The sequence below is a fragment of the Microbacterium oryzae genome, assembly GCF_030406385.1.
Taxonomy (GTDB): Bacteria; Actinomycetota; Actinomycetes; order Actinomycetales; family Microbacteriaceae; genus Microbacterium; species Microbacterium oryzae_A.
On sequence record NZ_JAUEPM010000008.1, the window covers coordinates 1 to 54781 of the forward strand.

A 54781-nucleotide genomic window follows, 5' to 3' on the forward strand; every position below is an offset into this window, starting at 1 on the left:
CGAGGCCGTGACGCTGCTGGCGGCACGGCCCGAGATCGAGCAGGTCGTCACCCACGTCGTGCCGCTCCACGACGTCGCCGACGCCTTCGCCCTCGCCCGCGACTCGCAGACATCGAGCAAGGTCGTCGTGGCGGTGAGCGGCCAGCCCGAGTGACAGCGTGGCGCCTCAGCCGACGTGGGCCGGCACCGGCTTCGCCCTCGCCCATCGCCCCTCGCGTGGCACCCGAGGGGCGTTGGGCAGTCGGCGGCGTGTACCGCACGCCGAGCACCGTTGACAAGCCCCCTGCCAGGCGGAACCCGTCGGCAGAGTCTGGCTGCATGAGCGATTCAGACGACATCAAGCGCCCCCTCGACCACCTGCCGCCGGCGGAGGAGCGCGGGCCTGACGACGAGGTCGAGCAGCCGCAGTACCCCGACACCGGGCAGCCCGACGGGGGATCCCCGGTCTCACCGGACACCGCGGCCGATCCTCGGATCGGCGACGCGGATCGCCACGACTTCGACACGCGGCCGCCGAGCTGACCTCGCGCCACGCGCGGATCGGCGCGGATGAGGCTTCGCCCAGCGACTTGACCTCTAGGATGGAACGGTGACCGAAGAGCAGACCGAGAAGAGCACCGCGACGGCGCCCCGTCGTGTGGTGGTCGCCGAAGACGAGTCCCTGATCCGCCTCGACATCGTGGAGATCCTCCGCGACAACGGGTACGACGTCGTGGGCGAGGCCGGCGACGGCGAGACTGCAGTGCAGCTGGCTACGGAACTGCGCCCCGACCTCGTCATCATGGACGTGAAGATGCCGCAGCTCGATGGCATCAGCGCCGCCGAGAAGCTCAGCAAGAACCACATCGCGCCCGTCGTGCTGCTGACCGCGTTCAGCCAGAAGGAGCTCGTCGAGCGCGCGAGCGAGGCCGGCGCCCTGGCGTACGTGGTGAAGCCGTTCACGCCGAACGACCTGCTCCCCGCGATCGAGATCGCGCTCGCGCGTCACGACCAGATCATCACGCTCGAGGCCGAGGTCGGCGACATGGTCGAGCGCTTCGAGACGCGCAAGCTCGTCGACCGCGCGAAGGGCCTCCTCAACGAGAAGATGGGCCTTTCCGAGCCCGAGGCGTTCCGCTGGATCCAGAAGGCGTCCATGGACCGCCGCCTGACCATGCAGGATGTCGCGAAGGCGATCATCGAGCAGCTCGCCCCCAAGAAGGGCTGAGCACTTCCCGCTCGTTGAGCGAGCGGAGCGAGTCGAAACGTCGCGAGCCGATCCCGAGATCGGCTCGCGGCGTTTCGTCTCCCTCGCCGGCGCTCGGTCGCTCAACGTCCGGTGGGGTAGGCGTCCTTGATCATGTTCGTGATCCGGATGGTCGAGCAGCGCCGACCATCCTCATTCGTCACCACGATCTCGTGAACCGTCAGCGACCGACCCAGATGGATCGGGGTGCAGACGCCGGTGACGCGGCCACGCACTGCCGACGACGTGTGCGTCGCGTTGATGTCGATGCCGACCGCGAGGCGGTCCGGCCCCGCGAAGAGATTCGCCGACATGGAGCCGAGCGACTCGCCGAGCACGACGTACGCGCCGCCGTGCAGCAGGCCGACCGGCTGCGTGTTGCCCTCGACGGGCATGGTCGCGACCGACCGTTCGACGGAGAACTCCGTGAGCTCGATGCCCATCCGCTCCGCGAGGGCTCCGAGGCCCCGCTCGCGCGCCCAGGCGAGTCCGTCGGTCCGGTCCGTCATCGTGCTCCCGTCGCTCGGATGTCCGCACCGCTCGTTACGCTGGACAGGTGACGGACTCCACGAAGCCTACTCTGCTCGTCGTCGACGGCCATTCCCTCGCCTTCCGGGCGTTCTTCGCCCTCCCGGTCGAGAACTTCTCCACCTCGGACGGCCAGCACACCAACGCGGTGCACGGCTTCCTGTCGATGTTCATCAACCTCCTGCGCGACGAGAAGCCCTCGCACGTCGCGGTGGCCTTCGACGTGTCGCGCGAGTCGTTCCGCACGCGTGAGTACGCCGAGTACAAGGGCACGCGGTCGGAGACTCCGAAGGAGTTCTCGGGCCAGATCCCGCTCCTGCAGGAGTGCCTGCGGGCGATGAACGTCACCGTGCTGGAGAAGCCCGACTTCGAAGCGGACGACATCCTCGCCACCCTCGCGGCGCGCGGTGCGCAGGCCGGCTGGAACGTCCTCGTCTGCTCGGGCGACCGCGACACCCTGCAGCTCGTGAACGAGGACGTGACCGTGCTGTACCCCTCGGTGCAGGGGGTGTCGAAGCTCAAGCGCTACGACCCGCCGGCGGTCGTCGAGAAGTACGGCCTGCCCCCCGAGATGTACCCGGACATCGCCGCGCTCGTGGGCGAGACGAGCGACAACCTCCCCGGCATCCCCAAAGTGGGGGAGAAGACCGCGGTCAAGTGGCTCACGCAGTTCGGCTCGCTCGACGCGCTGCTCGACGGCGCCGACACCATCAAGGGCGTCGTCGGCAACAACCTGCGCGAGCACATCGAGGACGTGCGCCGCAACCGCCGGCTGAACCGGCTCCTGCGCGACGTCGAGCTCCCCGTGGAGCTCGACGAGCTGAAGCGCGAGGGCATCGACGCGCAGGCGCTCCGAGACGTCTTCGCACGCCTGGAGTTCCGCGCGCTTCTCAGCCGCGTGCTGCAGGTGACCGAGACGACGGACGACGAAGGCGCTGCGGAGGTGGAGCCGGCCGCCGAGGCGCCCGCGCCGACCGAACTGAGCGCGGTCGACCTCGCCGCGTGGACAGCGGCCGCCGAGGGGGAGATCGGCCTCACGGTCGTCATCGACGGCGGGCTCCCCACGCGGATCGGCCTCGCCAGCGGCCAGGCGGTCGTGGAGGCCGACTGGAGCGACGAGGTGCGCGGCGCACTGAGCGGATGGCTCTCGTCGGACGCTCCGAAGGTGCTCGCCGACGCGAAGCCGCAGGTGAAGGCGCTGCGGCGCGCGGGGGCGGATGTCGCGGGCCTCGCCTTCGACGTCATCCTCGGCGGATGGCTGCTGCGGCCGAGCTTCCCCGACAAGACGCTCGCGAAACTCGTCGACACGTACCTGCAGGAGAAGCTGCCGGAGGCCGACCCCTCGCAGCTGGTTCCTGAGAACGAGGGCGCCACGCCGGGCCAGCGCGCCTGGTTCACCGTGCGGGTTGCGGCTGCCCTCCGGGAGGCCATGCCCGAGCCCGTGCAGTCGGTGCTCGTCGACATCGAGCTGCCGACGCTCCTCGCTCTGGCGGAGATGGAGCTCTCCGGCGTCGCCGTCTCGCACGACAAGCTCTCGAGCTTCTCGGCCGAGCTCGGCACTCGCGCGCAGCAGCTCGCACTCGACGCGTACGCCACCATCGGCCACGAGGTGAACCTCGGCTCGCCGAAGCAGCTGCAGGAGGTGCTCTTCGTCGAGCTGGATCTGCCGAAGACGCGCAAGACGAAGACCGGGTACACGACCGACGCCGGCGCCCTCGCCGAGCTGCAGGAGAAGGCCGATCATCCGTTCCTCGGTCTGCTCCTCGCGCACCGCGAGGCGACGAAGCTCAAGCAGATCATCGACGGGCTCGACCTCGCGATCGCCGCCGACGGACGCGTGCGCACGACGTACGTGCAGACGGGATCGCAGACCGGGCGGCTGTCGAGCACCGACCCGAACCTGCAGAACATCCCCGTCCGCACGGAGGAGTCGCGCCGCATCCGGTCGGCGTTCGAGGTCGGCGAGGGGTACCAGACGCTGCTCACGGCGGACTACTCGCAGATCGAGATGCGCATCATGGCGCACCTGTCGGGCGACCCCGGGCTCATCGAGGCGTTCAACGCCGGGGAGGACCTGCACCGCTTCGTCGGCGCGCGCGTCTTCGGCGTCACGCCCGAGGAGGTGTCGAGCGAGATGCGCAGCAAGGTGAAGGCCATGTCGTACGGCCTCGTCTACGGCCTGTCGGCGTTCGGCCTCTCCAAGCAGCTGCGCATCGAGCAGTCGGAGGCGAAGACGCTCATGCTCGAGTACTTCGCCCGCTTCGGCGCCGTGCGCGACTACCTGCGGGCGTCGGTCGAGAAGGCGCGGGTCGACGGCTACACCGAGACGATCTTCGGCCGCCGCCGCCCGTTCCCCGACCTGACGAGCCCGAACCGCGTGCTGCGGGAGAACGCCGAGCGCGCCGCGCTCAACGCGCCCATCCAGGGGTCGGCGGCGGACATCATGAAGATCGCCCTGTTCGGCGTGCACCAGGATCTCCTCGGCATGCGCTCGCGCCTGCTGCTGCAGATCCACGATGAGATCGTCGTCGAGGTCGCTCCGGGAGAGGCGGACGACGTCGAGCGCATCGTCCGCGATCGGATGGCCGGGGCCGCGCAGCTCACCGTGCCGCTCGACGTGCAGATCGGCCACGGCGCCGACTGGACTGAGGCGGCGCACTGATGTCGGACGAGAGGATGGCCGCGATGCGACCGCAGACGGAGGTCGACCGCATCGCCGAGGGGTGGGTCGACACGCTCGTCGAGCTCTCGCCCATCCTCGCCACCTACATCGGCCGCGCCGAGGTCGCCGACCGGTACGACGACTTCAGCCCGGAGGGCGCGGAGCGGCACGCCGAGGCCGCTCGAGGCGCACTCGCCGCGCTGGAGGCCGCCCGTCCCGTCGACGCGGTGGACGAGGTGACGCAGACCGACCTCGCCGCCGAGCTCCGCCTGGGGCTCGAGCTGCACGACGCGCAGTGGCACCTGCGGGACCTCAACGTCATCGCCAGCGCACCCCAGGACATCCGCCAGGTCTACGACCTCATGCCGACCGGTTCGGCGGACGACTGGTCCACGATCGCCCGCCGCCTCTCGGCGGTGCCGGAGGCGATCGACGGGTACGTGGCGACGCTGCGGGAGGGGATGACGCGGGGCGTCATGCCCGCGGTGCGCCAGGTGCACGAGGTGGCCGCGCAGATCCCGCGGTATACGGCGGACGACGGCTTCTTCGCGAGCCTCGCCGCCGGCGCTCGACCCGAGGACGGCACGCGCGCGCTGGCGAAGGACCTCGGTCGGGGCGCCGGGGCCGCGCGCGAGGCGTACGACCGGCTCGCGGCGTTCCTCAGCGACGAGCTCGCTCCCGCCGCTCCCGCGGAGGACGCCGTAGGGCGCGAGCTCTACGCCCTCAATTCGCGCCGGTTCCTCGGCGCCGTCATCGACCTCGACGAGACGTACGAGTGGGGGATCGAGGAGCTTGGGCGCATGGTCTCCGAGCAGGAGGCGATCGCGCAGCAGATCCTGCCCGGTGCGAGCGTCGAGGCGGCCGTCGCGTTCCTCGAGGCGGACCCCGCGCGCAAGCTCGTCGGCACCGACGCCCTGCAGGCGTGGATGCAGGAGACGAGCGACCGGGCGGTCGCCGAGCTCGGGCGCACGCACTTCGACATCCCGGAGCCGGTGCGGCGCCTGGAATGCATGATCGCGCCCACTCAGGAGGGCGGGATCTACTACACCGGTCCCACCGACGACTTCTCCCGACCCGGCCGCATGTGGTGGTCGGTGCCGGAGGGTGTGACCGAGTTCGACACGTGGCGCGAGCTCACGACGGTCTACCACGAGGGAGTCCCCGGCCATCACCTGCAGATCGGGCAGGCCGTGCACAACCGCGCGGAGCTCAACAGCTGGCGTCGGCTTCTCGCCGGAACGTCGGGTCACGCCGAGGGCTGGGCGCTGTACGCCGAACGGCTCATGGAGCAGCTCGGGTACCTCGACGATCCCGCCGACCGTCTGGGCATGCTGGACGGCCAGCGCATGCGCGCCGCCCGCGTCGTGCTCGACATCGGCGTGCACCTGGGAAAGCCCCGACTCGACGGCGCCGGCACGTGGGATGCCGACTACGCGCTCGAGTTCATGCGCGCGAACGTCAACATGTCCGACGAGTTCGTGCGCTTCGAGGTGAACCGCTACCTCGGATGGCCGGGACAGGCTCCGTCGTACAAGGTCGGCCAGCGCATCTGGGAGCAGGTCCGCGACGGCTACGCCGCCGCGCGCGGAACGGAGTTCTCGATGAAGGAGTTCCATCGACGCGCGCTCGACATGGGCGGCGTCGGCCTCGACACGCTCCGGACAGCCCTCCTCGCATAGAGCCGCCATCCGATCAACTCGGCCGGATCGGCGGGCAGGCCGAATCGCCCGAAGGGGGCGCGGCGAGGTGTTCAGCACGACCCCGAGCTCGAGCAGCGCGTGCGGCGCGAGGCGGGCGCGGATGGCCTCGTGCGGCATCCGGCCACCGCGGGCGGTCAGCGGCGTGGCGGCGACTCTGGTGCTCGCCTCGCTCGACGCCCTAGTGTGTGGCGAGACGGTGAGAGGGCCAAGGGAGCGCGCGATGACATGGATGGACTGGCTGCTGCTGGCGGTTCTCGGCGGTGCCGCGCTCGGGCTGCTGCTCTGGGGGATCCTGCGCGACCGGCGCGCCGAGCAGCAGCCCGGGGATGAGCTCCCGCCTCATGAGAATCAGCGCGCGCAGTACGACGCGGACATCGCCCGCATGCGCGCCGCGCATCGGTACACCGACGGGGGCGGCGCCGGGGGCGCCATCTGACGCGCGGGCGTCACCTCCGCGCACTCCGGGCTCACGCCGGCTTTCGGCCGCCCAGCGCCGCCGTCAGGCTCTCGGCGGCCAGGACCACGAGGTCGACCATCTGCTCGCACGTGTCGTAGGGCATGCGCAGGGTCGGTCCCATCACGGTGAGAGCGCCGACGAGGGCGCCGTGCGGGTCGAACACCGGCGCCGCAAGACCGGAGGCGGCTTCGAGGCGCTCTCCGACCGTGATCGCGAACCCCTGCGTCCGGGTCTCTCGGACGGCGTCGCGCAGCACGTCCGGATCGGTGATGGTGGCCCCGGTGAGCGCGGGCAGGGGCCGGGAGAGGACGTGCCCGAGGAGGTCGTCACGCCAGGCGAGGATGACGCGGCCGGAGCTGCCCACATGAAGCGGCTGGATGCGCCCCACGTACATCTCCTGCTTCAGACCGTGGCGCGTCTCTGCGACCCCGATGCAGACGCGGCTTCCCTGCTCTGCACGGAAGAAGCATGCCGTCTCCCCGGTGGCGTCACGGAGCGCGTCGAGCTGCGGCAGGAGAAGCTCGGTGAAGTCCCTGCTGCGGGCGGCGGGACCGGCCCAGTAGGCCATGCGGGCGCCGATCCGATACACGTCCCCGGATCGATCGAGAAAGCCGTGGTCCACGAGATTCGCCACGAGCCGGTGCGTTGTGGACGTCGGAAGGCCCGTGATGTCGCGGATCTCGGCGACTGTCCGCGCGGGTGCCGCGAATGTGAAGGCGTCGAGGATCGACGCGATCTTGCCGAGTACGAGGAGGGGCTGCTCCGCCATCTCTTGAGCATACGACCGGACGGCCGTGGTTCCTGAAATATGGGATCTGTCTTACGATATGGGAAACACCCTCGATGAGGAGGCTCTCTCTTGCCGGACTGGTACACACTGGGCGTCGTCGCGCTCGTCATCGTCGCGGTCGTGGTGGCGATCGTCCGATTCCGCATCAACCCCGTGATCGCCCTCGGACTCGGTGCCGCGTCCATCGGACTCCTCACCGGTCTCGGTCCGCAGGAGACCGTGGCCACGATGACGACGGGGTTCGGCGAGGTCATGGCCGATGCCGGCCTGCTCATCGCGTGGGGCGTCCTGATCGGTGCGATGCTGAACGAGATGGGCGCCATCACCCGTCTCGTCGAATCGCTCATGCGGGCCTTCGGCAGACGCGGCGTCGCCTACGCACTCGGCCTGTCGCTCGGCACCTACCTGCAGACCATCTTCGTCGACGTGATGATCGTCATCGCAGCGCCCCTCGCGCGACGCATCGCCCCGCGACTGGGCAAGACCGGCGCCGGCGTCATGGGCACCACCTTCGCCGTGGCGCTCGAGGTCGGCATCGTCATGGTCGTCCCCGGCTTTGCCGCGGTGGCCCTGGCCGGCCTCCTCGACGTGCCGCTGGGATTCATGCTGCTCGGCGGCCTGGCCGTCGCGGTCCCCACCATCGCGCTCACGATCTTCCTCATGTCACTCGCCTTCCGCGGTGGGTTCTGGGACCCGGCGCGCGACGAGGAGGAGACGGTGCACGACGATCCCGTCGGCGACCTCGAGCAGCCTCCTGCGCTCAAGGGTGCGGAGGAGGGCGGCTACTCCCTGGACGCGACGCGCACGGGGACCGTGCGCACCGCTATCGGGGGAGTGCCGCGCGGCGGCGGCCTGGCACTCGCGACGGAGCCGCAGGAACGCCCGCTGCTGCTGCTCTTCGGCCCCATGCTCAGCGCGCTCGCCCTCATCGCGGCCCAGGCCGTGCTCGTCGTCCTCGGCGTCGAGGTCCCGGCCATGCACTTCCTCGGCGACCCGGTGATCGCCCTGCTGCTCGCGGTGGTCCTCACCGGCCTCATCGGGCGCTCGGCGGTCGGCACCAAGCGCATCGAGAAGTCGCTGGTTAAGGGGTTCCAGGATGGCGGCCAGATCTTCGTGCTCACCGGAATCGGGGGGTCGCTCGCTGCCGTCATCGCCCAAGGCGACCTCGGCGACATCCTGCAGGGGTACTTCGCCGCGACCACCTGGGCGCCGATCCTCATCGTGTGGGTGATGGCCGCCGTCCTCCACGTGGCGGTGGGATCGGTGACGCTCTCGGCGATCACGGCCGCGGGCATCATCGCGCCGGTCGCCGCCAGCCTCGGGCTGAATCCGCTGATCATCGCCCTCGCCGCCGGCGCCGGCGCGCTGTTCTGCGTCCACGTCACCTCGAACACCTTCTGGCTGCTGAAGACGTTCCTCGGGCAGTCCGTCCGCGGCGCGCTCAAGACGGTCACTCTCAGTGTCTCTCTCGCGTCGGTCATCGCCCTGGGGATGACCCTGATCCTGGCGGTGCTCGTCCGATGACCCGCTCACCCCTCGACGGCGTCCGCGTGCTCGAACTCGGCAACTACATCGCCGCTCCCACGGCGGGTCGGCTTCTGGCCGACTTCGGCGCGGACGTGATCAAGATCGAGCGACCGCGCACGGGCGACGAGCTGCGCCGATGGCGCCTGTACGCCGGCGACACCTCGATGCTCTACCGCACGATCAATCGCGGGAAGCGGTCGGTCGTCGTGGACCTCCGCGACGCGGAGGGACGGCAGATCGTGCTCGATCTCATTCGGACTGCCGATGTGCTGCTCGAGAACTTCCGCCCTGGCACCCTCGACAGATGGGGCCTCGACGAGGAGACACTGCAGCAGGCGAACCCCCGCCTCATCGTCGCGCGCATCTCCGCGTTCGGGCAGACCGGCCCGCTGTCGCATCGGCCCGGCTTCGCCGCCGTCGCCGAGGCATACGGCGGCTTCCGGGAGCTGGTGGGGGAGCCGGGCCGACCGCCCAGTCGAACCGGCGTGTCCATCGGCGACACCATCGCGGGGATCTACGCGGCGTTCGGTGTGACCATGGCGCTGTTCGAGCGCGAGCGGGCGAGCGGAGGCGACCGGCAGATGACTCCGCTGGATCAGCGCACCATCGACGTGGCGCTCAACGAGGCGATGCTCTCCGTGACCGAGTCGCTCGTGCCCGATTGGGAGGCGTACGGAGTGCGGCGGGAGCGCACCGGCGGGCGCATGCAGGGGATCGCGCCTTCCAACGCGTACCTCTGCGCGGACGGCAAGAGCATCGTCGTCGCAGGGAATGGCGATGCGATCTATCAGCGCTACATGACGCTCATCGGCCGCCCCGATCTCGCGACGGATCCCGCGCTCCAGTCGAATGAAGGGCGCTGGGAGGCACGCGACATCCTCGACGACGCGATCGGCGCGTGGGCGTCGACCCGGTCGAGCGCGGACGCACTCGCCGAACTGGATCGCGCCGGGGTGCCTTCCGGGCCGATCTACACCGCCGAGGACGTCGCCGCGGACGAGCAGTTCGCCGCACGTGACATGATCCAACGTTTCGACGTGCACGACGGCGAGGAGCTGCGCAAGGATGTCGGGTTCCCCGGCATCGTGCCCGTCCTCGGCGGCAGGTCCCGCCCGATCACCGCGCTCGGGCCGGATCTCGGCGAGCACACCCGTGACATCCTCGCCGAGCTGGGATGGGATGCCGCACGCATCGATCAGTACGAGGAGACGATGAGATGACGGTGCAGTTCCGCGACGTGACTCTCCGCGACGGGCTGCAGCTCGCCGGGAAGAACCTCTCGACCGAGCGCAAGGTGCAGCTCGTGCGGGAGATCTTCGCGCTCGGCGTCGAGCACGTCGAGGTCGGGTCGATGGCGAGGCCGGATCTCGTGCCGACCATGGCCGACACGCTGGATGTCGTCGCCGCGCTGACGCCGGAGGAGCGCGATCGCGTGTGGGTGTGGGTGGCGACACCGCGGCACGTCGAGCGCGCCGCGGCGGCGGGCGCGCGCCGGTTCCAGTACTGCCTCTCCGCGTCCGACAGCCACAACAAGGCGAACATCGGACGGGACACGGAAGCCTCCCTCGCGGCCATGCCCGACGCGATCGCGGTGGCTGCGGCGGTGGGCGGGTCGGTGCAGCTCTGCATCGCGACGACGTTCACCTGCCCTTTCGAGGGCGTCGTGCCGGTCGAGCGGATCGCATCGATCCTCGAGGACCCCCGCACGGTCGGCGCCGTGGACGCCGTCATCTGCGACACGCTCGGCCAGGCGCATCCGGCTGAGGTGGCCCGGCGGGTGGAGCTGGCCGTCGAGCGTCGCCCGGAGCTCGGTGTCGTCTATCACGGCCACGACACGTGGGGTCTCGGCGTCGCGAACGCGCTGGCGGCGGCGGAAGCGGGTGCAGACGTCATCGACGGTGCGCTCGGAGGACTGGGCGGCTGCCCGTTCGCCCCGGGAGCGTCCGGAAACACCGCTACCGAGGACCTGGCGTTCGCGGTGCGCCCGGACTGGCTCACGCCAGAGACCTTCGCGACGATGGTGCACCTGGGCGAGGAGATCACGGGTCTCGTGGACGAGCCGAACCGGTCACGCGCGCGAGACGGAGCCCGCAGCAACGCGCGGGCTTTCCCCTGGGTGCTGCCGAGCTAGGCTCCGCGCGGCCGATCCAGGCCCATCCGGATGCGCGTGCGCTTGCGCTCGCGGATGATGAAGGCCGCCCCGACGAGCCAGATCGGGATCTGCGTGAGGAAGGCGATGCGGAACGCCCCGAGTGAGTAGTCCGACGGGTCGCTCGCACCCTGCACATCGAGCGCGACGCCGATGAAGAGGATGGCCAGGAGGCCCGCGAGGAAGCCGCCGACGTTGGTGATGCCGGTCGCGGTGCTGAGCTGGTGCGACGGGTTGTGCGTGCGGGCGTGGTCGAACGCGATCATCGACGCCGGGCCGCCGAGCCCGAGCGCGACGGCGAGCGCGAGCAGCATCGCGAACGGCGCCCGACCCGGCCATGCCAGCACGGCGATCCAGGCGAGGAGCTGGATGGCCACGATCGGCAGCACGAGCATGTGCGAACGGCGCAGGGGGTTGCGTGACGACAGGATGCCGATGACCGGGCCGAACACGATGCCCATGAGCACGAAGGTGCTCTGCACGAGCGAGGCCTGCCCGGATGAGAGGCCCTCGCCCGAGGTGAGGAACGGGAACCCCCAGAGCATCACGAAGGCGGTGCCGGCGAACGGCGTCGTGAAGTGCGACCAGAACGCGAGGCGCGTGCCGGGGTTCGCCCACGCGCCGCGGATCCCGCCCCGCGTGTCGATCGCGCTCGTCACGACGCGGATGGCCCCGGTCTCGGTGTTCACGGAGACGTCGCCTTCGCGCTCCGGCGGGTGGTTCCGCACGAGTGCGAGGACGAGGATGGTGAAGAGCAGCGCGACGCCGGCGAGGCTGCCGAAGGCGATGGACCACGACGTGGCGTGCAGGAGGGTCGCGAGCGGCAGGATCGCGACGAGCTGACCCATCTGCCCGATGATGCCGGTCAACTGCACCATGACCGGGTTCCGCTGCGTGGGGAACCACGTCGCGACGAGACGGAGCGCGCTCGGGAAGATCGCCGCATCGCCGGCGCCGAGCAGCATGCGCGCGAAGATCGCGACGCCGACGTTGGGGGAGAGTGCCATGATGAGCTGGCCAGCCGCCATCACGACCATCCCGATCGCCATGATCGGGCGTGCGCCGAAGCGGTCGAGCCACAGTCCGATGGGCAGCTGCATGAGCCCGTACACGCCGAGCTGAAGCACGGCGAACATCGACAGCGTCGAGGCGTCGGCCCCGAAGTGATGAGCGGCGTCCACCCCGACCGCCGAGAGCGACGTCCGGTTCGTGACCGAGAGCACGTAGGCGAGCACTGCGACGACCCAGATCGTCCACATCCACGCGGCGGAGGGGTGGGCGATGCGGGCTCTCACGGGACCTCCGGGGGTCGTCTCGATGTCGTCATACCAGGCTACTCCGCCCGATTCGCACTTACGGTCCGAGTGACACTAACCTGTTGCGCATGGCGAATCCCTCGGCGCGACTCGACGCGCTCCCTTTCAACAGACAGCACACCCGGCTTCTCACCGGATCGGGCATCGGGTGGGCCCTCGACGCGATGGACGTCGGCCTCATCTCGTTCATCATCGCCGCGCTCACCGTGCAGTGGGGGATCACCGGAGCCGAAGCCGGCCTCATCACCTCCGTCGGCTTCGTCGGGATGGCGGTCGGCGCGAGCCTCGGCGGGCTGCTCGCCGACAAGCTCGGGCGTCGGCAGGTGTTCGCGCTCACACTGCTCGTCTACGGCATCGCCACGGGCGCGAGCGCGCTCGTGGGCGGCGTCGGGGCGCTCCTCGTGCTGCGGTTCTTCGTCGGCCTCGGCCTCGGCTCGGAGCTGCCGGTGGCGTCGACGTACGTGAGCGAGTTCGCGCCCAGCCGCATCCGCGGCCGCCTCGTGGTGGTGCTCGAGGCGTTCTGGGCGGTCGGCTGGACGCTGGCCGCCCTCATCGGCACCTTCGTGGTCGGCGCTTCGGACGACGGATGGCGGTGGGCCTTCCTACTCGGGGCGGTGCCGGCAGTCTACGCGCTCATCGTGCGCTGGGGGCTGCCGGAGTCGCCGCGGTGGCTCGAGTCGAAGGGGCGATTCGCGGAGGCGGATGCGATCGTGCGCCGCTTCGAGGAGGCGTCGGCCGGGACCGCCGGCGCCACGCGTGCGCAGCAGTCCGCGGCAGACCCGGCGCCTGCGCGCATCGAGAGCGCCGCACCCGCGGGACCCTCCGGCGTCACCGCGCTCTGGTCTCCTGCCCTCCGCACGCGCACCGCCGCCATCTGGCTCGTGTGGTTCTGCGTGAACTTCGCGTACTACGGCGCGTTCATCTGGATCCCGTCGATTCTCGTCGCGCAGGGCTACGACCTCGTCCGCTCGTTCGGCTTCACGCTGCTGATCACGCTCGCGCAGCTGCCTGGGTACGCCGTCGCCGCATGGCTCATCGAGGTGTGGGGTCGGCGCGTCACCCTCGCGACGTTCCTCGTCGGCTCGGCCGTGTCGGCCATCCTGTTCGGAACCGCGGGGGAGCTGTGGCAGGTGCTGCTGTTCGGCTCGCTGCTGTCGTTCTTCAACCTCGGCGCGTGGGGCGCCCTCTACGCCGTCACGCCCGAGCTCTACCCGACGAGTGTGCGCGGGACCGGAGCCGGCTGGGCGGCCGGTGCCGGACGCATCGCCTCGATCATCGCGCCGCTGTTCACCCCGTGGGCGCTCGGCATCGGCGGGGCCGGGCTCGTGTTCACCGTGTTCTCGGTGTTCTTCGCGGTCGCCGCAGTCGGCACCATCCCGCTCGTTGACAAGCGAGGCGAGGTGCTGGAGGAGACGCTCGTCGACGCGATGGCTCGCTAGCCTGGAGGGATGACGATCCGCTACGTGGCCATCGGGGACTCCTTCACCGAGGGCGTCGGAGACGAGCTCCCGGATGGCCGCCCCCGCGGCTGGGCGGATCTCACCGCGCAGGGGTGGGCGGACAGCCTCGGCGAGCCGATCGAGTACGCGAACCTGGCCATCCGCGGCCGCCTCGCGGGCCCGATCGTCGCGGAGCAGCTGGAGCCGGCGCTCGCGCTGCGGCCCACGCACCTGTCGTTCAACGGCGGTGGCAACGACATGCTGCGTCCCGGTGTCGGCATGGAGAGCATCGCCGACGCCTTCTCGCACGTGCTCGCCCGCTGCGACGAGGAAGGGGTGCGGCTCATCCTGCTGTCGGGCGCGAACCCGTCAGGAGGACTCCCGCTGTCACGGCTCATCCAGCGGCGCGGCGACGAGCTCTCGGCGGCGGTTCTGAGGCGCATCGAGGACCGCCCCGACGTCATCCGGGCGCTGAACTGGCCTGACCGCGAGCTCACCGACCCGAGCTTCTGGTCGGCGGATCGGCTGCACATGGGCCCGCGCGGCCATCACCGGGTCGCCGCTCGCGTGCTGACGGCGCTGGGCGAGCGCGCGCCGGAGGACTGGTGGGATCTGCCGCACGAGGGGATCGCCCACCTCGAGCGCACGCGCTACTACCGCGAGCACGTCCTGCCGTGGGTGAGGCGACGGCTCACGCGCCGCTCCTCGGGGGATGGCCGCCAGCCCAAGTACGCGACGTGGACGACCATCGAGCCGCGGCCATCCGCCTGATTCTCATTCAGGGGAATGAGACCCGGCGCGGCGTGGTTGCATGGTGATGTGAAGCGCATCGGATTCCTCTCCTTCGGCCACTGGACGCCGCATCCCGACTCCGCCACCCGGAGCGCGGCGGACGTGCTGCTGCAGTCCATCGATCTCGCGCAGGCCGCCGAGGATCTCGGCGCGGACGGCGCCTACTTCCGCGTGCACCACTTCGCGCGGCAGCTCGCGTCGCCCTTCCCGCTGCTCGCCGCCGCGGGCGCGAAGACGAGCCGCATCGAACTGGGCACGGGCGTCATCGACATGCGGTACGAGAACCCCATGTACATGGCGGAGGACGCGGGTGCTGCAGACCTCATCTCGGGCGGGCGACTGCAGCTCGGCATCTCGCGCGGGTCACCCGAGCAGGTGGTCGACGGATGGCGGTACTTCGGCTACCAGGCGGCGGAGGACGACCCGTCGGGTGCGCAGGCGGCGCGACAGAAGACCGAGCTGCTGCTCACGCTCCTCGAGGGCGGCGGCTTCGCCGAGCCGAGCCCGCGGCCGATGTTCCCGAACCCGCCGGGGCTGCTGCGCCTCGAGCCGCACTCCGAGGGACTCCGCGAGCGCATCTGGTGGGGCGCCGGGTCGAACGCCACCGCGATCTGGGCCGCGCAGCACGGCATGAACCTGATGAGCTCCACACTCAAGGACGATGAGAGCGGCGAGCCCTTCCACGTGCAGCAGGCCAAGCAGATCCGCGCGTTCCGCGAGGAGTGGGCGCGGCACGATCATGGCTTCGAGCCGCGCGTCTCGGTCTCGCGCTCGATCTTCGCGATCGTCGACGACCGCGATCGGCGCTACTTCCTCGGCAGCGGCGACCGCGACGACCAGTTCGGATACATCGACAGCACCCGCTCGGTGTTCGGTCGCTCCTATGCGGGCGAGCCCGACGAGCTGATCGACGAGCTCGCGCACGACGAGGCGATCGCCGAGGCCGACACGCTCCTTCTCACCGTGCCGAATCAGCTGGGCGTGGAGTACAACGCCCACGTGCTCGAGGCCATCCTCACCCACGTCGCGCCGGGCCTCGGCTGGCGCTGAGACCGCGCGAGTCTCAGCGACCGCCGGTGACGCGGATGGTCGTGCCGGCCGCATAGGACGCGTCGGCCGATAGCGCGAAGGCCACCACGGCCGCCACCTCCTCCGGTCGCCCCGCGCGACCGAGGGGGTGGGCGGCCGCCACTCGAGCGGGGCGGCCGGGATCTCCCGCGTCGGCGTGGATGTCGGTCTCGATCGTGCCCGGCGCGACGCCGATCACCCGCACGCCCCGCGCTGCGGCCTCGATCGCGAGGCCCTTCGTCAGGGCGTCGACACCGGCCTTCGCCGCCGCGTAGTGCACGTACTCCCCGGGCGACCCTGTCGTCGCGGCACCCGACGAGATGTTGATGAGCACACCGCCAGCGCCCAGCTCCTGCACGGCGCGCCGGGCGACGAGGATGGCAGAGGTCAGGTTCAGCTCGACGACGCGGCGGATGACGTCGGGCGGGGTGTCGACGAGCGCACCGATGTGCAGCGTCGCGCCGGCGTTGTTCACGACGCCGGTGAGGCGGCCGGGTTCGATGGACGCGAACAGCTCGTCGATGCCGGCGTCGGTCGTGAGATCCGCACGCACGGTGCGGCAGCTCGCGCCGACCGCCTCGATCTCTGCCTGCGTGCGGGACGCCGCCCGGCCATCCTTCGCATACCCGAGCACGAGATCGTGGCCGTCGGCGGCGAGACGTCGCGCGGTCGCCGCGCCGATGCCGCGGGTCCCGCCGGTGATCAGAGTGAGAGGGCGTGGCATCCCTCCACGCTAGCTCGCCGGCGGCTGCTCCTCGCGTCCGCTCGGCACGAGCTTCAGGCCGATGACGGCGAGGACGATGCCGGACAGGAACACGATCTTCCCCGCCGAGACCGACTCCGCGCCGGTCGCCATCGCGTAGACGACGGTGAGGGCGGCGCCGATCCCGGTCCAGACCGCGTAGGCGGTGCCGATCGGGATGCGCTTCACCGCCCAGCCCAGCCCGAGCATGCTGAGCACGAGCGCTCCGGCGAAGACGACCGTCGCCCCGGGGTCCGTCAGACCGTCGGACTGCCCGAGGGCCGTCGCCCAAACCGCCTCGAAGAGGCCGCTGAGGATCAGGATCGCCCACGGCATCAGCTGACCGCCTTCAGCCCGGCGATCGACGCGACGAGGACAACGAGCAGCCCGATGCGCGCGAGGCTCGCCTTCTCCTGACGTGTCACGAGCGCCCAGGCGACGGTGAGCGTCGCCCCGACGCCGACCCACACCGCGTAGGCGGTGCCGGTGGGCAGATCGTTCATCGACCAGGCGAGGCCGAAGAGGCTGATGAGCATCGCCGCGAAGAACAGCACCGTGGGGCGCCAGCGGCGGAAGCCGTCGGACGCCGACAGGGCCGAGGCCCACACGGCCTCCAGCACACCGGAGAGGATGAGGACGACCCATGCCATGGCAGGCCCTTCTGAGTCCGTCTTGTCGTGGTGCGGGTACGGCTCCCTCGTCCGCGGGTCGATCGCGACCCCGCTGCCGAGGATAGGGCAGGACGACGAGCATCGCCTGTGCAGATCCGGCTCCATCCGGCGCCCCGGATACCCGCTCGGCGACAATGGGACGATGAGCTCCGTCGACTTCGATATGGCGCGGATTCCCGCAGGGCGCGTCACGCTGCACGACGCGCGGCGCAAGGAGCGGCGCACGGTCGACCTCGAGGCGTTCGAGATCGGCGTGTATGCGGTGACCGAGGAGCAGCTCGCGGAGATGCTGGCGGTGCCCGCATCGCACCCGCGCCGGCCGGCTGTCGAGGTGAGCTGGCAGCGGGCCATCCGCTTCTGCAACGCCGCGTCGGAGTGGGAGGGGCTCGACCCCGTCTACACGTTCGACGGCGAGAACGTGCACTGGGACGTGCAGGCGGATGGCTACCGCCTCCCGACCGAGGCGGAGTGGGAGTACGCGTGCCGCGCCGGGTCGGCCGGTCCGCACTACGGTCCGCTGCCGGACGTGGCGTGGACGGCGGCGGACGGCCTTCGCGCTCCGCAGGACGTCGGCGGGCGGATGCCGAACCTCAACGGCCTGTTCGACACCCTCGGCAATGTGTGGGAGTGGTGCTGGGATCTCCTCGACCCGGCTCGCTATGACGACTACCGGGTGTTCCGCGGCGGCGGGTTCGCGGACGACGCGTGGAGCGTGCGCGCCTCCGTCCGCCGCGGCGGACCCCCGCGCGCGCACCACGACGATGTCGGCCTCCGCCTTGCCCGGGGCGCTTTCGACGGGGTGGATGCCGCTCAGGGATGGTCGGCGGCCGTCGATCGCGAACGCGCGCTCTTCGACGGTCCGGCGGGGTGGACGCCGCGCCGGTAGCCGCGTCGACCGTCAGCCGGGAGACAGCGCGGAGTGCACGCGCACGACGCCCTCACCGTAGCGCTCGTCGAGCTCATGCTGGAGCGTGCCATCGTCGAACACGACCGAGATCTCGAGGACGAGGTCCGTGCCGGTGATGCCGGTACTGAGGATGCCGCCCGGCGCCTCCTCATGGAGCTCCTGCTGGATCGCCACGAGTTCGGCCTCCGTGCGCTCAACCTGCGAGACGCAGAGCATCCCGCCCCACACCTCGCGGAGGGCGGCTTCGGCGGCGGGGAGGTCGTGCGTCACGGCGACGTTGACGATCGTGAGGGCGGGATCATTGAGCAGCGACTCGACCTCCGGGTCCGTCAGCTCCCGCTCGGAGGCGGGGTTCGGGCTCTGATCCATCCACGCCGATCCGTAGCCGTCCAGTTCGGACGCGCGCTCGAACGCGGCCTGCATCGCCTCGGGCGATACGAGGGACTCGTCGACGACACGCCACCCGCCGTCCGGCTCCGGGCACGGGGTGGAGGAGTCCGATGCGGGCGGCTCCGTCTCGCGGGGCGCGTTGTCGTCCGCTGCCGGCGTCACCTCGCGCGCCCCGAACTCGTCCGCACCCGCGTCGTAGGTGCCGGTCACGACGAAGTCTCCCCACCGCACACCGTTCCACTCCTCGTACGCGCCGTCATGCTCGTCCCAGTTCCACCCGACGAGCGCCGGTCCGCCGCACTGCGGCGGCAGCGACTCCGCGACGCCGCCGAGGCACAGCTCCGCCCCGTCGCCGTCGTCGAGAACGGTGACGGGATGCCCCGTGGTGAGCAGGCTCGTCGCCGGCGGGGCGCCGGGCGTCGATGGCGCAGGAGTGGATGGCGTGGGAGTGGGGTCATCGAATCCGGTCGACCCGCCCGCCTGCGTCGCGCATCCGGTCATCGCAGCGACCGTGATGGCTGCGACCGCAGCGGCGGCGAGAGGACTCCGGCGTGCGCTCATACGGCGAGTGTCGCAGACGAGCCGCTCTCACACCGCGTCCTCCCGCAGGGGTCCGACGAACCGATGCCGGGCCGTGATGAATCCGGCGTTGCGCGCGACGTCGAGGAGCTCGAGGTCGAAGCGGCGGGGGAGGAGCGGGCGACCGGCACCCAGGGTGACGGGCGCGATCGAGGTGATGATCTCGTCCAGCAGCCCCTCGTCCGCGAACTGCCCGACGAGGTCGCCACCGCCCACGACCCAGAGATCCTTGCCCGCAGCGGCCTCGGCCATCCGCTCGTAGACCGGTCGCACCGGACCCGACGCGAATCGCACATCCGGGGACGGGTGGCCCTGGGGGAGCGGAAGGTCCCGCGACGTCATCACCCAGGTCGGCACGGCGTAGGCCCAGCCCTCCGGATCGTGCCGGAGCACCCACTCGTAAGTCGTCGAGCCCATCACCACCGCGCCGATGCCGGCGATGAACTGCTCGTAGTCGTTCGCCCCGCCCTCATCGAGCGGCTGTCGGAGCAGCCAGTCGAGCGAGTCGTGGAGATCCGCGAGGAACCCGTCGAGCGTGCACGCGGTGTAGTAGATCAGGCGAGTCATGGTGCTCCTTCACGTCGTCGTGGTGAGGTCATTGTCATCCGGACCGCGGACACCCGCTCGGGCCGCTTCCTCCGCTACGGTCGGGGCATGGAGGAGCGCGGCAGCGGGCAGCGTCGGACCGGGTCCGCGCTCGCGGGAGTCGCGCTCGGCGTGCTGGCGGCGGCCGTGGGCCTGCTGCCGTGGCTCGTCACCGGCGCACGGCTCCCGCTGCAGAACCTGTGGGCGACCGGGGTGCTCCCCGAGGACATGCCGATCGCGCTGCTGCCGCTGAGCCAGTACTATGCGACGCGGCTCCTGGTGCTGCTCATCGTGGGCGGCGCGCTCGCCGGATTCGCGACCCGCCTCGTCCCGCGGGAGACGACCCCTCTTCCGGTGGCGGCCGGTCTGCTCCTCGCGCAGGCGGCCGCAACCATCCAGACCGCCGTCGTGGTGACTCAGGGGCACGCGCTCGGCTCGCCGGCCGCAGACCCGCGAGCTGCGCTGTACGTGTACGGCATGCTCGCCGGGGCGATCGTCGCGGTGGCGCTCGCTCAGGCGGTCTTCTGGCTGTCGTCGCACACGGCGCGGGGGCCTGCGGCCCTGGGCCTCGGCCTGGCGGCGGTGCCCGTCGGGTCGTGGGTCGTCGACCTCGTCGCGACATCGACGGACGCGCTGGCCGCGCCGGACCTCGCCCTCGGCGTGGTCGCGCGGTGGCTGCCCGCCGTCACCGCCGGCGTCGCCATCGGGTGGTGCGGGATCCGTCCGCGCCGTCGGATCGTGGTGTGGGCAGTGGTGCTGGCTGGACTGTGGCTCGTCCCCGCGGCTCTCACCGCCGTGCAATACGGGCTGGGCATGCGCGTGCTGCAGGGCGACCTCGAGGAGATGGCGCGGGCCTCGCTCGACGTCTTTCCGCTCGTGGTCGCGCAGTCCTGGCCGCCGGTGCTCGTCGCCCTGGTGCTGGGCGCCCTGGTCACGCTCTGGCGCGCGCGGCGAGAGCGACGCCTCCTCGCCTAACGGGAGCGGCCCACCGGAGGCAACCCCGTGCGTCGGGCCGCGCTCGCCGCATACCGTGATCGGGTGACAGACACACAGATCGAGGTGCGAGACATCCGGGTGGACGACGCCGGCGAGGTGATGACGCTGCAGCGCGCGGCGTTCGTCTCCGAGGCGCAGATCTACGGCAGCGCCGACATGCCGCCGCTCACGCAGACGCTCGACGAGGTGCGGTGGGAGCTGCAGGACGGCAACGTCGGCTGCGTGGCCGTGGCGAGCGGCCGGATGGTCGGGGCGCTGCGGGCGCGGATCGACGGCGATCTCCTCCTCGTCGGACGGATCGCCATCGCTCCGGACATGCAGGGGCACGGCATCGGCTCGATGCTGCTCGACGCCGTGGAGGAGCGCGGCGCTCGGGCGGGGGCGCGGGAAGCGGAGCTCTTCACGGGGTCACTGAGCGAGGCGAACCTTCGCCTCTACGAGCGGCAGGGGTACCGCGAGACCGAGCGCGTCGAGGAGGAGGGCGGCACGCAGCAGGTCTTCATGCGGAAGCCGCTCGCGGGGGAGTGAAGCCCGCCGGCATCATTCGGTCATCCCGCTCGGTCAAGCCGTGACATCCGCTCACTGCAGGCGGCACACTCGGAGGCATGAGTCCGGTTCCCTGGGTGCTGCACGTCGACATGGACCAGTTCATCGCGGCGGTGGAGGTGCTGCGACACCCCGAGCTCGCGGGGAAGCCGGTCATCGTGGGCGGGAACGGCGACCCGACCGAGCGGGCGGTCGTCTCGACGGCGTCGTACGAGGCACGCGCCTTCGGGATCGGCTCCGGGATGCCGATGAAGATCGCCGCGCGCAAAGCCCCCGATGACGCGGTCTTCCTGCCGGTCGATCACGCGGCATACGATGCGGTTTCGGCCGAGGTGATGGGCGCGCTCCGGGCGCTGCCCGAGGTGGTGCTGGAAGTGCTCGGATGGGACGAGTGCTTCCTCGGGGTGACGACCGCTGACCCGGAATCGGTCGCGCGCGCTGCCCAGGCGGCGGTGCTCGAGGCGACCGGTCTGCACTGCTCGGTGGGCATCGGCGACAACAAGGTGCGCGCGAAGATCGCCACCGAGTTCGGCAAGCCGCGCGGCATGTTCCGGCTCACGGCGGAGAACTGGTTCGAGGTGATGGGGGAGCGTGGCACGCGCGAGCTGTGGGGAGTGGGCCCGAAGGTGCAGAAGCGCCTGGCCGAGCACGGGATCCGCACGGTGCGGGAACTCGCCGACGGCGACGAGGCCGAGCTGGTGGCGGAGTTCGGGCCGAAGATGGGGGTCTGGTACCACGAGCTGGGCTCCGGCCTCGGACCCCAGGTCGTGGACGACGCCCCGTGGATTGCTCGCAGCCACAGTCGTGAGACGACCTTCCAGCAGAACCTGACGACGCCCGAACAGGTGAGCGCGGCCATCCGCTCTCTCGCAGAGGAGGCATTCGGCGACTGCGAGGCGGAGGGGCGCGCCGTCGTGCGCGTGAATCTGAAGGTCCGCTACGCGCCGTTCGTGACGAGGACGCTGGGGCGGAAGCTCCCTGAGCCGACGCTCGACCGGGATGCCGTGGTCGCCGCGGCCGTCGCGCTCGGCGAGAGCCTCGACCAGGATCGCGAGGTGCGCCTGCTCGGGGTGCGCGCGGAGATGGAGATGCCGGCGGGTGGGGATCGCGTGGAGCGGACGCCGGTGCGAGGGAGGATCTGACGCGATCCCGGCCTCGGCGGCTCGCCGTGCCGTCAGCGCGTGCGGCGATAGCGCTCGTAGACCACGCCGGAGGCGAACCCCCGCGTCTCCACCAGTTCGAGGGGTACCGGCTCCGCGAGCGACGGCAACAGGGGAGGGCCGCCGCCGACGATGACCGGGTGTCGGAAGATCCGGAATTCCTCGATGAGATCGCGCTCGATCGCCTGGCCTGCCAGGTCCGCTCCGCCGATCTCCACGTCCTTCGACGTGGATTTCAGCACGGCGGCGATCTCCTCATCGAGGGGTCGCTCGGCGAGACGGGCGTTGCCCTCCACCCGGTCGAGCGTGTGGCTGAAGACGATCTTCGGAAGGGCCGTCCAGACGTCGGCGAACTCGTCCGTGTCGGGGGAGTCACGCAGCGAGGGGTCCGTCTCCCACACGCGCATCGTCTCGTAGAGGCGGCGACCGAGCAGGGTCGCGCCGAGTTCGCGAACTCGCTCGAGGTGGAATCGGAACAGCTCGTCGCTGGGGGCTGACCAGGCGAAGAGCCCGCGACGATCCGAGATGAAGCCGTCGACGGAGACGCCCATCGAATAGAGGAGCATGCTCGAAGCGTCTCACTCGGCCCGGGAGCGGGCAAGAGCGTTCACGGCAGTCCGATCGGCAGCAGATCCGCACCAACTGACATAATGCGCATTATCGGCTTCTGTGCGGAACGCGCAGAAGCCGCGTCTAGGAAGGCAGGGACCGCCCGACCAGCCCCGCGAGGCGCTGCAACTCGCGCACGTGCGCACGGAAGGCATCGCGGCCGGCGGGCGTCAGGGAGAGCCACGTGCGCTGGCGCGAAGCGCTCGTCTTCTTAATGACCGTCAGGAAGCCGGCATCCTCGAGCGCCTTCGCGTGCTTCGACAGCACCGAGTCCGAGACGCCGATGCGGTCGCGCAGGTACGAGAACTCGGCATCGTGGACCGGGGCCAGCAGTCCGCAGAGCTCCAGGCGGGCTGGCGCGTGGATCAGGGGCTCGAGTCCGCTCATACGACGTGATACCGGCCCGCACCGCGCTTGCTGACCGCGTAGTCGTCCTGCACGGACGCCAGACACCCCAGTTGCACTGCCGCGTCGGCCTGCCCGTCGCTTTCCATAGCGGAAAGTGTAGCACTCGCTTTCCAACATGGAAACCGTTGGAAGTGCCGGATGGCGCGCGCCGGTGAGACCGTCTCGACGCTCCGAAGCTGCGCGCTCGCGCACGCGCCGCGCCTCGACGCTCCGAGACTGCACGTGGTGCACGCGGTTTCGGAGCGGGCCCGCAGTCGGCGAGCGATGAGGCAGCCTCGGAGCGCCCGCGGTCACGTCGCGACGTACCGCGCCAGATGCTGCCCCGTGAGCGTCGAGGCGGCGGCGACCAGGTCCGCCGGGGTGCCCTCGAAGACGATGCGTCCGCCGTCGTGTCCGGCGCCCGGCCCGAGGTCGATGATCCAGTCCGCGTGCGCCATGACGGCCTGATGATGCTCGATGACGATGACCGTCTTCCCCGCGTCGACGAGCCGATCCAGCAGCCCCAGCAGGTTCTCGACATCCGCCAGATGGAGTCCGGTCGTGGGCTCGTCGAGCACGTAGACCTCCCCCCTCTCCCCCATCTCGTTCGCCAGCTTGATGCGCTGACGCTCTCCGCCGGAGAGCGTGGTCAGCGGCTGGCCGAGCGTGAGGTAGCCGAGCCCCACATCCTCGAGACGGGTCAGAATGGCCGCTGCCGCAGGGATCTTCGCCTCGCCATCCGAGAAGAACCGACGCGCTTCCGCGACGGGCAGGTCCAGCACCTCCGCGATATCTCGTCCGCCGAGCTTGTAGTCGAGGACCGCCGCCTGGAATCGGCGCCCGCCGCAGTCCTCGCACGGCGTCTCCACCGTCTCCATGAACCCGAGCTCGGTGACGATGACGCCGGCGCCCTTGCACGACGGGCAGGCGCCCTCCGAGTTCGCGCTGAAGAGCGCGGGCTTCACGCCGTTCGCCTTCGCGAACGCCTTGCGGATGGGCTCGAGAAGGCCGGTGTAGGTCGCAGGGTTGCTGCGGCGAGAACCGCGGATGGCCCCCTGATCGATCGAGACGACGCCGTCGCGTCGAGCCACCGAGCCGTGGACGAGCGAGCTCTTGCCCGAGCCCGCGACGCCGGTGACGACGGTGAGGACGCCGAGCGGGATGTCGACGTCCACGTGCTGGAGGTTGTTCTCGCTCGCGTCGCGCACCTCGATGTGCCCGGATGGCTGCCGCACGGAGGGCTTCAAGGAGGCGCGGTATCCGAGGTGGCGGCCGGTCACGGTGTCGCTGCTCGCCAGCCCGTCGACGGTCCCCTCGAAGCAGATCGTCCCGCCGCCGGTCCCCGCTCCCGGCCCGAGGTCGACGACGCGGTCGGCGATGGCGATCGTCTCGGGCTTGTGCTCGACGACGAGCACGGTATTGCCCTTGTCGCGCAGCTGCAGAAGGAGCGTGTTCATGCGCTCGATGTCGTGCGGGTGGAGCCCGATGGTCGGCTCGTCGAAGACGTACGTCACGTCGGTGAGCGAGGAACCGAGGTGACGCAGCATCTTGATCCGCTGCGCCTCTCCCCCGGACAGCGTTCCGGACGGGCGGTCGAGGCTGAGGTAGCCGAGTCCCAGCGTCACGAACGCGTCGAGGTTCGCGCCGAGCGCGCCGAGCAGCGGTCCCGCCCCGGGCCGGTCCAGGCCGCGCACCCAGGCGGCGAGGTCGGTGACCTGCATCCGGCACGCGTCGGCGATGCTCACGCCGTCGATCTTCGATGAGCGCGCTCCCTCGGTGAGGCGCGTCCCGTCGCACTCGGGACAACGCGTGAAGGTGGCCGCTCGCGTCACGAAGGCGCGGATGTGCGGCTGCAGCGCATCGACATCCTTCGAGAGCATCGCCTTCGTGATCTTCGGGATGAGCCCCTCGTAGGTCATGTTGATCCCGCTGATCTTGACCTTCGTGACCTCGCCATAGAGGAAGAGGTGCCGCTGCTTCTCCGTGAACTCGGCGATCGGCTTGTCGGCCGGGTAGAAGCCCGACTGGGAGAAGCCCTTCACCATCCAGCCGTCGGCCGTGTAGCCGGGTACGAGGATCGCGCCCTCATCGAGCGACTTCGACTCGTCGATGACCTGAGCGAGATCGACGTCGGACACCGTGCCCCGCCCCTCGCACCGCGGGCACATGCCGCCGAGGTAGATCGCGTCCTTCACGATCTTCTTCTCGCCGTGGGGTCCCGTCATCACGCCGCTGGCCTTCTGCGTGGGGATGTTGAACGAGAAGGCCGTCGCCCCGCCGATGTAGGGCTCGCCGAGCCGGCTGAAGAGGATCCGCAGCATCGCGTTCGCGTCGGTGACCGTCCCGACGGTGGACCGCGGGTTCGCGCCGAGTCGCTCCTGATCCACGAGGATGGCCGTGGTGAGGCCCTCGAGGACGTCGACGTCGGGCCGAGGCACCGACGGCATGAACCCCTGCACGAACGCGCTGTACGTCTCGTCGATCAGCCGACGCGATTCGGCGGCGATGGTGTCGAAGACGAGCGAGCTCTTGCCCGAGCCGGACACACCCGTGAACACCGTGAGGCGCCGCTTCGGGATCTCGAGGGTCACGTCCTTGAGGTTGTTCTCCCGCGCACCCTGCACGCGGATGACGTCGTGGGTGTCGGCGACGTGCGCGTCGTTCACGGCCATGGTCCCTTCCGGGGTCGAGGTGGCGTCAGGGGCGCTGCTGCAGACGGACGAGGTTGCCCGAGGGGTCGCGCAGCGCCGCGTCGCGCACGCCGTAGGGCTGGTCCATCGGCTCCTGAACGATATCGACTCCGAGCGCCTCCAGGCGGGCGAATTCCGCGTCGACATCGGCTGTGGCGAGCAGGAGACTCGCGAAGGTGCCCTTCGCCATCATCTCCAGTACCGTCTCGCGCTCCTCAGCGGTGATGCCGGTCTCGGCCCCCGGCGGGTAGAGCACGATGTTCGTGTCGGGCTGGTCGACGGGGCCGACGGTCAGCCAGCGCAGGCCCTGGTACCCCACGTCGCCGCGTACCTCGAACCCGAGCGCATCGCGATAGAAGGCGAGCGCGGCCTCCGGATCGGTCTGCGGCAGGAAGCTGGAGTGGATGGTGATGCTCATGGCCCTCACGGTAGCCCCGGGACGGAGGGCGGTGCTTCTCGATTCCTGACCGGTCGTGTGACGTGCTTGGTCACGAGAGTCGGCAGCCCCGCGAGGTCGCCTCGGGCCCGACGCCGGTACTCGCTCGGCGGCATGCCGACGAGCTCGGTGAAGCGGGTGCTGAAGGTGCCGAGCGAACCGAACCCGACCGCGAAGCACGCCTCGGTGACGGAGGTCTCTCCGCCGCGGAGGAGCGACATCGCCCGCTCGATGCGCCGGGTGGACAGATACGCGTAGGGAGACTCGCCGTATGCCGCCCGGAACCGACGGCTGAGATGGCCTGGGGACATGTTCACGCCGCGAGCGAGGGCCGCCACGTCCAACGGGCGGGCGAAGTCGCGGTCCATCCGGTCCCGGACGCGACGGAGCAGGACGAGCTCGCGCAGACGCGCCTCGCGGTCCAGCCCGCTCACGGTCGTGGCGCCCCGCCCTTCGGCGCGGGCGGCTGCCACTGCTCCAACGCCGCCAGGAGATCCTCGATGTCGTCGGACACGATGAGGGTTCGGCGAAATCCGTCCTGCACGAACCCCTCGGCCGTCAGGTGATCGATGGCCGCGATCAACGGCGTCCAGAAGCCGGCGACATCCAGGAGAGCGACCGGCTTGCGATGGATCCCGAGCTGCAGCCAGGTCCACGCCTCGAAGAGCTCCTCCAGAGTCCCGGCTCCTCCGGGCAGCGCGACGAACGCGTCGCCGAGCTCGGCCATCCGCAGCTTCCGTGCGTGCATGTCGGGCACGATCTCGAGCGACGTCACGTCGTCATCGGCCGCCTCGGCGGCGAGGAGATGCTGCGGGATCACCCCGACCACCTCTCCCCCGGCCGCCATCGCGGCGTCCGCGACGATCCCCATCAGGCCGACGCGTCCGCCTCCGTAGACGAGACCCGCTCCGCGCGCGGCGACGGCACCGCCGAAGGCCCGCGCGGCCTTGGCGTATTCGGGATGCCTCCCCGTCGACGAACCGAGGAACACCGTGACACGAGAGATCCGGCTCATATCGGGAGCCTAGCCATCCGATCGGGAGATGCCGACGCCAGCGGTAGCGTGGAGGGGTGACTAACCGTGCCGGCGCGAGCCGCAGTGCCTCGCCCCGCGCGGCGGCCTCGCGAGGCCTCGCATGATCGATGTGCTCACCGGCTTCTCCGTGGTGGCGGCCGCGATCCTCGCGGGGTACGTCATCGGACGGATCGACCTGCTGGGGCCCAACGCGCGCTACGTGCTCAGCCGGCTGAGCTTCTTCGTGCTCAATCCGTTCCTGCTCTTCAGCGTCCTCGCCGACGCCGACCTCGAGGTGCTGTTCTCCTCGCTCCTGCCGGTCTCCGCGATCGCTGCCGCGGTGATCTTCGCGGCGTACGCGCTCATCGCCCGCCTGGCGTGGCGACGCAGCTGGGGCGCGGCGACGGTCGGAGCGCTCGGTGCGGGCTATGTCAACGGCAACAACATCGGCATCCCGATCGCGACGTACGTCCTGGGCAACGGCGCACTGGCCGCGCCGATCCTGCTGATGCAGCTGCTGGTGTTCACTCCGCTGGCGCTGGCCGTGCTGGAGGCGTCGGCGTCGAGCGAGGTGCGTCCCTGGCGCATCATCCGTCGCACCCTCCGCAACCCGATGATCGTGGGCGCCGCGCTCGGCGTTCTCGTGGCGCTGTTCGACATCGACCTGCCGCCGATCGTGATGGAGCCGATCGCGCTCCTCGCCGGCGGCGCGGTGCCGGTGCTGCTCATCAGCTTCGGCCTGTCGCTCTACGGACAGCGCGTGCTCACGGAACGCGGCACGCGACGCGACGTGCTCACCGCCACGGCGATGAAGCTCGTGATCATGCCGCTCGTGGCGTGGGCGATCGGGCGGTTCGCCTTCGGGCTCCACGACGCGCCGCTGCTGGCGGTCGTCGTGCTGGCCGCCCTGCCCACCGCACAAAACGTCTTCAACTACGCCCAGCGCTACGACACCGGCGAGATCGTCGCGCGGGACACCGTGTTCCTCACGACGCTCGGGTGCCTGCCGGTGCTCTTCGCGAGCGCGTTCCTGCTCGGCTGAGATCGCGGCGGGAACGCCGACCGTGCCCCCGCCTTCCGGCGTGGGCACGGCGTGCGGCGTCAGTCGGTGCCGCGGAAGCCGGCGGTGTCTCCGACGATGCGCTCGTTGTCGGCGGGGATCGGGTCGACGATCGCCTGGGCGATCTCCGCGGCGAACTCCGACACGTTGTAGAGGCGCCCGGCCTCCTCGCGGCGCTGCGCGATGGCACCGGGGTTCACGCGCTCGAGGAGCGTGGCGGTGATCGTGCCCTCGATCATGTCGCCCGAGACGACGACGAATTCGACGCCGCGCGAGGTGAGCGCCGGGATGCGCTCGCGCAGGGCGTCCTCGCCCGCGCGCTTCGACAGGGCGACGGGCTCGTACGCGTCCATGGTCGGCGTCGTGCGGATGAAGTGCGCCTGGTGGCTGGTGACGAACACGACGCGCCCACCGCGGGGCATGATCGGCAGCGCCGTCTCCAGCACGCTCACCTGCGCGTCGCGGTTGAGGCGGAGTGCGTAGTCCTCGCCGAGGTCGGCCTCCATGCCCCCCGAGGCGTTCAGCACGAGGACGTCGAGCGAGCCGAACTCCTCCTTGACGGCCTCGATCATGCCGGCGACCGAGCCCGGGTCGGTGAGGTCGGCGCCGACGACGAGGGCCTGCACGCCGAGTTCGCGCACCTCGCGGGCGAGCTTCTCCGCGCGCGGCGCCTTGTTGCGGAAGTTGATGACCACGTTCGCGCCGGCCTGCGCGGCATAGCGCACGGTGTCGGCGCCGATGCCGCGTGACGAACCCGTCACGAGCACCGTCTTGCCGGCGAGGGACTGCGGGGCGAGGGGCTGCGACACGAGGACTCCGAAGCGTTGAGGATGGATCGCTCCGACCCTACCAAGAGCGCCCTGTCCGCCTCGGATGCGCGCCCCGGCGGCGTCGGACCTGCGTGATAGGTTCCGAGCAGGGAGCACCCCGAGGAGGCCGCATGGAAGCGATCGAGCAGTACGCGTGGGTCGTCTGGCTCGCGCTCATCGCCATCTTCCTCGTCGTCGAGATGGTCTCCGGCGAGCTGACGTTCCTCATGCTCGGCATCGGAGCGGTCTTCGGGATCGGCTCGGGTCTGCTCGGGGCGCCGCTGTGGCTGCAGGTGATCATCGCCGCGGCCGCCGCCGTCGCGCTGCTGGTGTTCCTGAGGCCGCCGCTGCTGCGCCGGCTGAACAGGAGCGCCGATCCGAAGACGTTCAACGTCGACGCCCTCGTCGGGTTGCCCGGGATCGTCACCGAGACGGTCACGTCGATGTCGGGTCGTGTGAAGCTCGCCAACGGGGACTCCTGGTCGGCGCGCGTGCATGGCGAGCGGTCCCTCGCGCCGCAGACCCCCATCGCCGTCGAGTCGATCCAGGGCGCGACCGCATTCGTCGTCATCCGCACGTTGGAGGAGAGCTGACATGAACGACAGCAGCAGCACGATCTCGACGGTTCTCACCTGGATCCTGGTGGCGGCCGTCGTCCTGGTCGTCGTCACCATCCTGATCCGGGCCATCCGGATCGTCCCGCAGAGCGACTCGATCATCGTCGAGCGCCTCGGCAAGTACCACCGGACGCTCTTCGGCGGGCCGCACCTCATCGTGCCGTTCATCGACCGGGCGCGCACCCGCGTCGACCTGCGGGAGCAGGTGGTGTCGTTCCCGCCGCAGCAGGTCATCACGGAGGACAACCTCTCGGTCGCCGTCGACACGGTCGTCTACTTCCGTGTGACCGACCCGCGCGCGGCCACGTACGAGATCGCGAACTACCTCGGCGCCGTCGAGCAGCTGACCATCACGACCCTGCGCAATGTCGTCGGCAGCCTGAATCTCGAGGAAGCGCTCGTCAGCCGCGACGTCATCAACGGCAAGCTGAGCGCCGTGCTCGACGAGGCCACCGGACAGTGGGGCATCAAGGTCAGCCGCGTCGAGCTGAAGGCGATCGACCCGCCCGTGACCTTGCAGGACGCGATGGAGAAGCAGATGCGCGCGGAGCGCGACCGCCGCGCGGCGATCCTGCAGGCCGAGGGACAGAAGCAGTCGCAGGTGCTCGTCGCCGAGGGTGCCCGGCAGGCCGCCATCCTGCAGGCGGAGGGCGAGAAGCAGGCGCAGGTGCTGCGCGCTCAGGGTGAGTCGCAGGCGATCGAGACGGTGTTCGGCGCGATCCACGCCGGCAACCCCGACGAGAAGCTGCTCGCCTACCAGTACCTGCAGACGCTGCCCAAGATCGCCGAGGGCGAGGCCAGCAAGCTCTGGATCATCCCGAGCGAGCTGACGGAGGCGCTCAAGGGGATCTCGGGCGGGTTCGCCGGGCGGATCCCCGGCTTCGGGGACGCCACCCCGCCGCGTCCGTGACCCATCCCTACCTCGCCGGGACGCGCCATCCGCGGGTGTTCGCGCACCGCGGCCTGGTGACGGCGGAGATGGCGACCGACGGCATCGTCGACAACACCATCGCCGCGATCGCGGCCGCACACGCGGCGGGCGTGGAGTACGTGGAGACCGACTGCCACCTGACGGCGGACGGGGTCGTCGTGCTCTTCCACGACGCGACCCTGGAGCGCGTGACCGGCGATCCCCGCGCGGTGGCCGACGTCACCGCGCGGGAGCTGGAGGCGCTGCTCTCCGGGCGCGGGGGCCTCGCCCAGCTGCGCGATGTCGTGCGCGATTTTCCGAAGACCCGGTTCAACGTCGACGTGAAGGCTGCCGCCGCCGCCGACCCGGCGGGACGGATCCTCGCCGATCATGCGGACCGCGTCCTGCTCACCAGCTTCTCGGCCGAGCGGCGTGCAGCCGCACTCGCGGCCGCGGCACCCGCGCGACCTGCCACGAGCGCCGATGCCACGATGATCCGCCAACTCGTCGTCGCCGCCCGGCTCGGCGCGCGCGGGCGGGCCCGCCGTCTGCTGTCGACGATCGACGCGCTGCAGATCCCCGAGCGCCGGAACGGGGTGCCCATCCTCACCCGCAGGCTCGTGCGCTGGGCGCACGAGGCGGGGGTCGAGGTGCACGTGTGGGGCATCGACGACATCCCTCGAATGCAGGGCCTCGTGGCCCGGGGAGTCGACGGCATCGTGACCGATCGCGCCGACGTCGCGCGCACCGCCCTGACGCCCTGAACGTCGCCTGGGAATACCGCATCCGGCGTCGTCCGTTCGGATGATCCGCACAGCCGGAAGCGTTACAAATGGTGACCGACGAGAGGACTTCACCATGGCAGATCGCAGCCTTCGTGGTATCCGACTCGGCGCCCAGTCTCTTCAGAGCGAAGAGGGCGTCGTGTTCATGGAGCGCAAGGAGCAGACCTACGTCTGCGGCGCCTGCGGGCGGGAGACGACACTCGTGTTCGCCGCCGACGCCGAGGCTCCCGAGACGTGGGAGTGCCGCACCTGCGGCGGGGAGGCGCTGCTCAAGCTCGACAAGGGCACCGTCGAGGTGGACCACTCGGGCGAGAAGGCAGCCCGCACCCACTGGGACATGCTGCTCGAGCGTCGCTCGATCGAAGAGCTCGAGGAGCTTCTCGCGGAGCGCCTGGCCTTCATCCGCGATCGCCGCGGCGCTGGGCAGGACCCCACCCGCGTGAAGAGCGCCTGACGCACACGTCTTGCAGACGCCGACCCTCCGGGGTCGGCGTCTTCTTCGTGTCGGGAGCGGTCCCACGCGGCGGATAGGCTTTGACCATGGCGAAGACTGTGGACCGTGCTGTCGGAATCGACATCGGAGGGACCGGCATGAAGGCCGGCATCGTCGACCTCTCCGAAGGCACAATGCTGAGTGATCGTGTGCGGATCGACACCCCCAAGGGAGCGCACCCGGCGGATGTCCTGCGCACCGCTCACGACCTTCTCGAGCTGCTCGGCCCCGACGTCGAGGGCCTGCCCCTGGGAGTCTGCTTCCCCGCGATCGTGAAGGGCGGCCGCACCCTGTCGGCCGCGAACATCTCGCACGACTGGATCGACTTCGAGGCCGAGAAGTTCTTCGAGGATGGCCTGGGCCGAGAGATCCACTTCGTCAACGACGCCGACGCGGCCGGCCTGGCGGAGGCGCGCTTCGGCGCGGCGAAGGGCCGCAAGGGCCTCACCATCCTCACCACCCTCGGCACCGGCATCGGCTCCGCGTTCATCTACGACGGCGTGCTCATCCCCAACACCGAGCTCGGCCACCTCATCTGGGAGGGCGATTCGATCGAGCGCTTCGCCGCCGCGACCGCCCGCGAGCGCAACGACCTGTCGTGGGAGGAGTGGGGCAACCGACTCCAGAAGTTCTACGCGCACGTCGAGTTCCTCTTCTCCCCCGATCTGTTCGTCGTCGGCGGCGGCGTGTCGAAGAACCCCGAGAAGTTCATGCCGTACATCACCACACGCGCGGAGATGGTCACGGCCGTGCACCGAAACAACGCCGGCATCATCGGCGCGGCGTCGCTCGCGCAGGTCTGAGAGCTCTTTTTGCCGTTCACACGATTCGCGATCCGGGTGAACGGCTGGCTAACGTGGGGTGGTCCGCCCGCTGCCCGCACATGAAGAGAGCCATGGTTTGATTGCTGTCCGATCCGCCGCCCCGACCACGGACGAGGACAGCGCGAGGGCGCGGCTGGATACGCGGCCACTCAGCCGCGCCCATCAGATCCGGATGCTCCGTGTCATCCTCCTGCTCGTCGACGCGATCATCCTGGCCGGGTACCTGGCTTTCCTCTGGAACAGGCACACCGGCGGCGGCACTGACGGCGGCGTCTTCGCCAGCTCGGGCTGGAACGGCGACGCCGATGGCTCGCACGCCGAGATCTTCGGGCACTGGCAGCTCATCGGCGGCGCCGTCATGCTGGTCTTCCTCTCCGTCGCCAGGCGCGCACCGCTCTACGGGGCCTGGGCGTTCGCGTTTCTCGCACTGACCGCCGACGACCTCTTTCTGATCCACGAGCGCGCCGGCGGGTTCCTGTGGCGGGCTCTGTCGTTTTCGCCCACTGCCGGCCTCAGACCGGTGGATCTGGGCGAACTGTGCGCCTGGGGCGCGGAAGGGCTCGTCGTCGGGGCTGTCCTGCTCATCGCCACCCTGCGAGCCAGGCGCCGCGCGAGGCGCGACTCGCTCACGCTGTTCGTCCTCGTTCTCGTGCTCGCCGTCTTCGCGGTCGGCATCGACCAGCTCCATATCATCGTCGAGCCTCATGTGCCCCACCTGGTGGCGGTGGCGCTGACCCTCCTCGAGACCGGCGGTGAGCTCGTCGGGATGACGCTGCTCGTGCTCGCCGTGCACGCGATGGCCATCCGCCCCGGGGGCGTCGCGCCGAGCGTCTCGTCGCGGTCCGACCCTGACGGTCTTCACGACCGATAGGGCGAATGGGCCGGCCTGTACGCCGGGTTCTGTCCCGGGGCTCGCGCCCCATCGACGGCCATCTCTCTCGGCGACACGTTGCCGTGCCGCTCCAGCGACCTACCCGAGGACTCGGCGGGCCGCGTCAACATCCTCTGTCTGGTCTTGCTCCGGGCGAGGTTTACCTGGCGGGTCATGTCGCCATGACCCCCGGTGGTCTCTTACACCGCCGTTTCACCCTTACCGGGACAAATCCCGGCGGTCTGTTCTCTGTGGCACTGTCTCGCGGATCACTCCGGGTGGGTGTTACCCACCGCCCTGCCCTGTGGAGCCCGGACGTTCCTCGGCGCGGTGCGGCGAACCGCCCGCGACGCGACCGTCCAGCCGGCCCATTCGCGCTCCCAGTCTACGGGAGCGCTCGTGGCTCACTTCGCCGCTGACCGTTCGACGCGCACGTCCACCGGAAAGTCGATGGGGAACCCGCCGAACAGCAGCCGTCCCGCCGAGTCGGCTGCCGCGCGGATGGCCATGGCCACGTCCTCCGCGAACCTCTCGGGAGTGTGCACGAGCACTTCGTCATGCAGGAAGAAGGCCAGGTGCGGTCGGTGGGCGAACGCCGGGCCGGAGGGCGCGGCGGCATCCGCGTCGCTCACGGTGCCGAGAGCGGTGAGCCGCAGGCGCAGGTCGGCGAGCCAGGCGAGAGACCACTCGGCCGCGGTGCCCTGCACCACGAAGTTGCGCGTGAACCGCCCCCGGTCGCGCGCGGCGCGCCGTGCGCCGGCGACGAGCGCCGCTGAGGCCTCCGCACCGCTGGCCTTCGCCTGCAGCTCGCGCCACGCCTCCTCCGGTGCGGGCGAGGTTCGGCCGAGCCGGGTCCGGACCACTCCCCCGTCCTCGCCGGCCCGTGCGGCCGCGTCGACGAGCGCCATGGCATCGGGAAAGACCTTTCGAAGGCGCGGAACGAGGCGACCGGCATCACCCTGCGTCGCCCCGTACATCGCGCCGAGCACGGCGCTCTTCGCCTCGGAGCGGGTGGCTACGGCGCCACTGGCGACGACGCCCTCGTAGAAATCCGCGCCGGCAGCGGCCCTGGCCATCCGCTCGTCGCGGGCCATCGCCGCGAGCACACGAGGCTCGAGCTGTGCGACGTCCGCCGACACGATCCGCCAGCCCGGGTCGGCGCGGACAGCCTCCCGCAGGGAGCGCGGGATCTGCAGGGCTCCCCCGCCGGACGAGGCCCAGCGCCCGGTCACGACGCCGCCGGGAAGGTACACCGGACGGAAGCGCCCCTCGCGCACCCATTCGTCCAGCCACCCCCATCCGTTGGCGGCCAGAAGGCGAGCCATGCGCTTGTACTCGAGCAGCGGCGCGACGACGGGATGGTCGTGCTGGCGGAGCTCCCACTTGCTCGTCGACTCGACGAAGACGCCGACGCTGCGCAGCGCGCGCAGCAGCTTGGGCGGCGAGTCCAGGCTGGCTCTCGGGTCGTCGAGAGCCTCGCGCACCTGCGCTGCAGCCTCCTCCATCCGCGCGGGCAGCCCGCCGGACCGGCGCGCGCCGAGAGCGGACGTCAGCAGCTCGTCGTGACGCCGCGCGTCCCACGGGATGCCCGCCGCCCGCATCTCCGCGGCGACGAGCGCGCCGGCCGACTCCGCGGCGAGAAGGAGCCGCATCCGGCCAGGGTCGAGCGCTCGCGCGGCGATCTCCTGCTGCGTCCGCCACTCGTCCACCGTGGCGGCGAGGTCATCGAGCGCGCTCTCGTCAGCGCGCGCGGCGACCTCGAAGAGGGCAGGTGCCGCCGCGGGCTCGGCGGCGAGCGGTGCCGCGTCCCACGGGTGCGCGAGCGCGTCGGGCGTCACCGCGTGATGGAGGATGCGGTGACGCAGCCGCAGGTCGTCGCAGCGCTCGACGCGCACGCCGTGCTCCAGCAGTCGCGGGTACCACTGCGCGGTGTCGGACCAGACCCAGCGCGGCCGATCCTGCGCCTCGCGTCGGCCGACCCACGCGGCGACGCCACGACCATCCGCCGCGTCTGCCACCCGCTCGCGCACGACGCCGTCGTCGAGGGAGATTGCGACGACGGCGTCGCCCTCGCGCCCGAGGGCGATGGATGGCGTCAGAGCCCGGACTCCTCGGTGCGAACGAGGATGCAGCCGCACTCGGGGCAGTTCGCGATCTGGTCGGCGGGAACGGCGCGCAGCGCCTGCAGGTCGCTCGGGGCCATCATGACGTGGCACCCACCGCATGCGCCGCGGGTGAAGGGCGCCGCCGCGACGACGCCGCGCTGAGCGAGACGGTCGTACGCCGCGGTCAGCGGAGCGGGGATCCGCTCCGCCACGGCAGCGCGGTCGCGGGTGAGCGCTTCGATCTCGCGAGCCGATCCATCCACGTGGGCCTTGCCCTCCGCGCTCAGACGCTGCCCCTCGGCGGTCGTCTCCGCCAGCAGCGCCTGCTGCTCGGCGACCGCGGCCTCCGCCGTCTCGAGGCGCTCCATGAGCTCGAGCTCCGCGTCCTCAAGGGAGCGCAGGCGCTGGGTGAGCGCCTCGATCTCGCGCTCGAGCGCCTGCGCGTCCTTCGCGCTGGCCGACCCGTCGAGGCGCTGACGGTCCCGCGTGCGGCGCTGCTCGGCGAGCGACACGTCCGACTCCAGGCGTGTCACCTCGGCCTGCAGCTCGTCGCGGGCGCCCACGCGCACGGCGAGCTCGTGGCTCTGCGCGGTGCGCTGCGCGACGAGCTCCTGCACGCGCGCCGCCTGAGGCGGGTTGCGCCGCGTCGCCTCCGCCTGACGCAGGCGGCGGTCGAGGTCGGCGAGGTCGAGGAGGAGGCGCTGGTCGGCGGGGCTGGCGTTCACCCCTCCAGCCTACGGTCGCGGGGTGCACGACGCCTCGACGCGAGCCCGTAGAATCGACGGCGAGGGCCTTTAGCTCAGCTGGTAGAGCGCCACGTTTACACCGTGGATGTCGTCGGTTCGATCCCGGCAGGGCCCACCATGACGCATCCCATGGCGGCGGATGTCGCCGGCGGCTAGCCCCACGCGCTTCGGAGGTCAAGGCGATGGAACGCGGCGACCCGCCGTCCTAGGCTGAGGCCCCCTCAGCAAAGGAGCCATCATGTCGAATCCGTTCCCCGCACCGTTCCCGCTTCCCGGTGACCGCTCCGACGACGATCTCCCCACCACCCAGACGGATGGCGAGACCGTGCTGGACCCGGACGCGAACGACGATCTCGTGGACAGCGCCGACGCCGACCGCCTCGCTGCAGGCGACAACGAAGACGAGATCTGATCGTGCCGCGGCCTGCCATGTGAGGATCCGACCATGCGAGCCTTCGACCGCGACTTCATCGACGCCGCCGTGCGCACGACGCAGCTCGTGACAGTGGGCAAGACGCTCTACTCCTTCGAGCCCACGCCCGTGCAGAGCCCCATCTGGTACCCCGACCTGCGCGTGAAGCGCGACCACCGCCCCTGGGGCTGGGTCGTCGCGCAGGGCGACGGCAGCTACGCGATCCACGTCTCGGAGCAGCCGGGAGACCCGCCGACGAGAGTCGGGCGCGGAGCCACCGTCGAGCAGGCGATCCGCTCGGCCCTCTGAATCGGATGGCCCGGGGTCGACAGACGCCGGGCCATCCGTCCTGCGCGCCCCACTCCCGAGGGAAGGACTAGGCTGGCTCCGATGCGCGTGCATCGGCCCGACCGGGAGCTGCACGCCTCGCTCCGTTCCGCGGCATGATCTGCCCGCCAGACGAAAGGTCACCTGTGGCTGTTCACGACCAGGATCCGTACTCGCAGGGGGCGCACGACAGCGACCCGGAGGAGACCAGCGAGTGGCAGCAGTCGCTCGACGAGCTGGTCGACGTCAAGGGCTCCCAGCGCGGCCGTGAGGTCATGCTCAGCCTGCTCCAGCGCTCCCAGCAGCTGCGACTCGGCGTGCCCATGGTCCCGACGACGGACTACGTCAACACCATCGCTCCCGAGGACGAGCCGAATTTCCCCGGCGACGAGGAGCTCGAGCGCCGCTACCGTCACTGGATCCGCTGGAACGCCGCGATCACGGTGCACCGTGCGCAGCGCCCGGGCATCGGAGTCGGCGGGCACATCTCCACCTACGCCTCGGCCGCCTCGCTCTACGAGGTCGGCTTCAACCACTTCTTCCGCGGCCAGGACCATCCGTCCGGCGGCGACCAGATCTTCTACCAGGGCCACGCCTCCCCCGGCGCGTACGCCCGTGGCTTCCTCGAGGGCCGTCTGACCGAGGCGCAGCTCGACGCGTTCCGCCAGGAGAAGTCGGGAGCGCCCAACGGCATCCCCTCGTACCCGCACCCGCGCATGATGTCGGACTTCTGGCAGTTCCCGACCGTTTCGATGGGCCTCGGCCCGATCAACGCGATCTACCAGGCCATGACCAACAAGTACCTCGCGAACCGCGGGATCAAGGACGTCGCGGACTCGCACGTGTGGGCCTTCCTCGGCGACGGCGAGATGGACGAGGTCGAGTCGCGCGGACAGCTGCAGGTCGCGGCGAACGAGGGCCTCGACAACCTCACGTTCGTGATCAACTGCAACCTCCAGCGCCTCGACGGCCCCGTCCGCGGCAACGGCAAGATCGTGCAGGAGCTCGAGAGCTTCTTCCGCGGCGCCGGCTGGAACGTCATCAAGGTCGTGTGGGGCCGCGAGTGGGATGACCTCCTCGCCCGCGACGCCGACGGCGCGCTGCTGAACCTCATGAACGCCACCCCCGACGGCGACTTCCAGACGTACAAGGCCGAGTCCGGCGCCTACGTGCGCGAGAACTTCTTCGGTCGCGACCCGCGCGCGCTCGAGCTCGTCAAGGATCTCAGCGACGAGGACATCTGGCACCTGCGTCGTGGCGGGCACGACTACCGCAAGGTCTACGCCGCGTACAAGGCGGCGATGGAGCACAAGGGCCAGCCGACGGTCATCCTCGCGAAGACGGTCAAGGGCTACGGCCTGGGCCCGCACTTCGAGGGCCGCAACGCGACCCACCAGATGAAGAAGATGACGCTGGACGACCTGAAGCTGTTCCGCGACACCATGCAGATCCCGGTGTCCGACGCCCAGCTCGAGGCCGACCCGTACCGTCCGCCGTACTACCACCCGGGCGCGCAGGACGAGACGATCCAGTACATGCTGGAGCGCCGTCGCGAGCTCGGCGGCTTCCTCCCCGAGCGTCGCAGCAAGCACGTCGCGCTGAACCTCCCCGAGGACAAGGACTACGCGTTCCCGAAGAAGGGCTCGGGCAACCAGGAGGTCGCCACGACGATGGCGTTCGTCCGGATGCTCAAGGACCTCATGCGGGTCAAGGGCTTCGGCAACCGCATCGTGCCGATCATCCCCGACGAGGCGCGCACGTTCGGCATGGACTCGTACTTCCCCTCGGCGAAGATCTACAACCCGAACGGCCAGAACTACACCTCGGTCGACCGCGAGCTGCTCCTGGCCTACAAGGAGAGCCCGCAGGGCCAGATCATGCACGTCGGCATCAACGAGGCCGGCGCCGCGGCGGCGTTCACGACCACCGCGACGTCGTACTCCACGCACGGCGAGCCGCTGATCCCGGTCTACATCTTCTACTCGATGTTCGGCTACCAGCGCACCGGCGACGCCTTCTGGGCGGCGGGCGACCAGCTCGCGCGCGGATTCATCATCGGCGCCACCGCCGGCCGCACCACGCTCACGGGCGAGGGCACCCAGCACGCAGACGGCCACTCGCCGCTGCTGGCCTCGACCAACCCCGCGACGCTCACCTACGACCCGGCGTTCGGGTACGAGGTCTCGCACATCGTGCAGTCGGGCATCGAGCGCATGTACGGCGGAACGCACCCCGACCCCGACGTCATGTACTACCTCACGGTGTACAACGAGCCGATGCGGCAGCCGGCCGAGCCGGCGGACGTGGACGTCGACGGCATCGTCAAGGGCATCCACCGCATCTCGGTGGGCACCGGCGACGGTCCCCGCGTGCAGCTGCTCGCCTCGGGCGTCGGCGTGCCGTGGGCACTCGAGGCTCAGGAGCTGCTGAAGAGCGACTGGGGCATCGTGGCGGATGTGTGGTCCGTCACATCGTGGACGGAGCTGCGTCGCGACGGCCTGGCCGCCGACGAGCACAACTTCCTCCATCCCGAGGAGGAGCCGCGCCAGGCGTACCTCACGCAGAAGCTGCAGGGCGCGGAGGGCCCGTTCATCGCGACGAGCGACTTCATGCACGCCGTGCAGGACCAGATCCGTCAGTGGGTCCCCGGGCCGTACTACACGCTCGGCGCCGACGGCTACGGCTTCGCCGACACGCGTGCGGCCGCCCGCCGCTACTTCAAGATCGACGGCCCCTCGATGGTCGTCCGCGCGTTGCAGTCCCTCGCGGACCAGGGCGCGGTGGACCGCTCCGTCATCGGCCAGGCGATCGACAAGTACCGCATCCACGATGTGACCGCCGGCGCGTCCGGCAACGCGGGCGGAGACGCCTGAACCGCGGCAGCGGAACGACAGAAGGCGGGGCCCCCGGGAAGCGGGGCCCCGCCCCTGTGTTCGCGGAGAGAACCGTGTCACCCGAGGAGAGAGCGACGATGGACAAAGCGGCGACGCTGGCGTGGCTGCGCCGTATCTCCGGCGACGTCGCCACCGCGGTGCTGCAGCGCCTCGAGGAGACGCTGCCGTGGTACACGGAGATGCCTCCGGCCCGGCGCTCGGCAGTCGGCCTCGTAGCCCAGGCGGGTATCAGCTCCTTTATCGAGTGGTACGAGGACCCCACCGGCACGCCCTCCATCGCAGCGGACATCTTCGACGCGGCCCCGCGGGAGCTGCTGCGCAGTGTGAGCCTGCAGCAGACCCTGCAGCTCGTCCGGGCCACGGTCGACGTGATGGAGGAGCGCGTGATGGGCCGCGGCGACCAGCTGCGCGAGTCGATCCTCCTCTACTCCCGCGAGGTCGCCTTCACCGCGGCCGACGTCTACGCCCGCGCGGCCGAGTCCCGCGGCCTCTGGGACGCGCGCCTCGAGGCGCTCGTCGTCGACTCCATCCTCACGGGCGAGACAGACGAGGAGCTGCCGAGCCGCATCGCCGCCCTGGGGTGGCACGGGCACGGCGAGGTGTCGGTGCTCGTGGGCACCACTCCCCCGATCTTCGACGTCGACCAGGTGCGGCGCACCGCGCGTCGCCTGGGTGTCGACGTGCTCATCGGCGTGCAGGGGTCGCGGCTCGTGCTCGTCCTCGGGCGTGCGCATGCGCCGGGGCGCGAGCCCGCCGACGCCGAGGGCGAGCTGTCGTTCGGCGACATCGCCGACGCGCTCGAGCCCTGCTTCGGCCCGGGTCACCTCGTCCTGGGTCCCGCGATGCCCGCGCTCGTCGACGCCAGCCGCAGCGCGCGGGCGGCTCTCGCCGGGTTCGCCGTGGCGCGCGCATGGCGCCATGCACCGCGACCGGTGGAGGCCGACGACCTCCTCCCCGAGCGCGCCCTCGCCGGCGATCCGCTCGCGAAGCAGACGCTCATCGAGCGGATCTTCCGACCGCTCGAGGCGCACTCCACGGATCTCGTGACGACGCTCTGGAGCTACCTCGACAACGGCCGGTCGCTCGAGGCGACCGCGCGCGAGCTGTTCGTGCATCCGAACACCGTGCGGTACCGGCTCAAGCGCGTGAGCGACGTGATCGGATGGGACGCCACCGGCCCGCGGGAGGCGCTCATCCTGCAGACGGCCCTGATCCTCGGCTCGATCGGTCCGAAGGATGCCGTGCGTCGTCCGGTCCGACGGTCCCGGGACGGCCGTCGCTGAGCCGGAGTTATCCGACACACATAACGGATCCACGGATTCTTGTGACGATCCCGCCAGCGGATCGGCGTGCGGGTTGGCATGATTGACGAGTGATCGTCGCCGCTTTCCCCGGACAGGGGTCCCAGACGCCCGGATTCCTCAGCCCATGGCTCGAGCTCGACGGGGTGCGCGAGCGCCTCGAGGCTGCGTCGGACGCGGCCGAGGTCGACCTCATCGCCGCCGGAACCGAGTGGGACGCCGACCGCATCCGCGACACGCGCGTCGCGCAGCCGCTGATCGTCGCGGCCAGCCTCGTCTCGTACGAGGCCCTGCGCGCCCGTGCCGGGGAGCCGGGCGCTGTCGCCGGCCACTCCGTGGGCGAGATCGGCGCGCTCGTCGCGGCCGGCGTGCTCGGCTTCGAAGACGGCATGCGCCTCGTGGGCGAGCGCGGCCGCGCGATGGCCGAGGCGGCCGCGCAGGCGGACACCGCCATGAGCGCCGTCGTCGGCGGCGTCGAGGGCCAGGTGCTGCAGGCGATCGCCGACGCCGGTCTGGAGCCGGCGAACTTCAACGGCGGCGGTCAGATCGTGGCCGCCGGCTCGAGGGAGGGGCTCGCCGCTCTCGCCGAGAACGGCCCGCGGGGCGCGCGGGTCATCCCGCTTCAGGTCGCCGGCGCTTTCCACACCTCCTACATGGCCCCCGCCACCGGCGCGCTGCAGACCGCGGTCGACGCGATCGCCGAGGTCGGCGATCCGACCCTGCCGCTCTGGACCAACAGCGACGGCACGACGGTGCCCACCGGTGCGCGCGCGCTGGAGCTCATCGTCCACCAGGTGAGCCACCCCGTGCGGTGGGACCTCTGCATGAACTCGTTCGTCGACGCCGGGATCGCCGGACTCGTCGAGCTCGCTCCGGCGGGCGCTCTCACCGGCCTCGCCAAGCGCGGGCTCAAGGGCGTGCCGACCGTTGCGGTGAAGACCCCGGATGATCTCGACGCGGCAGCAGCGCTGCTCGCGTGAGTGAGGAGAAGACCACGATGACCCCCATGCTGAAGGAAGCGACCGGAAGCGCGCACTCGCGCATCTACGCCTACGGCGCTGCGCGCGGCGAGAACGCCGTCCCCAACGACGACCTCATCGGCCCGATCGACTCCAGCGACGAGTGGATCCGCCAGCGCACGGGCATCGTCACGCGCGTCCGCGCGGACAAGGAGACGACGGCCGTCGACCTCGCCGCCGACGCCGCGGCCGAGGCCATCCAGCGGGCCGGGGTCGCGCCATCCGACATCGACCTCGTCATCGTCGCGACCATCAGCAACCCTCGGCAGACTCCATCGGTCTCCGCCATCGTCGCCGACCGCGTCGGCGCGAACCCCGCCGCCGCCTACGACGTCAACGCGGCGTGCGCGGGCTTCTGCTATGCGGTCGCGCAAGCCGACGCGCTCATCCGCTCGGGCGGAGCGCGCTATGCGCTCGTCATCGGCACCGAGAAGCTCAGCGACATCGTCGACCCGACCGACCGCTCCATCTCGTTCCTGCTGGGCGACGGCGCCGGAGCGGCCCTCCTCGGGCCGAGCGAGACGGCGGGCGTGTCGCAGACCCTCTGGGGCTCGGATGGTTCGAAGTCCGAGGCGGTCCGCATGAACGCCACCCTCACGCAGTTCCGCGATGGCGAGGCCGAGTGGCCCACGCTGCGGCAGGAGGGCCAGACGGTGTTCCGCTGGGCCGTCTGGGAGATGGCGAAGGTCGCGAAGCAGACGCTCGAGGCGGCGGGCATCGAGCCGGCCGATCTCGCCGCGTTCATCCCCCACCAGGCCAACATGCGCATCATCGACGAGTTCGCGAAGCAGCTGGGCCTGCCAGACACCGTCGCCATCGGGCGCGACATCGCCGACACCGGCAACACCTCGGCGGCATCCATCCCGCTCGCCGCGCATCGTCTGCTGGAGGAGAACCCGGAGCTCTCCGGCGGTCTGGCCCTGCAGATCGGCTTCGGCGCCGGTCTCGTGTTCGCGGCCCAGGTCGTCGTCCTTCCCTGACGCCTCCACGGTTCCGGGTCGCCGCGCCTCTAGACTGTTGGGCGGTTCCCGACCTGTTGTGATCAACCAAACCGCGAAAGAGAGATAACCATGGCATACACGAACGACGAGGTCCTCGCGGGCCTGGCCGAGCTCATCACGGACGAGACCGGCATCGATGCTTCCGAGGTCGCCCTCGAGAAGTCCTTCACCGACGACCTCGACATCGACTCGATCTCGATGATGACGATCGTCGTCAACGCCGAGGAGAAGTTCGGCGTCACGATCCCGGACGAGGAAGTCAAGAACCTCAAGACGGTGAAGGACGCCGTCGACTTCATCACCGCCAACCAGTGATGCTCTCGGGCGTCGCGCCGGGCGGTCACGCCGTCTCGGCGTGACGCCCGCTGAAGCCTTTCACCGAACACAGGGGAACCACGTCATGACCAAGCGCATCGTCATCACCGGACTCGGCGCGACCTCCGCCATCGGCGGCAACGTCGAGGACAACTGGCGCAATCTGCTCGCCGGCGTCTCCGGCGCCCGCCCGCTCGAGCACGACTGGGTGGAGAAGTACCAGCTCCCGGTGACGTTCGCTGCCGAGGCCATCGTGCGGCCGGAGGAGGTCCTCCCCCGGCACGAGGCCAAGCGCCTCGACCCGTCGACGCAGTTCGCGCTGATCGCGGCTCGCGAGGCGTGGGCCGACGCGGGTGAGCCGGATGTCGCTCCGGAGCGCCTCGGCGTCGACTTCGCCACCGGCATCGGCGGCGTGTGGACCCTGCTCGACGCGTGGGACACGCTGCGCGAGAAGGGACCGCGCCGCGTCATGCCGCTCACGGTCCCGATGCTCATGCCCAACGCGGCGGCCGGCAACCTCTCCCTCCAGTTCAACGCGCGCGCCTACGCCCGCACCGTGGTGAGTGCCTGCGCCTCGAGCACCGAATCGGTGTACAACGCCTACGAGCACCTCCAGCAGGGTCTCGCTGACGTGGTCATCGCCGGCGGAGCGGAGTCGGCCATCCACCCCATCACCGTGGCCTCGTTCGCGTCCGCGCAGGCGCTCTCGCGTCGCAACGACGACCCGGCGCATGCTTCGCGTCCGGGCAGCGTCGACCGCGACGGCTTCGTCATGGGCGAGGGCGCTGCCGTCCTCATCCTCGAGACCGAGGAGCATGCGAAGGCCCGCGGCGCGAAGATCTACGGCTACCTCATGGGCGGCGGCGTGACCGCCGACTCGTACCACATCACGGGCAACGACCCCGAGGGCTGGGGTGCGGCTCGCGCGGTCGAGCAGGCGCTCGCTGTCGCCGGCGCGAGCCCCGACGACGTGACGCACATCAACGCGCACGCCACCTCCACGCCGGTCGGCGACCCGAACGAGTACGTCGCGCTCAAGCGCGTGTTCGGCGACCGCATCGACGAGATCCCCGTCTCCGCCACCAAGGCGTCGACGGGTCACCTCCTCGGCGGAACCGGTGCGCTCGAGGCCGTGTACACGGTTCTCGCGCTGCGCGACCGCGTCGCCCCGCCGACGATCAACATGACCGAGCAGGACCCGGAGGTGCCGTTCCGCCTCTCCGGCGAGCCGCAGCCCCTCGGCGACGGCCCGCAGCTCGCCATCAGCAACTCGTTCGGCTTCGGCGGCCACAACGCGGTCGTCGCGATCGCGTCCTACGAGGGCTGACCCCGGCCATCCCCGCACGGCAAGACGCCCCAGGAGTTCTCTCCTGGGGCGTCTGCCGTTCTGGGTGCTCCGAGCGCGAGCCTGTTCAGCCCACCTGGTGGAGCCAGACCACCGGGGCGTCGTCGCTCGCGGTGCGGAATGCCTCGAGCTCCTCATCCCACGCGCTGCCGAGAGCGACGTCGAGCTCGCGGCGCAGCTCGAACGGGTCGGCGCCGGCGATCTCCATCGCGTACCGGATGCGATCTTCGGGCACGACGACGTTGCCCGCGCTGTCGATCTGCGCGTAGTGGATGCCGAGGTCGGGCGTGTGCATCCAGCGTCCGCCGTCGCTGCGGGGCGTCGGGTCCTCCGTCACCTCGAACCGCAGGTGCTCCCATCCGCGGATGGCCGTCGCGAGTGCCGCGCCGCTGCCGGCGTAGCCCTCCCAGTAGTACTCGGTGCGACGAGCCCCGGGCAGCACCGGCTGGTCCTGCCACTCGAAGTTCACGGCCCGGCCGAGGGATCGGCCGACCGCCCACTCCAGGTGCGGACACAGTGCTCGTGGCGCCGAGTGGATGTAGACCACTCCGCGCGCGATGGGTGTCGCCATGATCTTCTCCGTTCGTCAGGTGCGTCTTCCCCTACGACCTGACCGGGCGGATCCGGCGATTTCTGTTCGGTTCTCCCTGCATTATCACCCGCGCTCTCGCGAAATGACAAGCGTGTGATCCCCGGCGACACGCCGGAGCCGACCCCGGTCGAGACCGGCTTCGATCCGATCGCCCTCCGGGACTGCGGACCTCATGGCACGGAGGGCCTGCACGGCGTTCACAAGCACTGACCACGGGCTCGGGGCGCGGTGTGGAATCTCGGATGGCCGGGGCTGGTGTGCGCGAGTCGGCCTCAGCCGGGCATGCCAGCCCCGCCGGTCCGAGATCCGGCACGCGAGACGCGCCAGCGCCTCCGGGCCAGCGGCGGAAAGAGCACCCAGCGCTGCGCGCGGGTACGACAGAACCCCGCTGCCGTATCCGGCAGCGGGGTTCGAATCGAGTCAGACCTCGGCGAGCAGTCGGAAGACCTTCGAGGCGGCGAGGATCTCCTCCTCGGTGACCTCGCCCATCCCGTCGTGCAGGCGGGCGGCGTACTCAGCGCGCAGCCGACTCAGCTGCGCGGAGGCTCGCGGTGTCGCCGTGAGCACCCGGAGCCGCCCGTCGCGTTCATCCGCGCGCGACTCGAGCAGTCCGAAGTCCTCGAGCATCCGCACCTGGCGACTGACGACCGACTTGTCCATCTCGAACCGCTCCGCGAGCTGGTGCGCATTCGCCGACCCGGCTCGGTCGATGAAGCTGAGCAGCTTGTACCCGGCCACCTGCAGTTCCGGATGGAGCCGAGCGGCCGACTCCTTCCAGAGTGAACGCGCTCGCACGAAGATCAGATTGAGGTCACCCTGCAGATCTGCGAGGGCGCCTGCCATCTGCGTGCCCGGCTCGGTGACGATCATCTCAGCGCCCGCGCTTCCGATCCTCGCGCTCGAGAACCGTGGTGGACCCGGTGGAGGGCGCCTGCTCATCGCCGTTCACGATGCGCAGCGTGCCGGTGCTCGCACCGATCTCGGCCTCGGAGACCTCGATCGCGGACTCCTCGGCCTGGTCGCGCAGCTGATCGCCGGCGCTCTTCGTCGACAGCGGCTTGTTCTTGATGAACGCGATCGCGATGATCGAGATCACGGCGAGTGGGATGGCGATGATGAACGCGTCGGCGATGCCGTGGCCGTAGGCGCCCTCGACGATCGCGCGGATCGTCTCGGGCAGCTCAGCCACCTTCGGCACGTCGCCCGAGGCGAGGCTCTGCAGGGCGGCACCCTCGGCCTCGGTCGTCGGCGTGAAGTCGCCGAGTCCGTCGGAGATGTAGTTGCCGACGCTCGTCGACAGCATCGAGCCCATGATCGTGACGCCGATGGTTCCCGCGATGGTGCGGAAGAAGTTCACGTTGGACGACGCGGCGCCCAGCTGCCGCGGGTCGGTGTCGTTCTGCACGATGAGCGTGAGGTTCTGCATGACCATGCCGAGGCCGGCGCCGAGCACGAACATGTACACGGCGACGATGACGAACGGCGTGTCGTAGCGCAGGGTCGACATCAGGCTCACACCGACGGTGGCGAGCACCGAACCGGTGAGCATCCAGCCCTTCCACTTGCCGAACCGGCTCACGAGCTGGCCGATGATGATCGACGCGCCCATCTGGCCCACGATCATCGGGATGGTCATGAGGCCCGATTCCGTGGGGGTGGCGCCACGAGCGAGCTGGAAGTACTGAGCCAGGAAGACCGACGTGGCGAACATCGAGACGCCGACGGCGATCGACGCGATCACGGACAGCGTGAAGGTGCGGTTCCGGAACAGCGACATCGGAACGATCGGCTCCTTGACGAAGAACTCGACCGCGACGAAGCCCGCGATGGCGACACCGGCGACCACGGCGAGGGTGATGCTGGTGGCGGAGTCCCAGTCGAACTCGCTGCCGCCCATCGAGACCCAGATGAGAAGCGTCGACACGCCCACGGCCAGGAGCACGATGCCGAAGTAGTCGATCGACACCTTCCCGCGCTGCGGCTTCGGAAGGTGCAGGGTGAACTGCAGCAGAACGAGCGCGACGAGTGCGAACGGGACGCCCACGAAGAAGTTGGAGCGCCATCCCCACACGTCGGTGAGGAGACCGCCCAGCAGCGGGCCGCCGATGGTGCCCAGCGCCATGATGCCGCCGACGACACCCATGTACTTGCCGCGCTCACGGGGCGAGATGATGAGGGCGACCGCGATCATCACGAGCGACATCAGGCCGCCGACGCCGATGCCCTGCAGCACGCGGACGGCGATCAGCATGTTCGTGTCGGTCGAGAAGCCGGCGATGACGGTGCCGGCGCTGAACAGCACGAGCGAGATCTGGATGAGGATCTTGCGATCGACGAGGTCGGCGAGCTTGCCCCAGATCGGGGTCGACACGGCCGTCGCCAGGAGGCTGGCGGTGATGACCCAGGTGTACTGCGACTGGGTGCCGCCGAGGTCGGCGATGATGACCGGCATCGATGTCGAGACGACGGTGCCGGAGAGGACGGCGACGAACATGCCGACGATGAGACCGGAGAGTGCGGTGAAGACTTCGCGGGCGGAGCGCTGGGCTTCCGCAGGCGGTTGTGACGAGTTGCTCAAATCGAGACGCTCCCAGGTGAAAGTTGATAGACCTCAACTATACGCCTTTAGTTGAGATTGAGCAACTAACCGTGGGGATGGCCGTCGCGACGCGGGCGCGGGTCACGTTCCGCAGAAGGTTCGGTACTTCCCGAAGCTCTCCGGGGCCGGCTCGGCGTAGCGCTCCAGCCCCGTGCGCTCGGTGTAGGGGCGCGTCACGGCGTCGACCAGTCTTGTCAACGGCTCCAGGTCGCCCTCATCGGCGGCCGCGAGGGCCTCCTCCACCAGATGGTTGCGCGGGATGTAGATCGGGTTCACCGCGTCCATCGCGTCGGCGTCGGGCGCGAGCGCCTGCCAGCGCTCCGCCCACGCATCGAACCCGGCCAGATCGATGAAGATCTCCCGGGCGGGCTCGGGGCGTCCTCGCGCCGCCTGGCCGAGCCGGCGGAAGAACGAGGTGAAGTCGACGCGGCTCCCCTGCATGAGCGTCAGCAGGTCCTCCAGCAGCGGAACGGCGACGGCTTCCTCGAGGTCATCACGGAGCCCGAGCTTCGCGAGGAAGCCCGAGGTCCAAGCCGCGCTGTATTGCGGCACGAACGTGTTGAGCGCGTCCTGGGCGAGTGCGATCGCCTGCTCGCGATCGTCATGGATCGCCGGAAGCAGCGCCTCGGCGAACCTCGCGAGGTTCCACCCAGCCATCGCCGGCTGGTTGCGATAGGCGTAGCGGCCGGCGAGGTCGATCGAGCTGTAGACCGCTGCGGGGTCGTATGCGTCGACGAACGCGCATGGCCCGTAGTCGATGGTCTCCCCGGAGATCGTCATGTTGTCGGTGTTCATGACTCCGTGGACGAAGCCGACGTGCATCCACTGGGCGACGAGTGACGCCTGGGCAGAGAGCACGGCGTGGAGGAGCGCGAGCGGGCGGTTCTCCGCCTGCAGCAGCTCCGGATGGTGCCGGTCGAGCGCATGGTCGACGAGCCGACGAAGGAGTTCGAGGTCTCCGCGCGCCGCGGCGTACTGGAAGCTGCCGACGCGCAGATGGCTGCTCGCCACGCGAGCGAGCACGGCGCCCGGCAGCACGGTCTCGCGGTACACCTTCTGCCCCGTCGCAACCACGGCCAGCGAGCGCGTGGTCGGGATGCCCAGCGCGTGCATCGCCTCGCTGACGATGTACTCGCGCAGCATCGGACCTTGAGCCGCCATGCCGTCGCCGCTGCGGGAGAAGGGCGTCGGACCCGACCCCTTCAGATGGATGTCCCGGAGTCGCCCACCCGCGTCGGCGATCTCCCCGAGAAGGAGGGCGCGGCCATCCCCCAGCCGCGGCGAGTAGCCGCCGAACTGGTGTCCGGCGTACGCCTGCGCGACGGGAGTCGCCCCCTCGAGATCGAGGGCGCCGGTCAGGAACCGCAGCCCGTCCTCGTCGCGAAGGAATGCGGGGTCAAGGCCCAGCTCGGTCGCGAGCGGCTCGTTCAGCACGACCATCCGCCGGTCGGGGAAGTCCTCGGCCCGCCACGGAAGCGCCATCTGGGGCATCTCGCGAGCGAAATGGTTCTGGAGAGTCACCGTGGCCTGCAGGGAGCCGCTCATGCACCCACGATACGACCGCCCGTGCGCGGAGGGGCGGGATCAGTCGGGACCATCAGAGAACGGTAGGGCGGGTCGGACTTGAACCGACGATCGTTGGGTTATGAGCCCACTGCCTTAACCAGCTTGGCCACCGCCCCGTAAGGGTTCGAGCCTATCGCGGCTCCGGTGATGTCCCCGTCTCGTCGTCATCGCGCACGATCCGGCGCGAGAGCAGGTCGTCCGGGTCGCGCGCGGCGCGGAGGTCGTCCAGCCCGGAGGTCGGCACGGCGGCCGCGGGGCTTCCTCCGGACCCGCGCCGGATGTTCAGCTCCTGGCTCTCGCTCAGCACCTGCGGATGGTGACGGGCGAGCAGGATCACCCCGAGGGAGGCGACCGCGCCCATCACGACGAACACGATGATCGCCCACAGTGGGGCATTCGCGGCCTCACCGAGCACGATCGCGCCGATCAGCACGGCGACGATGGGATCGATCACGGTGAGCCCTGCGATGACGAGGTCGGGCGGGCCGGAGGCGTAGGCGGTCTGCACGAAGTACCCGCCCGTGGCCGCCGCCGCGATGAGAGCCACGACGCACAGCGCGACAGTCCAGTCGAGGTCGCCGGCCTGGATCCGCTTGATGACGATCTTGGCCAGCGTCGCGACGAACCCGTAGAGCACCCCGGCGGCCGTGATGTAGAAGAGCGCGCCGATGTGCCGTCGCAGGATGAGCCATGCTCCCCCGAGCAGGATGATCACGACGAGCAGGATGGCCAGGACGACGAGGAGCTCGAAGTCGCTGATGCCGCGCTCGGTCGCGAACAGCGCCGCCACGAGCACGAAGATGAGGATGCCGCCGAGACAGAGCCCGATCGCCGTGAGGGAGTTGCGAGTGGGCGTGTGCCCGGTGATCTGCGCGTTCAGCAACGTGGTGATCACGAGCGAGATCGCACCGAGCGGCTGCACGACGATGAGGGGCGCCACCGCGAGCGCGCTCAATTGGCAGACGATCGCCATCCCGAGCAGGAGCGTCCCGGCGATCCACGACGGCCGCGTCAGCAATCGCAGGAGATGCGAGACGGCGAGCCCCGCGCGCCCTTCCGATCCGGCGAGGGCCTCGACCTTCTTCACGCCGCGGCTCTGGTACTGCGCGCCGATCGACATGAACACGGCGCCGGCGATCGCGAGCGGGATCCCGAGCAGCAGCCCGGGGTTCTCCAGAGCGCCCACGAGCTGCTCTCCGACGCCCGTTGCGGCCATGGTCTCCGCTGCTCCCCAGGTCACGCCCCGAGACTACCGCCAGGACGCGCCGACTACCCTGAAGGGATGGCCGTTCTCCCGATCCGCATCTGGGGCGATCCCGTCCTGCACTCCCCCGCGTCGCCCGTGGAGGACATCACCGACGACATCCGCGCGCTCGTGCGCGACATGTACGAGACGATGGACGCCGCTCCCGGGGTCGGTCTCGCCGCCCCGCAGGTGGGCGTGCCGCTGCGCATCTACACGTACACGTACGAGGACGATGACGGAAACCCGTGGCGCGGCGAGATCCTCAACCCCGAGCTCTGGATGGTCCCGATCGAGCCGGGCGACCCGGATGAGGACCTCGAGTCGGAGGGGTGCCTCTCGTTCCCCGGCGAGCGGTTCCCGCTGCGTCGCTCCGATCGCGTCGTGGTGACCGGCGTGGATCTCGAGGGCGCGCCGGTGCGCATCGAGGTCGACGGCTGGCGCGCGCGGATCATGCAGCACGAGTTCGACCACCTCGACGGCGTCGTCTACGTCGACCGGCTCTCCGACCGCGACTGGAAGACCGCGCAGAAGATCTCGAAGAAGCGCGGGTGGGGCCGACCCGGCGTGAGCTGGATGCCGGGCGTCGACGACCTCGACGCGTGACGCGCGCCCGCCCATACCCTCTCGTTTCGCCATGCGCGACTTTGCGCGACAATCGAGGCGGCGCGTAGCGTTCCGCACGGGTGCGAGCCGCCGAATCTCGCGCCGGTTCCCGCACTCAGGAGATGTACCCATGACTCGCACGAACCAGGGCCGGCGCCTCCTCGTCGCCTGCGCCGCTGTCGCCCTCGCCTGCTCGCTGGCGGGCTGCTCGAGCCTGGCGAACGCCCTCAACGGCGGTGCGGCATCCGACGACGAGACCCGGGAGGCGGTCGAGGGCGGCACCGTCGACGCGTTTTCCGTCGAGATCGGCGACTGCATCGCCAATCCCGGCGATGGCGAGATCACCGAGATCGAGGTCGTTCCCTGCGACGAGCCGCACGACGGCGAGGTCTACGACGAGGTGCGGATGGCCGATGGCGAGTGGCCGGGCGCGGTCGCGGTGGGGAACGCCGCAGAGGAGGGGTGCGTCGCGAAGTTCGAGGACTTCATCGGCATCCCCTACGACGGCGAGCCCGAGTCGTCGGTGTACGTGCAGTTCCTCACCCCGGTCGAGGAGACCTGGAACGACCCCGACCTCGAGGACCGCCTCATCTCCTGCGTCGTGTACATCCCGGGTGAGAAGATCACCGGCACGCTGCAGGACTCGCGCCGCTGACGCGGCCATAGAGGTCGTGCGCGCGCCTGGCAAGGCCGCGCCGGATGGCCGTGGCCGGCCCTAGCGTGGACGCATGGCCTCTTCAGACGGATCCATCGCGCATCACACGACCCCGATCGAGGACTATGCCCTCGTCGGCGACATGCACTCGGCCGCGCTGATCTCGCGCGACGGCAGCATCGACTGGCTCTGCCTGCCGCGCTTCGACTCGGAGTCGCTGTTCGCCGCGCTCCTCGACAGCGAGAAGGCGGGGCGCTGGTCCCTCGCGCCGGCGGAGGGCGGCGCCATCGCGGAGCGCGAGTATCTGCGCGACACCTTCGTGCTGCGCACGCTGTGGCGCACGGACACGGGCGAGGCCGAGGTGCTGGATTTCATGCCGCTCGGCGACAACCGCCCGAACCTCGTGCGCCGCGTCCGCGGCATCAGCGGCACGGTCCGCTTCGCCGAGCGCTATGCCGTGCGCTTCGACTATGGTTCGGCGGTGCCGTGGGTACGGCAGATCGAATACGGCGACCGCCCGGCCATCCTCGCCACCGCGGGCCCGGGAACGGTCATCCGCCGCGGGCCGCGCGTGCGTGCGCAGGGCCTCGAGCACGTCGGGGCGTACGACGTGGCCGAGGGCGAGACGGTCGACCTCGTGCTCACCTGGTACCCGTCGCATCGCCGGCCCCCGCAGCCTCTCGACGTCGACGCCGCACTCGAGCAGACCGTGACGTGGTGGCGCGACTGGGCCGATCGCAGCGACCCGCCCTCGCCCTACGACCAGGCCGTGCGCCGGTCTCTGCTCGTGCTGCGTGCGCTCACCGACGAGGACACCGGGGGCATCTCGGCCGCCGCCACGACGAGCCTGCCGGAGACCGACGGGGGCGAGCGCAACTGGGACTACCGCTACGTCTGGCTGCGCGACGCCGCGCTCACCATCGCCGTGCTCCTCACGCACGGATACCGGGAGGAAGCCGAGGAGTGGCGCGGATGGCTGCTGCGCGCGATCGCGGGCGATCCGGCCGACGTGCAGATCATGTACGGCATCGGCGGGGAGCGCCGCCTGGCCGAGTTCGAGCTGCCGGAGCTCGCGGGCTATGGCGGCGCGCGCCCCGTCCGCGTGGGCAACGGCGCGTACGAGCAGACCCAGTGGGACGTGTTCGGCGAGGTGATGGTGGCCCTGCACGGGGCGCGGCTCGCGGGCCTCGCGGAGACGGCGGCCTCCTGGCCGCTGCAGCACGCCCTGCTCGACTTCCTCGCGGAGAACTGGCAGCGCCCCGATCACGGCATCTGGGAGATCCGCGGCGAGCAGAGGCACTTCACCCATTCGCGGGCGATGGTGTGGGCCGCCTTCGACCGCGGCGCCCGCGGGGTGCGCGAGTTCGGACTCGACGGCGACGCCGACCTCTGGCAGGATCTCGCCGACCGCCTGCGTGAGGAGATCCTCACCCGGGGCTTCGATGAGCGACGCGGAGCGTTCCGGCAGCACTACGACACCGACGAGGTCGACGCCGCGCTGCTGCAGCTGCCGCAGATCGGCTTCATCGCGCCCGACGACGAGCGGATGACGGGCACGGTAGCGGCGATGGAAAAGGACCTCATGCAGGATGGCCTCCTGCTGCGATACCGCACGTCCTCCGGCGTCGACGGGCTGAGCGGCGAGGAGCACCCGTTCCTCGCCTGCTCGTTCTGGCTCGTCGAGCAGTACGCCGCATCGGGGCGCCTCCACGACGCGGAGGAGCTCATGGAACGTGGGCTCGCCGCCGCGAACGACGTCGGCCTCCTCGCCGAGGAGTACGACCCCGCGCGCAGCCGTCAGATGGGCAACACGCCGCAGGCGCTCTCGCACCTCGCGCTCGTCCGCGCCGCCGACGCCATCGCGGCCGCGCGGCACGGGCGCGAGGAGGAGGCGCCCGGCGTGCGCGGCGAGGACGAGGCGAAGGCGGCCGACGGTGCGCCCCCGGCGCAGATGGCGGACGGCACGGAGGCGACGCCCGAGGAGGCGCGCCAGGATGCCGGGACCGACCTGCCGGAGCGAGACCCCGAGGAGTGACCGCTCAGCGGTCGGCGGCGCCCCAGCCCTCGGGCCCGGTGCTGCCGGCCGCGTAGTCCTCGAGCGATACCTCTCCCGCGCGCCAGGCGGCGAGGACCGGCTCGACGATGCGCCAGCACTCCTCCGCGACGTCACCGCGCACCGACAGCAGCGGATCGCCGTCGAGGATCCCCTCGAGCACCTGCCCGTACGGCAGGAGGTCGCCGAGGTCCTTGTCCGTCGTCAGCGAGGTCTGCTCGATGGTGAACGGGTCGCCGCTGCCGTTCATGGTGAGCGCAAGCGTCA

At 70.5% G+C, this 54781-nt stretch carries 56 protein-coding genes, 2 tRNA genes, 1 other RNA gene and 1 riboswitch (1 of these 60 cut by a window edge); of the genes, 34 read left to right on the plus strand and 25 right to left on the minus strand.

What is annotated here, in order from left to right; translation table 11 throughout:
• Positions 1-318 precede the first annotated feature (318 nt).
• On the plus strand, positions 319-522 hold the full coding sequence (locus QWJ90_RS11960; protein ID WP_290108077.1) for a hypothetical protein: 204 nt from the start codon (positions 319-321) through the stop codon (positions 520-522).
• 67 nt (positions 523-589) lie between these two features.
• On the plus strand, positions 590-1207 hold the full coding sequence (locus QWJ90_RS11965) for an ANTAR domain-containing response regulator (protein ID WP_156241296.1): 618 nt from the start codon (positions 590-592) through the stop codon (positions 1205-1207).
• 101 nt (positions 1208-1308) lie between these two features.
• On the opposite strand, the gene QWJ90_RS11970 is transcribed toward QWJ90_RS11965, so the two are convergent.
• Complete coding sequence (locus tag QWJ90_RS11970) at positions 1309-1734, minus strand: hotdog fold thioesterase (protein WP_290108078.1); 426 nt, start codon at positions 1732-1734, stop codon at positions 1309-1311.
• Between the two features lie 47 nt (positions 1735-1781).
• On the opposite strand from QWJ90_RS11970, the gene polA reads away from it, so the two are divergent.
• From polA to QWJ90_RS11985, 3 genes are all read left to right on the plus strand, one after another.
• A complete protein-coding gene (gene polA, locus QWJ90_RS11975) occupies positions 1782-4415 on the plus strand; it encodes a DNA polymerase I (protein WP_290108080.1) in 2634 nt (877 codons plus the stop codon).
• 14 nt (positions 4416-4429) lie between these two features.
• Positions 4430-6094 (plus strand): DUF885 domain-containing protein, encoded by a 1665-nt coding sequence (locus QWJ90_RS11980; RefSeq protein ID WP_436836704.1) that lies wholly within the window; start codon positions 4430-4432, stop codon positions 6092-6094.
• A 241-nt stretch (positions 6095-6335) separates the two neighbouring features.
• Entirely contained in the window at positions 6336-6551 is a 216-nt protein-coding gene (locus QWJ90_RS11985) for a hypothetical protein (protein WP_290108082.1), read from the plus strand.
• A 31-nt stretch (positions 6552-6582) separates the two neighbouring features.
• On the opposite strand, the gene QWJ90_RS11990 is transcribed toward QWJ90_RS11985, so the two are convergent.
• Positions 6583-7341, minus strand: a complete 759-nt coding sequence (locus QWJ90_RS11990; RefSeq protein WP_290108083.1) for an IclR family transcriptional regulator — start codon at positions 7339-7341, stop codon at positions 6583-6585.
• 90 nt (positions 7342-7431) lie between these two features.
• Between QWJ90_RS11990 and QWJ90_RS11995 the strand changes: the two genes are divergently transcribed.
• Genes QWJ90_RS11995 through QWJ90_RS12005 form a run of 3 tightly spaced genes read left to right on the plus strand, consistent with a single transcriptional unit; the run spans position 7432 to position 11020 of the window.
• A complete protein-coding gene (locus tag QWJ90_RS11995) occupies positions 7432-8886 on the plus strand; it encodes a GntP family permease (RefSeq protein WP_290108084.1) in 1455 nt (484 codons plus the stop codon).
• A complete protein-coding gene (locus QWJ90_RS12000) occupies positions 8883-10109 on the plus strand; it encodes a CaiB/BaiF CoA transferase family protein (RefSeq protein ID WP_290108085.1) in 1227 nt (408 codons plus the stop codon). Before QWJ90_RS11995 ends, QWJ90_RS12000 begins: the two co-directional genes overlap by 4 nt.
• The gene (locus tag QWJ90_RS12005) at positions 10106-11020 is read left to right on the plus strand and encodes a hydroxymethylglutaryl-CoA lyase (protein WP_290108086.1); all 915 of its coding nucleotides are present in this window, start codon (positions 10106-10108) and stop codon (positions 11018-11020) included. Before QWJ90_RS12000 ends, QWJ90_RS12005 begins: the two co-directional genes overlap by 4 nt.
• Here the strand turns inward: QWJ90_RS12005 and QWJ90_RS12010 are convergent.
• On the minus strand, positions 11017-12297 hold the full coding sequence (locus QWJ90_RS12010) for an MFS transporter (protein WP_290108218.1): 1281 nt from the start codon (positions 12295-12297) through the stop codon (positions 11017-11019). The two genes, QWJ90_RS12005 and QWJ90_RS12010, sit on opposite strands and share 4 nt — an antisense overlap.
• A 125-nt stretch (positions 12298-12422) precedes the next feature.
• Between QWJ90_RS12010 and QWJ90_RS12015 the strand changes: the two genes are divergently transcribed.
• Genes QWJ90_RS12015 through QWJ90_RS12025 form a run of 3 tightly spaced genes read left to right on the plus strand, consistent with a single transcriptional unit; the run spans position 12423 to position 15635 of the window.
• Entirely contained in the window at positions 12423-13793 is a 1371-nt protein-coding gene (locus QWJ90_RS12015; protein ID WP_290108087.1) for an MFS transporter, read from the plus strand.
• Between the two features lie 9 nt (positions 13794-13802).
• Positions 13803-14564, plus strand: coding sequence for an SGNH/GDSL hydrolase family protein (locus QWJ90_RS12020; RefSeq protein WP_290108088.1), 762 nt, complete (start codon positions 13803-13805; stop codon positions 14562-14564).
• 48 nt (positions 14565-14612) lie between these two features.
• Positions 14613-15635, plus strand: a complete 1023-nt coding sequence (locus tag QWJ90_RS12025; RefSeq protein ID WP_290108089.1) for an LLM class flavin-dependent oxidoreductase — start codon at positions 14613-14615, stop codon at positions 15633-15635.
• 13 nt (positions 15636-15648) lie between these two features.
• On the opposite strand, the gene QWJ90_RS12030 is transcribed toward QWJ90_RS12025, so the two are convergent.
• From QWJ90_RS12030 to QWJ90_RS12040, 3 genes are read right to left on the minus strand one after another with little or no spacing between them, the layout of a single operon-like run.
• A complete protein-coding gene (locus QWJ90_RS12030; protein ID WP_290108090.1) occupies positions 15649-16377 on the minus strand; it encodes an SDR family NAD(P)-dependent oxidoreductase in 729 nt (242 codons plus the stop codon).
• Positions 16378-16386: 9 nt separating this feature from the next.
• The gene (locus QWJ90_RS12035; protein ID WP_290108091.1) at positions 16387-16731 is read right to left on the minus strand and encodes a DMT family transporter; all 345 of its coding nucleotides are present in this window, start codon (positions 16729-16731) and stop codon (positions 16387-16389) included.
• Positions 16731-17045 carry a DMT family transporter gene (locus QWJ90_RS12040; RefSeq protein WP_290108092.1) on the minus strand — a complete coding sequence of 105 codons (315 nt, stop codon included), beginning with the start codon at positions 17043-17045 and terminating at the stop codon, positions 16731-16733. The genes QWJ90_RS12035 and QWJ90_RS12040 overlap by 1 nt, the downstream gene beginning before the upstream one ends.
• Positions 17046-17055: 10 nt before the next feature.
• A riboswitch (guanidine-III (ykkC-III) riboswitch) is annotated at positions 17056-17120 on the minus strand.
• 88 nt (positions 17121-17208) lie between these two features.
• On the opposite strand from QWJ90_RS12040, the gene QWJ90_RS12045 reads away from it, so the two are divergent.
• Complete coding sequence (locus QWJ90_RS12045) at positions 17209-17952, plus strand: formylglycine-generating enzyme family protein (RefSeq protein WP_290108093.1); 744 nt, start codon at positions 17209-17211, stop codon at positions 17950-17952.
• A gap of 12 nt (positions 17953-17964) precedes the next feature.
• Here the strand turns inward: QWJ90_RS12045 and QWJ90_RS12050 are convergent, their stop codons facing one another.
• A complete protein-coding gene (locus QWJ90_RS12050; RefSeq protein ID WP_290108094.1) occupies positions 17965-18924 on the minus strand; it encodes a hypothetical protein in 960 nt (319 codons plus the stop codon).
• A gap of 27 nt (positions 18925-18951) precedes the next feature.
• The gene (locus tag QWJ90_RS12055; RefSeq protein WP_290108095.1) at positions 18952-19509 is read right to left on the minus strand and encodes a dihydrofolate reductase family protein; all 558 of its coding nucleotides are present in this window, start codon (positions 19507-19509) and stop codon (positions 18952-18954) included.
• Positions 19510-19596: 87 nt separating this feature from the next.
• Between QWJ90_RS12055 and QWJ90_RS12060 the strand changes: the two genes are divergently transcribed.
• The 3 genes from QWJ90_RS12060 to QWJ90_RS12070 all read left to right on the plus strand — a co-directional run bounded on the left by QWJ90_RS12060 (position 19597) and on the right by QWJ90_RS12070 (position 22211).
• Entirely contained in the window at positions 19597-20502 is a 906-nt protein-coding gene (locus QWJ90_RS12060) for a hypothetical protein (protein WP_290108096.1), read from the plus strand.
• 120 nt (positions 20503-20622) lie between these two features.
• Positions 20623-21051: a GNAT family N-acetyltransferase gene (locus QWJ90_RS12065; protein WP_290108219.1), complete on the plus strand. Its 429-nt coding sequence runs from the start codon at positions 20623-20625 to the stop codon at positions 21049-21051.
• 77 nt (positions 21052-21128) lie between these two features.
• Positions 21129-22211, plus strand: coding sequence for a DNA polymerase IV (locus QWJ90_RS12070; protein WP_290108098.1), 1083 nt, complete (start codon positions 21129-21131; stop codon positions 22209-22211).
• A 32-nt stretch (positions 22212-22243) separates the two neighbouring features.
• On the opposite strand, the gene QWJ90_RS12075 is transcribed toward QWJ90_RS12070, so the two are convergent.
• From QWJ90_RS12075 to QWJ90_RS12100, 6 genes are all read right to left on the minus strand, one after another.
• Complete coding sequence (locus tag QWJ90_RS12075) at positions 22244-22795, minus strand: dihydrofolate reductase family protein (protein ID WP_290108099.1); 552 nt, start codon at positions 22793-22795, stop codon at positions 22244-22246.
• Positions 22796-22922: 127 nt separating this feature from the next.
• Positions 22923-23225: a transcriptional regulator gene (locus tag QWJ90_RS12080; RefSeq protein ID WP_290108100.1), complete on the minus strand. Its 303-nt coding sequence runs from the start codon at positions 23223-23225 to the stop codon at positions 22923-22925.
• 311 nt (positions 23226-23536) lie between these two features.
• Positions 23537-25897, minus strand: a complete 2361-nt coding sequence (locus QWJ90_RS12085; protein WP_290108101.1) for an excinuclease ABC subunit UvrA — start codon at positions 25895-25897, stop codon at positions 23537-23539.
• 25 nt (positions 25898-25922) lie between these two features.
• On the minus strand, positions 25923-26333 hold the full coding sequence (locus tag QWJ90_RS12090) for a VOC family protein (RefSeq protein WP_436836703.1): 411 nt from the start codon (positions 26331-26333) through the stop codon (positions 25923-25925).
• A gap of 5 nt (positions 26334-26338) precedes the next feature.
• A complete protein-coding gene (locus QWJ90_RS12095; RefSeq protein ID WP_436836705.1) occupies positions 26339-26719 on the minus strand; it encodes a helix-turn-helix transcriptional regulator in 381 nt (126 codons plus the stop codon).
• 62 nt (positions 26720-26781) lie between these two features.
• Positions 26782-27366, minus strand: a complete 585-nt coding sequence (locus QWJ90_RS12100) for a TIGR00730 family Rossman fold protein (RefSeq protein ID WP_290108104.1) — start codon at positions 27364-27366, stop codon at positions 26782-26784.
• Between the two features lie 121 nt (positions 27367-27487).
• Here QWJ90_RS12100 and QWJ90_RS12105 point away from each other — a divergent pair, with 121 nt between their 5' ends.
• Entirely contained in the window at positions 27488-28408 is a 921-nt protein-coding gene (locus QWJ90_RS12105) for an AEC family transporter (RefSeq protein ID WP_290108105.1), read from the plus strand.
• Positions 28409-28467: 59 nt separating this feature from the next.
• Here QWJ90_RS12105 and QWJ90_RS12110 read toward each other — a convergent pair whose 3' ends face one another.
• Positions 28468-29235, minus strand: coding sequence for an SDR family oxidoreductase (locus QWJ90_RS12110; protein WP_290108106.1), 768 nt, complete (start codon positions 29233-29235; stop codon positions 28468-28470).
• Positions 29236-29366: 131 nt separating this feature from the next.
• Here QWJ90_RS12110 and QWJ90_RS12115 point away from each other — a divergent pair, with 131 nt between their 5' ends.
• The 6 genes from QWJ90_RS12115 (at position 29367) to QWJ90_RS12140 (ending at position 33735) form a co-directional block, all read left to right on the plus strand.
• Entirely contained in the window at positions 29367-29828 is a 462-nt protein-coding gene (locus QWJ90_RS12115; protein WP_290108107.1) for an NfeD family protein, read from the plus strand.
• A gap of 1 nt (position 29829) precedes the next feature.
• A complete protein-coding gene (locus tag QWJ90_RS12120; protein ID WP_290108108.1) occupies positions 29830-30762 on the plus strand; it encodes an SPFH domain-containing protein in 933 nt (310 codons plus the stop codon).
• Positions 30759-31526 carry a glycerophosphodiester phosphodiesterase family protein gene (locus QWJ90_RS12125; RefSeq protein WP_290108109.1) on the plus strand — a complete coding sequence of 256 codons (768 nt, stop codon included), beginning with the start codon at positions 30759-30761 and terminating at the stop codon, positions 31524-31526. Before QWJ90_RS12120 ends, QWJ90_RS12125 begins: the two co-directional genes overlap by 4 nt.
• Before the next feature lie 94 nt (positions 31527-31620).
• Positions 31621-32001, plus strand: coding sequence for an RNA polymerase-binding protein RbpA (locus tag QWJ90_RS12130; protein WP_290108110.1), 381 nt, complete (start codon positions 31621-31623; stop codon positions 31999-32001).
• 86 nt (positions 32002-32087) lie between these two features.
• Positions 32088-32843 carry a polyphosphate--glucose phosphotransferase gene (ppgK, locus tag QWJ90_RS12135; protein WP_290108111.1) on the plus strand — a complete coding sequence of 252 codons (756 nt, stop codon included), beginning with the start codon at positions 32088-32090 and terminating at the stop codon, positions 32841-32843.
• 193 nt (positions 32844-33036) lie between these two features.
• Complete coding sequence (locus tag QWJ90_RS12140) at positions 33037-33735, plus strand: hypothetical protein (RefSeq protein WP_290108112.1); 699 nt, start codon at positions 33037-33039, stop codon at positions 33733-33735.
• A 2-nt stretch (positions 33736-33737) separates the two neighbouring features.
• Here the strand turns inward: QWJ90_RS12140 and rnpB are convergent.
• The 3 genes from rnpB to QWJ90_RS12155 form a co-directional block, all read right to left on the minus strand.
• An RNA gene (gene rnpB / locus QWJ90_RS12145) (RNase P RNA component class A) lies at positions 33738-34106 on the minus strand.
• 33 nt (positions 34107-34139) lie between these two features.
• Entirely contained in the window at positions 34140-35873 is a 1734-nt protein-coding gene (locus tag QWJ90_RS12150; RefSeq protein WP_290108113.1) for a bifunctional 3'-5' exonuclease/DNA polymerase, read from the minus strand.
• The gene (locus QWJ90_RS12155; protein WP_290108114.1) at positions 35831-36565 is read right to left on the minus strand and encodes a zinc ribbon domain-containing protein; all 735 of its coding nucleotides are present in this window, start codon (positions 36563-36565) and stop codon (positions 35831-35833) included. Before QWJ90_RS12155 ends, QWJ90_RS12150 begins: the two co-directional genes overlap by 43 nt.
• A 63-nt stretch (positions 36566-36628) precedes the next feature.
• Between QWJ90_RS12155 and QWJ90_RS12160 the strand changes: the two genes are divergently transcribed.
• From QWJ90_RS12160 to QWJ90_RS12200, 9 genes are all read left to right on the plus strand, one after another.
• Positions 36629-36704, plus strand: a tRNA-Val gene (locus tag QWJ90_RS12160).
• Positions 36705-36824: 120 nt separating this feature from the next.
• Entirely contained in the window at positions 36825-36998 is a 174-nt protein-coding gene (locus QWJ90_RS12165; RefSeq protein ID WP_290108115.1) for a hypothetical protein, read from the plus strand.
• Positions 36999-37031: 33 nt separating this feature from the next.
• The gene (locus tag QWJ90_RS12170) at positions 37032-37307 is read left to right on the plus strand and encodes a hypothetical protein (protein ID WP_290108116.1); all 276 of its coding nucleotides are present in this window, start codon (positions 37032-37034) and stop codon (positions 37305-37307) included.
• 164 nt (positions 37308-37471) lie between these two features.
• On the plus strand, positions 37472-40198 hold the full coding sequence (gene aceE, locus QWJ90_RS12175; RefSeq protein ID WP_290108117.1) for a pyruvate dehydrogenase (acetyl-transferring), homodimeric type: 2727 nt from the start codon (positions 37472-37474) through the stop codon (positions 40196-40198).
• Between the two features lie 98 nt (positions 40199-40296).
• Positions 40297-41502, plus strand: a complete 1206-nt coding sequence (locus QWJ90_RS12180; RefSeq protein ID WP_290108118.1) for a PucR family transcriptional regulator — start codon at positions 40297-40299, stop codon at positions 41500-41502.
• A gap of 89 nt (positions 41503-41591) precedes the next feature.
• Positions 41592-42500 (plus strand): ACP S-malonyltransferase, encoded by a 909-nt coding sequence (locus QWJ90_RS12185; RefSeq protein ID WP_290108119.1) that lies wholly within the window; start codon positions 41592-41594, stop codon positions 42498-42500.
• Positions 42501-42517: 17 nt separating this feature from the next.
• Positions 42518-43519 (plus strand): beta-ketoacyl-ACP synthase III, encoded by a 1002-nt coding sequence (locus QWJ90_RS12190; protein ID WP_290108120.1) that lies wholly within the window; start codon positions 42518-42520, stop codon positions 43517-43519.
• A 90-nt stretch (positions 43520-43609) separates the two neighbouring features.
• Positions 43610-43855, plus strand: a complete 246-nt coding sequence (locus tag QWJ90_RS12195; RefSeq protein WP_156241243.1) for an acyl carrier protein — start codon at positions 43610-43612, stop codon at positions 43853-43855.
• Positions 43856-43940: 85 nt separating this feature from the next.
• The gene (locus QWJ90_RS12200) at positions 43941-45182 is read left to right on the plus strand and encodes a beta-ketoacyl-[acyl-carrier-protein] synthase family protein (RefSeq protein WP_290108121.1); all 1242 of its coding nucleotides are present in this window, start codon (positions 43941-43943) and stop codon (positions 45180-45182) included.
• An 85-nt stretch (positions 45183-45267) separates the two neighbouring features.
• Here the strand turns inward: QWJ90_RS12200 and QWJ90_RS12205 are convergent, their stop codons facing one another.
• From QWJ90_RS12205 to QWJ90_RS12230, 6 genes are all read right to left on the minus strand, one after another.
• The gene (locus QWJ90_RS12205; RefSeq protein ID WP_290108122.1) at positions 45268-45771 is read right to left on the minus strand and encodes a DUF3145 domain-containing protein; all 504 of its coding nucleotides are present in this window, start codon (positions 45769-45771) and stop codon (positions 45268-45270) included.
• Positions 45772-46212: 441 nt separating this feature from the next.
• The gene (locus QWJ90_RS12210; RefSeq protein ID WP_290108123.1) at positions 46213-46662 is read right to left on the minus strand and encodes a MarR family winged helix-turn-helix transcriptional regulator; all 450 of its coding nucleotides are present in this window, start codon (positions 46660-46662) and stop codon (positions 46213-46215) included.
• Between the two features lies 1 nt (position 46663).
• Entirely contained in the window at positions 46664-48370 is a 1707-nt protein-coding gene (locus QWJ90_RS12215) for a DHA2 family efflux MFS transporter permease subunit (RefSeq protein WP_290108124.1), read from the minus strand.
• 102 nt (positions 48371-48472) lie between these two features.
• Positions 48473-49936, minus strand: a complete 1464-nt coding sequence (locus tag QWJ90_RS12220) for a protein adenylyltransferase SelO (RefSeq protein ID WP_290108125.1) — start codon at positions 49934-49936, stop codon at positions 48473-48475.
• Positions 49937-49999: 63 nt separating this feature from the next.
• A tRNA-Ile gene (locus QWJ90_RS12225) sits at positions 50000-50073 on the minus strand.
• Between the two features lie 14 nt (positions 50074-50087).
• Positions 50088-51173, minus strand: a complete 1086-nt coding sequence (locus QWJ90_RS12230) for a DMT family transporter (RefSeq protein WP_290108220.1) — start codon at positions 51171-51173, stop codon at positions 50088-50090.
• A gap of 66 nt (positions 51174-51239) precedes the next feature.
• Between QWJ90_RS12230 and def the strand changes: the two genes are divergently transcribed.
• The 3 genes from def (at position 51240) to QWJ90_RS12245 (ending at position 54496) form a co-directional block, all read left to right on the plus strand.
• Positions 51240-51806, plus strand: a complete 567-nt coding sequence (gene def / locus QWJ90_RS12235) for a peptide deformylase (RefSeq protein WP_290108126.1) — start codon at positions 51240-51242, stop codon at positions 51804-51806.
• Between the two features lie 130 nt (positions 51807-51936).
• Entirely contained in the window at positions 51937-52461 is a 525-nt protein-coding gene (locus tag QWJ90_RS12240) for a septum formation family protein (RefSeq protein ID WP_290108127.1), read from the plus strand.
• 73 nt (positions 52462-52534) lie between these two features.
• The gene (locus QWJ90_RS12245) at positions 52535-54496 is read left to right on the plus strand and encodes a glycoside hydrolase family 15 protein (protein WP_290108128.1); all 1962 of its coding nucleotides are present in this window, start codon (positions 52535-52537) and stop codon (positions 54494-54496) included.
• Between the two features lie 4 nt (positions 54497-54500).
• Here QWJ90_RS12245 and QWJ90_RS12250 read toward each other — a convergent pair whose 3' ends face one another.
• On the minus strand, positions 54501-54781 hold the final stretch of the coding sequence (locus QWJ90_RS12250; protein ID WP_290108129.1) for a glucose-6-phosphate dehydrogenase. The gene runs 1081 nt beyond the window's last position; only the last 281 of its 1362 coding nucleotides appear in the window; the start codon falls outside the window, past its right edge — the gene reads right to left on this strand; the stop codon is at positions 54501-54503.

What these genes read in the sequence shown, in the direction of transcription:
- QWJ90_RS11960 (WP_290108077.1), top strand. Translation starts at nt 319, where the DNA reads ATGAGCGATTCAGACGACATCAAGCGCCCCCTCGACCACCTGCCGCCG.
- QWJ90_RS11970 (WP_290108078.1), bottom strand. Translation starts at nt 1,734, where the DNA reads ATGACGGACCGGACCGACGGACTCGCCTGGGCGCGCGAGCGGGGCCTC.
- QWJ90_RS11980 (WP_436836704.1), top strand. Translation starts at nt 4,430, where the DNA reads ATGGCCGCGATGCGACCGCAGACGGAGGTCGACCGCATCGCCGAGGGG.
- QWJ90_RS11985 (WP_290108082.1), top strand. Translation starts at nt 6,336, where the DNA reads ATGACATGGATGGACTGGCTGCTGCTGGCGGTTCTCGGCGGTGCCGCG.
- QWJ90_RS11990 (WP_290108083.1), bottom strand. Translation starts at nt 7,341, where the DNA reads ATGGCGGAGCAGCCCCTCCTCGTACTCGGCAAGATCGCGTCGATCCTC.
- QWJ90_RS12000 (WP_290108085.1), top strand. Translation starts at nt 8,883, where the DNA reads ATGACCCGCTCACCCCTCGACGGCGTCCGCGTGCTCGAACTCGGCAAC.
- QWJ90_RS12005 (WP_290108086.1), top strand. Translation starts at nt 10,106, where the DNA reads ATGACGGTGCAGTTCCGCGACGTGACTCTCCGCGACGGGCTGCAGCTC.
- QWJ90_RS12010 (WP_290108218.1), bottom strand. Translation starts at nt 12,297, where the DNA reads ATGTGGACGATCTGGGTCGTCGCAGTGCTCGCCTACGTGCTCTCGGTC.
- QWJ90_RS12015 (WP_290108087.1), top strand. Translation starts at nt 12,423, where the DNA reads ATGGCGAATCCCTCGGCGCGACTCGACGCGCTCCCTTTCAACAGACAG.
- QWJ90_RS12020 (WP_290108088.1), top strand. Translation starts at nt 13,803, where the DNA reads ATGACGATCCGCTACGTGGCCATCGGGGACTCCTTCACCGAGGGCGTC.
- QWJ90_RS12030 (WP_290108090.1), bottom strand. Translation starts at nt 16,377, where the DNA reads ATGCCACGCCCTCTCACTCTGATCACCGGCGGGACCCGCGGCATCGGC.
- QWJ90_RS12035 (WP_290108091.1), bottom strand. Translation starts at nt 16,731, where the DNA reads ATGCCGTGGGCGATCCTGATCCTCAGCGGCCTCTTCGAGGCGGTTTGG.
- QWJ90_RS12040 (WP_290108092.1), bottom strand. Translation starts at nt 17,045, where the DNA reads ATGGCATGGGTCGTCCTCATCCTCTCCGGTGTGCTGGAGGCCGTGTGG.
- QWJ90_RS12045 (WP_290108093.1), top strand. Translation starts at nt 17,209, where the DNA reads ATGAGCTCCGTCGACTTCGATATGGCGCGGATTCCCGCAGGGCGCGTC.
- QWJ90_RS12050 (WP_290108094.1), bottom strand. Translation starts at nt 18,924, where the DNA reads ATGAGCGCACGCCGGAGTCCTCTCGCCGCCGCTGCGGTCGCAGCCATC.
- QWJ90_RS12055 (WP_290108095.1), bottom strand. Translation starts at nt 19,509, where the DNA reads ATGACTCGCCTGATCTACTACACCGCGTGCACGCTCGACGGGTTCCTC.
- QWJ90_RS12060 (WP_290108096.1), top strand. Translation starts at nt 19,597, where the DNA reads ATGGAGGAGCGCGGCAGCGGGCAGCGTCGGACCGGGTCCGCGCTCGCG.
- QWJ90_RS12065 (WP_290108219.1), top strand. Translation starts at nt 20,623, where the DNA reads ATGACGCTGCAGCGCGCGGCGTTCGTCTCCGAGGCGCAGATCTACGGC.
- QWJ90_RS12070 (WP_290108098.1), top strand. Translation starts at nt 21,129, where the DNA reads ATGAGTCCGGTTCCCTGGGTGCTGCACGTCGACATGGACCAGTTCATC.
- QWJ90_RS12075 (WP_290108099.1), bottom strand. Translation starts at nt 22,795, where the DNA reads ATGCTCCTCTATTCGATGGGCGTCTCCGTCGACGGCTTCATCTCGGAT.
- QWJ90_RS12080 (WP_290108100.1), bottom strand. Translation starts at nt 23,225, where the DNA reads ATGAGCGGACTCGAGCCCCTGATCCACGCGCCAGCCCGCCTGGAGCTC.
- QWJ90_RS12085 (WP_290108101.1), bottom strand. Translation starts at nt 25,897, where the DNA reads ATGGCCGTGAACGACGCGCACGTCGCCGACACCCACGACGTCATCCGC.
- QWJ90_RS12090 (WP_436836703.1), bottom strand. Translation starts at nt 26,333, where the DNA reads ATGAGCATCACCATCCACTCCAGCTTCCTGCCGCAGACCGATCCGGAG.
- QWJ90_RS12095 (WP_436836705.1), bottom strand. Translation starts at nt 26,719, where the DNA reads ATGGACCGCGACTTCGCCCGCCCGTTGGACGTGGCGGCCCTCGCTCGC.
- QWJ90_RS12100 (WP_290108104.1), bottom strand. Translation starts at nt 27,366, where the DNA reads ATGAGCCGGATCTCTCGTGTCACGGTGTTCCTCGGTTCGTCGACGGGG.
- QWJ90_RS12105 (WP_290108105.1), top strand. Translation starts at nt 27,488, where the DNA reads ATGATCGATGTGCTCACCGGCTTCTCCGTGGTGGCGGCCGCGATCCTC.
- QWJ90_RS12115 (WP_290108107.1), top strand. Translation starts at nt 29,367, where the DNA reads ATGGAAGCGATCGAGCAGTACGCGTGGGTCGTCTGGCTCGCGCTCATC.
- QWJ90_RS12120 (WP_290108108.1), top strand. Translation starts at nt 29,830, where the DNA reads ATGAACGACAGCAGCAGCACGATCTCGACGGTTCTCACCTGGATCCTG.
- QWJ90_RS12130 (WP_290108110.1), top strand. Translation starts at nt 31,621, where the DNA reads ATGGCAGATCGCAGCCTTCGTGGTATCCGACTCGGCGCCCAGTCTCTT.
- ppgK (WP_290108111.1), top strand. Translation starts at nt 32,088, where the DNA reads ATGGCGAAGACTGTGGACCGTGCTGTCGGAATCGACATCGGAGGGACC.
- QWJ90_RS12140 (WP_290108112.1), top strand. Translation starts at nt 33,037, where the DNA reads ATGCTCCGTGTCATCCTCCTGCTCGTCGACGCGATCATCCTGGCCGGG.
- QWJ90_RS12165 (WP_290108115.1), top strand. Translation starts at nt 36,825, where the DNA reads ATGTCGAATCCGTTCCCCGCACCGTTCCCGCTTCCCGGTGACCGCTCC.
- QWJ90_RS12170 (WP_290108116.1), top strand. Translation starts at nt 37,032, where the DNA reads ATGCGAGCCTTCGACCGCGACTTCATCGACGCCGCCGTGCGCACGACG.
- QWJ90_RS12180 (WP_290108118.1), top strand. Translation starts at nt 40,297, where the DNA reads ATGGACAAAGCGGCGACGCTGGCGTGGCTGCGCCGTATCTCCGGCGAC.
- QWJ90_RS12190 (WP_290108120.1), top strand. Translation starts at nt 42,518, where the DNA reads ATGACCCCCATGCTGAAGGAAGCGACCGGAAGCGCGCACTCGCGCATC.
- QWJ90_RS12195 (WP_156241243.1), top strand. Translation starts at nt 43,610, where the DNA reads ATGGCATACACGAACGACGAGGTCCTCGCGGGCCTGGCCGAGCTCATC.
- QWJ90_RS12200 (WP_290108121.1), top strand. Translation starts at nt 43,941, where the DNA reads ATGACCAAGCGCATCGTCATCACCGGACTCGGCGCGACCTCCGCCATC.
- QWJ90_RS12205 (WP_290108122.1), bottom strand. Translation starts at nt 45,771, where the DNA reads ATGGCGACACCCATCGCGCGCGGAGTGGTCTACATCCACTCGGCGCCA.
- QWJ90_RS12210 (WP_290108123.1), bottom strand. Translation starts at nt 46,662, where the DNA reads ATGATCGTCACCGAGCCGGGCACGCAGATGGCAGGCGCCCTCGCAGAT.
- QWJ90_RS12220 (WP_290108125.1), bottom strand. Translation starts at nt 49,936, where the DNA reads ATGAGCGGCTCCCTGCAGGCCACGGTGACTCTCCAGAACCATTTCGCT.
- QWJ90_RS12230 (WP_290108220.1), bottom strand. Translation starts at nt 51,173, where the DNA reads ATGGCCGCAACGGGCGTCGGAGAGCAGCTCGTGGGCGCTCTGGAGAAC.
- def (WP_290108126.1), top strand. Translation starts at nt 51,240, where the DNA reads ATGGCCGTTCTCCCGATCCGCATCTGGGGCGATCCCGTCCTGCACTCC.
- QWJ90_RS12240 (WP_290108127.1), top strand. Translation starts at nt 51,937, where the DNA reads ATGACTCGCACGAACCAGGGCCGGCGCCTCCTCGTCGCCTGCGCCGCT.
- QWJ90_RS12245 (WP_290108128.1), top strand. Translation starts at nt 52,535, where the DNA reads ATGGCCTCTTCAGACGGATCCATCGCGCATCACACGACCCCGATCGAG.